General features: G+C 67.2%; 46 protein-coding genes, 1 tRNA gene, 1 rRNA gene and 1 pseudogene (1 of these 49 running past the window's edge). 30 read left to right on the plus strand and 19 right to left on the minus strand.

Annotation, left to right across the window (positions count from 1 at the left end):
* Positions 1 to 245 precede the first annotated feature (245 nt).
* From rrf to M2390_RS00065, 13 genes are all read left to right on the plus strand, one after another.
* Positions 246 to 362 (plus strand): 5S ribosomal RNA (gene rrf / locus M2390_RS00005).
* Between the two features lie 93 nt (positions 363 to 455).
* Complete coding sequence (locus M2390_RS00010; RefSeq protein WP_259176150.1) at positions 456 to 2,597, plus strand: primosomal protein; 2,142 nt, start codon at positions 456 to 458, stop codon at positions 2,595 to 2,597.
* Positions 2,598 to 2,721: 124 nt separating this feature from the next.
* Positions 2,722 to 3,771 carry an HAD-IIA family hydrolase gene (locus M2390_RS00015; protein WP_259176151.1) on the plus strand — a complete coding sequence of 350 codons (1,050 nt, stop codon included), beginning with the start codon at positions 2,722 to 2,724 and terminating at the stop codon, positions 3,769 to 3,771.
* Between the two features lie 170 nt (positions 3,772 to 3,941).
* Positions 3,942 to 6,473, plus strand: a complete 2,532-nt coding sequence (locus M2390_RS00020) for an HtaA domain-containing protein (RefSeq protein ID WP_259176153.1) — start codon at positions 3,942 to 3,944, stop codon at positions 6,471 to 6,473.
* Between the two features lie 197 nt (positions 6,474 to 6,670).
* On the plus strand, positions 6,671 to 9,844 hold the full coding sequence (locus M2390_RS00025) for an HtaA domain-containing protein (protein ID WP_259176154.1): 3,174 nt from the start codon (positions 6,671 to 6,673) through the stop codon (positions 9,842 to 9,844).
* Positions 9,845 to 10,086: 242 nt separating this feature from the next.
* The gene (locus M2390_RS00030) at positions 10,087 to 10,353 is read left to right on the plus strand and encodes a hypothetical protein (RefSeq protein ID WP_259176155.1); all 267 of its coding nucleotides are present in this window, start codon (positions 10,087 to 10,089) and stop codon (positions 10,351 to 10,353) included.
* The gene (locus M2390_RS00035; protein ID WP_121688451.1) at positions 10,350 to 11,186 is read left to right on the plus strand and encodes a TlyA family RNA methyltransferase; all 837 of its coding nucleotides are present in this window, start codon (positions 10,350 to 10,352) and stop codon (positions 11,184 to 11,186) included. The genes M2390_RS00030 and M2390_RS00035 overlap by 4 nt, the downstream gene beginning before the upstream one ends.
* A complete protein-coding gene (locus tag M2390_RS00040) occupies positions 11,183 to 12,097 on the plus strand; it encodes an NAD kinase (protein WP_259176159.1) in 915 nt (304 codons plus the stop codon). The genes M2390_RS00035 and M2390_RS00040 overlap by 4 nt, the downstream gene beginning before the upstream one ends.
* 37 nt (positions 12,098 to 12,134) lie before the next feature.
* Entirely contained in the window at positions 12,135 to 13,868 is a 1,734-nt protein-coding gene (recN, locus tag M2390_RS00045; protein WP_187976589.1) for a DNA repair protein RecN, read from the plus strand.
* Positions 13,869 to 14,069: 201 nt separating this feature from the next.
* Positions 14,070 to 15,782, plus strand: coding sequence for a CTP synthase (locus M2390_RS00050; RefSeq protein WP_043321320.1), 1,713 nt, complete (start codon positions 14,070 to 14,072; stop codon positions 15,780 to 15,782).
* Between the two features lies 1 nt (position 15,783).
* The gene (locus tag M2390_RS00055; protein WP_259176163.1) at positions 15,784 to 16,413 is read left to right on the plus strand and encodes an NUDIX hydrolase; all 630 of its coding nucleotides are present in this window, start codon (positions 15,784 to 15,786) and stop codon (positions 16,411 to 16,413) included.
* A gap of 3 nt (positions 16,414 to 16,416) precedes the next feature.
* Positions 16,417 to 17,319: a site-specific tyrosine recombinase XerD gene (xerD, locus tag M2390_RS00060; RefSeq protein WP_259176164.1), complete on the plus strand. Its 903-nt coding sequence runs from the start codon at positions 16,417 to 16,419 to the stop codon at positions 17,317 to 17,319.
* A gap of 196 nt (positions 17,320 to 17,515) precedes the next feature.
* Positions 17,516 to 18,550 carry an NAD(P)-dependent alcohol dehydrogenase gene (locus tag M2390_RS00065; RefSeq protein ID WP_259176778.1) on the plus strand — a complete coding sequence of 345 codons (1,035 nt, stop codon included), beginning with the start codon at positions 17,516 to 17,518 and terminating at the stop codon, positions 18,548 to 18,550.
* A 63-nt stretch (positions 18,551 to 18,613) separates the two neighbouring features.
* On the opposite strand, the gene M2390_RS00070 is transcribed toward M2390_RS00065, so the two are convergent.
* Positions 18,614 to 19,264, minus strand: a complete 651-nt coding sequence (locus M2390_RS00070) for a Pr6Pr family membrane protein (RefSeq protein WP_259176166.1) — start codon at positions 19,262 to 19,264, stop codon at positions 18,614 to 18,616.
* A gap of 257 nt (positions 19,265 to 19,521) precedes the next feature.
* On the opposite strand from M2390_RS00070, the gene M2390_RS00075 reads away from it, so the two are divergent.
* The 7 genes and pseudogenes from M2390_RS00075 (at position 19,522) to der (ending at position 26,993) form a co-directional block, all read left to right on the plus strand.
* A complete protein-coding gene (locus tag M2390_RS00075) occupies positions 19,522 to 20,397 on the plus strand; it encodes a ParA family protein (RefSeq protein WP_030142840.1) in 876 nt (291 codons plus the stop codon).
* Positions 20,381 to 21,202 (plus strand): segregation and condensation protein A, encoded by an 822-nt coding sequence (locus M2390_RS00080; RefSeq protein ID WP_396822263.1) that lies wholly within the window; start codon positions 20,381 to 20,383, stop codon positions 21,200 to 21,202. The genes M2390_RS00075 and M2390_RS00080 overlap by 17 nt, the downstream gene beginning before the upstream one ends.
* Positions 21,192 to 21,866, plus strand: a complete 675-nt coding sequence (gene scpB / locus M2390_RS00085) for an SMC-Scp complex subunit ScpB (protein WP_259176168.1) — start codon at positions 21,192 to 21,194, stop codon at positions 21,864 to 21,866. The genes M2390_RS00080 and scpB overlap by 11 nt, the downstream gene beginning before the upstream one ends.
* Before the next feature lie 23 nt (positions 21,867 to 21,889).
* Positions 21,890 to 22,651 (plus strand): annotated as a pseudogene (locus tag M2390_RS00090) (pseudouridine synthase); the annotation flags it as partial.
* A 931-nt stretch (positions 22,652 to 23,582) separates the two neighbouring features.
* Positions 23,583 to 24,683 carry a prephenate dehydrogenase gene (locus M2390_RS00095; protein WP_259176169.1) on the plus strand — a complete coding sequence of 367 codons (1,101 nt, stop codon included), beginning with the start codon at positions 23,583 to 23,585 and terminating at the stop codon, positions 24,681 to 24,683.
* Complete coding sequence (gene cmk / locus M2390_RS00100) at positions 24,684 to 25,379, plus strand: (d)CMP kinase (RefSeq protein ID WP_043321232.1); 696 nt, start codon at positions 24,684 to 24,686, stop codon at positions 25,377 to 25,379.
* A gap of 96 nt (positions 25,380 to 25,475) precedes the next feature.
* The gene (gene der / locus M2390_RS00105) at positions 25,476 to 26,993 is read left to right on the plus strand and encodes a ribosome biogenesis GTPase Der (RefSeq protein WP_030142845.1); all 1,518 of its coding nucleotides are present in this window, start codon (positions 25,476 to 25,478) and stop codon (positions 26,991 to 26,993) included.
* 132 nt (positions 26,994 to 27,125) lie between these two features.
* Here der and M2390_RS00110 read toward each other — a convergent pair whose 3' ends face one another.
* The 5 genes from M2390_RS00110 to M2390_RS00130 are packed head-to-tail and all read right to left on the minus strand — an operon-like array spanning position 27,126 to position 32,164.
* The gene (locus M2390_RS00110) at positions 27,126 to 27,968 is read right to left on the minus strand and encodes an ABC transporter ATP-binding protein (RefSeq protein WP_259176173.1); all 843 of its coding nucleotides are present in this window, start codon (positions 27,966 to 27,968) and stop codon (positions 27,126 to 27,128) included.
* Positions 27,961 to 28,770 carry an ABC transporter ATP-binding protein gene (locus M2390_RS00115; RefSeq protein WP_259176174.1) on the minus strand — a complete coding sequence of 270 codons (810 nt, stop codon included), beginning with the start codon at positions 28,768 to 28,770 and terminating at the stop codon, positions 27,961 to 27,963. Before M2390_RS00115 ends, M2390_RS00110 begins: the two co-directional genes overlap by 8 nt.
* Positions 28,767 to 29,699, minus strand: a complete 933-nt coding sequence (locus M2390_RS00120) for an ABC transporter permease (protein WP_259176176.1) — start codon at positions 29,697 to 29,699, stop codon at positions 28,767 to 28,769. The genes M2390_RS00115 and M2390_RS00120 overlap by 4 nt, the downstream gene beginning before the upstream one ends.
* Positions 29,696 to 30,649, minus strand: coding sequence for an ABC transporter permease (locus M2390_RS00125; RefSeq protein WP_259176177.1), 954 nt, complete (start codon positions 30,647 to 30,649; stop codon positions 29,696 to 29,698). Before M2390_RS00125 ends, M2390_RS00120 begins: the two co-directional genes overlap by 4 nt.
* Before the next feature lie 12 nt (positions 30,650 to 30,661).
* Positions 30,662 to 32,164: an ABC transporter substrate-binding protein gene (locus M2390_RS00130; protein ID WP_259176179.1), complete on the minus strand. Its 1,503-nt coding sequence runs from the start codon at positions 32,162 to 32,164 to the stop codon at positions 30,662 to 30,664.
* Between the two features lie 184 nt (positions 32,165 to 32,348).
* Between M2390_RS00130 and M2390_RS00135 the strand changes: the two genes are divergently transcribed.
* Positions 32,349 to 32,867 carry an SIP domain-containing protein gene (locus M2390_RS00135; RefSeq protein ID WP_259176180.1) on the plus strand — a complete coding sequence of 173 codons (519 nt, stop codon included), beginning with the start codon at positions 32,349 to 32,351 and terminating at the stop codon, positions 32,865 to 32,867.
* An 87-nt stretch (positions 32,868 to 32,954) separates the two neighbouring features.
* On the opposite strand, the gene M2390_RS00140 is transcribed toward M2390_RS00135, so the two are convergent.
* The 5 genes from M2390_RS00140 to M2390_RS00160 form a co-directional block, all read right to left on the minus strand.
* Complete coding sequence (locus M2390_RS00140) at positions 32,955 to 33,317, minus strand: Fe-S oxidoreductase (RefSeq protein WP_259176786.1); 363 nt, start codon at positions 33,315 to 33,317, stop codon at positions 32,955 to 32,957.
* 138 nt (positions 33,318 to 33,455) lie between these two features.
* On the minus strand, positions 33,456 to 34,211 hold the full coding sequence (locus tag M2390_RS00145; protein ID WP_259176181.1) for a PspA/IM30 family protein: 756 nt from the start codon (positions 34,209 to 34,211) through the stop codon (positions 33,456 to 33,458).
* 61 nt (positions 34,212 to 34,272) lie between these two features.
* Entirely contained in the window at positions 34,273 to 36,324 is a 2,052-nt protein-coding gene (locus M2390_RS00150; RefSeq protein WP_259176183.1) for a TPM domain-containing protein, read from the minus strand.
* A 127-nt stretch (positions 36,325 to 36,451) separates the two neighbouring features.
* On the minus strand, positions 36,452 to 37,207 hold the full coding sequence (locus tag M2390_RS00155) for a PspA/IM30 family protein (RefSeq protein ID WP_259176184.1): 756 nt from the start codon (positions 37,205 to 37,207) through the stop codon (positions 36,452 to 36,454).
* Positions 37,208 to 37,280: 73 nt separating this feature from the next.
* The gene (locus M2390_RS00160; protein ID WP_259176185.1) at positions 37,281 to 39,326 is read right to left on the minus strand and encodes a TPM domain-containing protein; all 2,046 of its coding nucleotides are present in this window, start codon (positions 39,324 to 39,326) and stop codon (positions 37,281 to 37,283) included.
* A gap of 222 nt (positions 39,327 to 39,548) precedes the next feature.
* Here M2390_RS00160 and M2390_RS00165 point away from each other — a divergent pair, with 222 nt between their 5' ends.
* Together M2390_RS00165 and M2390_RS00170 are read left to right on the plus strand one after the other, a co-directional pair.
* Positions 39,549 to 40,295 (plus strand): gamma-glutamyl-gamma-aminobutyrate hydrolase family protein, encoded by a 747-nt coding sequence (locus tag M2390_RS00165; protein WP_259176186.1) that lies wholly within the window; start codon positions 39,549 to 39,551, stop codon positions 40,293 to 40,295.
* A 103-nt stretch (positions 40,296 to 40,398) separates the two neighbouring features.
* Positions 40,399 to 41,244 carry a DUF3097 domain-containing protein gene (locus M2390_RS00170; RefSeq protein ID WP_259176187.1) on the plus strand — a complete coding sequence of 282 codons (846 nt, stop codon included), beginning with the start codon at positions 40,399 to 40,401 and terminating at the stop codon, positions 41,242 to 41,244.
* A gap of 77 nt (positions 41,245 to 41,321) precedes the next feature.
* Here M2390_RS00170 and M2390_RS00175 read toward each other — a convergent pair whose 3' ends face one another.
* From M2390_RS00175 to M2390_RS00190, 4 genes are all read right to left on the minus strand, one after another.
* A complete protein-coding gene (locus M2390_RS00175) occupies positions 41,322 to 42,527 on the minus strand; it encodes an MFS transporter (RefSeq protein WP_259176188.1) in 1,206 nt (401 codons plus the stop codon).
* A gap of 177 nt (positions 42,528 to 42,704) precedes the next feature.
* The gene (locus tag M2390_RS00180; RefSeq protein WP_259176189.1) at positions 42,705 to 45,473 is read right to left on the minus strand and encodes a hypothetical protein; all 2,769 of its coding nucleotides are present in this window, start codon (positions 45,471 to 45,473) and stop codon (positions 42,705 to 42,707) included.
* Complete coding sequence (locus M2390_RS00185; protein WP_259176190.1) at positions 45,470 to 46,147, minus strand: ABC transporter ATP-binding protein; 678 nt, start codon at positions 46,145 to 46,147, stop codon at positions 45,470 to 45,472. The genes M2390_RS00180 and M2390_RS00185 overlap by 4 nt, the downstream gene beginning before the upstream one ends.
* Before the next feature lie 156 nt (positions 46,148 to 46,303).
* A complete protein-coding gene (locus M2390_RS00190; RefSeq protein ID WP_259176192.1) occupies positions 46,304 to 47,470 on the minus strand; it encodes an MFS transporter in 1,167 nt (388 codons plus the stop codon).
* 152 nt (positions 47,471 to 47,622) lie between these two features.
* Here M2390_RS00190 and M2390_RS00195 point away from each other — a divergent pair, with 152 nt between their 5' ends.
* Positions 47,623 to 48,228, plus strand: coding sequence for a TetR/AcrR family transcriptional regulator (locus tag M2390_RS00195; RefSeq protein ID WP_259176193.1), 606 nt, complete (start codon positions 47,623 to 47,625; stop codon positions 48,226 to 48,228).
* A gap of 76 nt (positions 48,229 to 48,304) precedes the next feature.
* On the opposite strand, the gene M2390_RS00200 is transcribed toward M2390_RS00195, so the two are convergent.
* Both M2390_RS00200 and M2390_RS00205 read right to left on the minus strand, forming a co-directional pair.
* A tRNA-Arg gene (locus tag M2390_RS00200) sits at positions 48,305 to 48,377 on the minus strand.
* Positions 48,378 to 48,473: 96 nt separating this feature from the next.
* Complete coding sequence (locus tag M2390_RS00205; RefSeq protein ID WP_259176194.1) at positions 48,474 to 49,145, minus strand: hypothetical protein; 672 nt, start codon at positions 49,143 to 49,145, stop codon at positions 48,474 to 48,476.
* 107 nt (positions 49,146 to 49,252) lie between these two features.
* Between M2390_RS00205 and argS the strand changes: the two genes are divergently transcribed.
* Both argS and M2390_RS00215 read left to right on the plus strand, forming a co-directional pair.
* Positions 49,253 to 50,920 (plus strand): arginine--tRNA ligase, encoded by a 1,668-nt coding sequence (argS, locus tag M2390_RS00210; RefSeq protein ID WP_259176196.1) that lies wholly within the window; start codon positions 49,253 to 49,255, stop codon positions 50,918 to 50,920.
* 142 nt (positions 50,921 to 51,062) lie between these two features.
* On the plus strand, positions 51,063 to 51,908 hold the full coding sequence (locus M2390_RS00215) for a DUF2993 domain-containing protein (protein WP_259176200.1): 846 nt from the start codon (positions 51,063 to 51,065) through the stop codon (positions 51,906 to 51,908).
* A gap of 26 nt (positions 51,909 to 51,934) precedes the next feature.
* Here M2390_RS00215 and M2390_RS00220 read toward each other — a convergent pair whose 3' ends face one another.
* The gene (locus M2390_RS00220) at positions 51,935 to 52,135 is read right to left on the minus strand and encodes a hypothetical protein (RefSeq protein WP_259176201.1); all 201 of its coding nucleotides are present in this window, start codon (positions 52,133 to 52,135) and stop codon (positions 51,935 to 51,937) included.
* A 90-nt stretch (positions 52,136 to 52,225) separates the two neighbouring features.
* Positions 52,226 to 52,924 carry a deoxyribose-phosphate aldolase gene (gene deoC, locus M2390_RS00225; protein WP_259176204.1) on the minus strand — a complete coding sequence of 233 codons (699 nt, stop codon included), beginning with the start codon at positions 52,922 to 52,924 and terminating at the stop codon, positions 52,226 to 52,228.
* 178 nt (positions 52,925 to 53,102) lie between these two features.
* Here deoC and lysA point away from each other — a divergent pair, with 178 nt between their 5' ends.
* The 4 genes from lysA to M2390_RS00245 form a co-directional block, all read left to right on the plus strand.
* Positions 53,103 to 54,521, plus strand: a complete 1,419-nt coding sequence (lysA, locus tag M2390_RS00230; protein ID WP_259176205.1) for a diaminopimelate decarboxylase — start codon at positions 53,103 to 53,105, stop codon at positions 54,519 to 54,521.
* Positions 54,518 to 55,834 carry a homoserine dehydrogenase gene (locus M2390_RS00235; RefSeq protein ID WP_259176206.1) on the plus strand — a complete coding sequence of 439 codons (1,317 nt, stop codon included), beginning with the start codon at positions 54,518 to 54,520 and terminating at the stop codon, positions 55,832 to 55,834. Before lysA ends, M2390_RS00235 begins: the two co-directional genes overlap by 4 nt.
* A 119-nt stretch (positions 55,835 to 55,953) precedes the next feature.
* On the plus strand, positions 55,954 to 56,910 hold the full coding sequence (gene thrB / locus M2390_RS00240; RefSeq protein ID WP_259176207.1) for a homoserine kinase: 957 nt from the start codon (positions 55,954 to 55,956) through the stop codon (positions 56,908 to 56,910).
* 152 nt (positions 56,911 to 57,062) lie between these two features.
* Positions 57,063 to 57,671: the 5' end (the start) of a hypothetical protein gene (locus tag M2390_RS00245; RefSeq protein WP_259176208.1), read on the plus strand. 2,838 nt of this gene lie beyond the right edge of the window; the window shows 609 of its 3,447 coding nt (coding positions 1–609); its start codon is at positions 57,063 to 57,065; its stop codon lies off the right edge, out of view.

A 57,671-nucleotide genomic window follows, 5' to 3' on the forward strand; every position in this document is an offset into this window, starting at 1 on the left:
TGATAGGCCGGATGTGGAAGCGAGGACTAAAGACTCGTGGAGCTGACCGGTACTAATAGGCCGATAATTTGATAATCATTACATGCACATCGTTTTTAAAGGTTGGTGTGTGTGGTCCAGAGTATGTTTCGCGTCCACTTTGTGGTTCTTGATGTATGAGTCGAGAACAATATAGCTGTCACAGGCTGCCTAACGTGTTTGGGTGGTGTGTGATGGCCGTGTTGTTCGTGATATGTCAATAGTGTTTCGGTGGTTATAGCAAGAGGGAAACGCCCGGTTACATTCCGAACCCGGAAGCTAAGGCTCTTTGCGCTGATGGTACTGCAGGGGGGACCCTGTGGGAGAGTAAGTCACCGCCGGACTTCTTTTTAGAAAGCAAGGGCCGCCTCTATGAGGCGGCCCTTTTGCTTTAACATGGATTAGAAACGCGCGAACAAAATAGCGAAGGAAGATAGATGTCTGAATCAGGTCCGGATAATTTCACACGCCCCGAAGGTGGCTCCGGCGACTCGTCTTCCGACCGCCGTCCACGCGCTCGCGCAGATAAGGACGCCGCACGTTCGGCTGAGCGTGCCGCACGATTCAAGGCTCAGCGCGAAGGCGGCGCTGGCAACGGTGGCAACCGCGACGCCCGCCCGCCGCGTGAGGGCCAGCGCCCCGCCGGTGACCGTCCGCAGCGTGATGGTAACCGTTCCTACGGTGACCGCCCGCAGCGCGACGGCAATCGCTCGTACGGTGACCGCCCGCAGCGTGATGGCAATCGCTCGTATGGTGACCGTCCCCAGCGTGATGGCAATCGCTCGTACGGTGACCGTCCCCAGCGTGATGGCAATCGCTCGTACGGCGACCGCCCCCAGGGCGACCGTCCCCAGCGCGATGGCAACCGTTCCTACGGTGACCGCCCTCAGCGCGATGGTAACCGTTCCTACGGTGACCGCCCTCAGCGCGATGGCAACCGCTCTTACGGTGACCGTCCCCAGCGTTCCTTCGGTGACCGTCCCCAGGGTGACCGTCCGCAGCGCGACGGTAACCGTTCCTACGGTGACCGTCCGCAGCGTTCCTTCGGTGACCGTCCGCAGGGTGATCGTCCGCAGCGTGATGGTAACCGCTCTTACGGTGACCGTCCGCAGCGTTCCTTCGGTGACCGTCCGCAGGGTGATCGTCCGCAGCGTGATGGCAACCGCTCTTACGGTGACCGTCCGCAGCGTGATGGCAATCGCTCTTACGGTGACCGTCCCCAGCGTTCCTTTGGCGACCGCCCCCAGGGCGACCGTCCCCAGCGCGATGGCAACCGTTCGTACGGCGACCGTCCGCAGCGCGGGGGAGCGGGACGTAACGGAGGCGGCGAGAACCGTCTGTGGACCCGTGACGGGGCGCCGGCGCGCGGTGACCGTGACGCAAACCGTTACGAAGAGGAACTGACCGAGCAGCAGCGTCTGGCCAAGGAACTCAAGTCGGTTCGTACCCGGCACGAGGACCCGGAGATCCCCGAGGGCATCACCGAGGATCAGCTGGACCGTCACTCGCGCAACGAGCTGAAGACCCTGACCAAGGAGAACGCCGAGTGGGTGGCACGCCACCTGATCATGGCCGCCGGTCTGCTGGAGCACAATGCCGAGCTGGCTCACCAGCACGCAACCTCCGCCGCGCGTCGTGCCGGTCGTATCGGCGTGGTTCGTGAGACCCTCGCCGTGACCGCCTACAGCGTTGGCGACTACCAGCTGGCCCTGCGTGAACTGCGGACCTTCCGTCGCATCACCGGATCCAACGAGAACATCGCGCTGATGGTTGACTGCGAGCGCGCTCTGGAGCGTCCCGACCGTGCCCTCGAGGAGGGGCGCACGGTTGACCCGTCGACCCTGACTCCCGAGGCACGTGTGGCCCTGGCCATCGCGATGTCCGGTGCGCGTCTCGACCAGAACAAGCCCGAGCTGGCCCTGGCCGAGCTGCAGATCCCCGAGCTCGACCCGAACCGCGCGTTCGACTGGAGCCCGGATCTGTTCTCCGCCTACGCCGAGGTTCTTGGCGACCTGGACCGGGAGAAGGAAGCAGCCACCTGGCGCAAGCGTGCGCGGATCGCCACCGAGGCTATCGACGAGCGTTACAACCTCAGTGGTGCCGAGACCATCGACATCACCACGATCTACGAGGACTTCGCGACCGACCTCGATGAGGATGGCAACCGGATCGACACCGACGAGCAGGAAATTGCAGCCTCGGATGTAGATGTAGATGTAGATGCCGAAGCGGAAGCTAACGCAGAGGCAGAGGCAGAGGCAGAGGCAGAGGCAGCCGCCGAAGCCAACGCCGTTGCCGAAGCAGCCGTTGTGGTGGAAAACGAGGTGGAAGCAGAGGTCGCCGCGGAAGCTGCGGTAGTCGCCGAGGCCGACATCATCGCCGAGGTTGCAGCCGAAGCCGCGGCCGATGCGGAGACTGCCGCCGAAGCAAATGCCGTAGCCGATGCTGCCGCCGTTGTTGAAGCCGAGGTAGAGGCAGAGGTGGCCGCCGAAGAATCGGTAGTGACCGAAGCCGAAGCCGCGATCCAGGCCGCCGAGTCCGGGGAACAGACCGACAGCGCAAACCCCACGGCGGAATAGGTCAAGAGCTCACACACTGGTGATGACGCACCCTCCGAGGGAGTAACCTCGGAGGGTGCCAGCACTTTGACGGCGGCGTACCGTTGGTTCGCCCGTGCCGTCGAAATCGAGGAGGAGAACACCGATGGTCGTACCGTTTCTGCGTCGTAAGCAGTCGTTGACAACCCCGCTGACCGGCCGTGACGCGGTCTTCGCGGACCTGGACGGCGTCGTGTACGCCGGTCCCGGTCCGATCCCGCACGCGGTTGAGTCGCTCAACCGTGCGGCGGAATCGGTGCGGGTGGGCTACATCACCAACAACGCCTCGCGCACCGACGCCACCGTTGCGGCGCACCTCACCGAGCTGGGACTGAGCGTCCAGCCCTCGGATGTGGTCACCAGCCCGCAGGCGGCGATGACCCTGCTGGGCACGCTGGTTGAGCCTGGATCCACGATCCTCGTGGTGGGGGGCGACGGCCTGGTGGATGAACTCACCAAGGCCGGTTACGTGGTCACTCGTACCGCGGCGGACAACCCGGTCGCCGTGGTGCAGGGTTTCGCCCCGGATGTGGCCTGGACGCACCTTGCCGAGGCCGCCTTCACCCTCGCCCCGCGCGATGGGGAGGAGGAGCTGCCGTGGATCGCCACCAACACCGACTGGACCATTCCCCAGGCCCGCGGCATCGCCCCGGGTAACGGAACCCTGGTTTCGGCAGTGCACACGGCGGTGGGGCGTTTGGCCACCGTCGCCGGCAAGCCCGAGGTGCCGATCTTCATCGAGGCGAAAAACCGCTTTGGCGTGACAAACCCGATCATGATCGGGGACCGCCTGGACACCGACATCCTCGGTGCCAACCGTGCGGGAATCGACTCGGTTCTGGTGCTCACCGGGATCGACCGTCCCAAGCACGTCCTGGCGGCACCGCGCGACTCGCAGCCGACTTACATTCTGGGCGACCTGCGTGAACTTCACGAGCCCTACCCGGTAACCGAGTTCAGCAAGGACGGTCTGACCGCCACCGTCGAGGACGCGGTAATCTCGATCCGTGGCAATGACATCGTGATCGTCAAGGAGGGCACCAGCGCGCTCAATCGCCTGCGTGCGGCCGCCGCTGTCATCTGGAAGTCGGAGCGTGCGGTGTGGGGCTTTGAGGTCCCCGAGCGCCTGTACCTGGATGATGTGACCGCGGGCTAGTCCCCGGCCGAGTAAAAGCAAACCCGTCTCCCCGCGAGGGCGACGGGTTTCTTTTTACCCAAAAGTAGGTTAATAAGGTTGCCCTAACCTAAGATAGGGGATGCTAACTTACGCCCCGCGCGACGGGGCCGGTTCGCATTCCCCCACACTCAACTCGGAAAGAGTCCTTCGTGAAAACTCTTCATCGAGCGCTTGGTGTCGCCCCGCTGATTGGCGCGCTCGCGCTGGCCCCGTTGCTCGGTGCCGGCCCCGCCCATGCGGCCCCGGACAACACCCGCTCCTACTCGTATGTCTCCTCGGTCGCCGCCGGTAACCAGGCTCGCCAGTTTGCCCTGGATGAGCGCAATGGCGCCCTCTACGTCCCCACCGACAACGGCGATGGCCAGCCCGGTGCGCTGACCCGGGTGGGCTCGGCCGCATTTACTGCCGAGACGCCGATTCCGCTGGAATCCGCCGCCACGCGTGTGGCCGTCGATCCGGCCAGTAACACCGCGTTTGTGGCGCGCGATGATCTGAATGGCGGATGGGACTTCGCGCTCACGGGTTCGCTGGATGTGGTCAACCTCGCCACCGGAACGGTGACCAAAACCATTCACGGTGTTCCCACCACCACGGACTCGATCGTCTACTACCCGCGCACCAACACGGTCTACGCGATGTCGAATGACTATGTCGTGCCGATCGATCCCGCCGCGGGAACCGTGGGTACACCGGTAGAGATCTCCACCGTGGCCGACACCTACTTCACCAACGCGGTCATCGACCCGGCGAACGACCGGCTGTGGGCGGGTAACCGCACCAAGGGGACCATCGAGGCCTTTGACCTGCGCACAAATACCTGGCTTAAGGATCAGTCCATCCCGGTGACTACGTTCACGTTCGATGGGACCGTGGTGGGTGGATCGCTCGCCGCCCTGGCCCTCGATCCGGCGCTGAACCAGATTTACGCCGTTCTCAACCCCAATAGCAAAGGTGTGTGGAATGCGGGCCTGGGTAAACTCGTGGTGGCCAATACTCAGACCCGGCAGATCCTGGGTGCCCCGATCCAGGTGGGCAAAACCTCTCGAGCGGCGGCGGTGGATACCCGCAGCCACGAGGTCTATGTGACCAGTAGCGAGGACTCCGCACTGACCGTGATCAGCCCGGACACCTGGACCGCCAAGACCGCGGTGGACTTCGTTCAGGCCGGGATCGTCTCCGGCTATGGCACCGGACCGGCAAACCTCTGGGGTGTGGCCACCGACCCGACCAATAACGCGGTGTTCGTCTCGCACCCGTACTCCAAGACCCCGCTGAGCAGCACGCAGTCGGCGATCTCCAAGGTGGCCGTATCGGGTGCCCTCCCCGCCGTGACCGCGCTGGCGCCGGCACCCGGCCAGGGTGAAACCCAGCCGAGCACCCCTCCGGTGGTCAACCCGGTCTTCAGCGGGCCGCAGGCGCCGGCCCTGGCGAAGGCCCCGAACGGTGCCGTGGAAACCACGGCGAACAGCCTCACCTGGGACGTATCCGCATACGCGAGTGTCTGGGAAACCCACCCGTACGGTGGCGTACGTGTGAGCGACAAGAACGCGTTCACCTTTGCCGCGGGTACCGGGTGGAGCGACCCGAAGACCGGTGCCGCGCAGATCGGCTGGAGCGATGCGATCGAGTATCGCCCCTATCCGGGACTCGCCCCGGATGTGTTCCTCACCTTCGCCAACCCCTACCTGGTGCGCAACGTCGACGGGAGCGGCGCGCTGAGCTTCGACGTGGCCTGGGGTGAGTCCAAGAGCAACGTATCCGCGGGCTACAAGCGGGTCACCCTGGCCACCTTCACCAACCTGAGCCTGAGCGTTCAGGCAGACGGATCCACCGCGATTTCGGGCACACCCGTCTATGCGGGCCGCGTGTACCAGGCACCGGGGCAGGCAGCCTCGCCCAACTCGTTCCCCAAGTCGTTCATCGATTACCTCGACCCGGCGCTGCGCGGATGGTGGATGACCACCTCGGCCTCCGCCGACGGTAACGCACGCAAGGTGCCCAACCCGATCGCCGGCACCTTTACCGCGACCGCTAAGCCTTCCGAGGCGAATGGTCCCGCCGTCGATGGGGGAGAGGCGGTGGTGACGCCGACGCCGGAGCCGTCGACCGAGCCGACCACTGAGCCTTCAACTGGGCCGACCACTGGGCCGACCACTGAGCCCACGACTGAGCCTTCGACTGGGCCCACGACGGAGCCTTCGGCAGTGCCGAGTACGGATCCCTCCACCGTGCCCTCGGTCGATCCGGGTGCCCCGGATAACCGCACCGTTGTGCCCGTGACCATCGGCAGTTCTGCGGCCGTCGCCGGCGGCAGCGTGCACCTGCGGGCGGCCGGATTCGCGGCGGGGGAGACGGTCGAAATCTGGCTGCACTCGACCCCGGTGCGCCTGGCAACCGTCACCGCGGATGCGCGGGGCCTGGTTGACGTCACCGTGACGATCCCCGCCACCACGCCGGCGGGCGCTCACACGCTCAAGCTGGAGGGCACAACCGCGCGCGGTGAGGTCCCGGTCACGGTTTCGGCGGCGCTGTCCACCGGTGATGTTGCCCCCGTCTCGGCTGGCTCAGGCCAGCTCTCGCAGACCGGTGCCAATATCGCCGGAGTGCTCATCGCCGGCAGCGTGCTGCTGCTTCTGGGGCTGGGGTTTGTGCTCAAGCGGCGTCGCGAAGAGGGGATTTAGCTCCTCGCTATGGCCGGGGCCCGTGTACACGATCGGTGTGACGGGCCCCGGCTTTTCGGGTTCTGTGGGAGGAAAATTCTCCGAGAAATAGGTTAATAAGGCATCCCTAACCTAAGCTAGGTAAGGCTAGCCTGATTAACAGCGACTGTGGTCGGGTGATGCTCCTTCCCCCACACCACACTCGGAAAGAGTCCTTCGTGATTACTCTTCATCGAGCGCTGAGTGTTGCGCCGCTGATCGGCGCGCTCGTGTTGGCACCGCTCATCGGTGCCGCACCCGCGCAGGCAGCCGGAGACAACACCCGCTCCTACACCTATTCGTCCTCGGTCGCCGCCGGTAAGCAGGCCCGATCGTTCGCTCTGGATGAGCGCAATGGTGCCCTCTACGTGCCCACCGACGATTCGAAAACCAAGACCGGCGCGCTGACCCGGGTGAGCACCTCGACCTTCACCGTGGGCGACACCTCGATCTCATTCAACAGCGGCATCGACAAGCTCACCGTCGACCCGGCCACCAACACTACCTTTGTCCCGCGTGCTCGCACCGCGGCCGACGATAAGAGCGGGATGCAGGGAACCCTGGACGTGGTGGACCTGGCGAGTGGCAGCGTCGTGAAAACGATCGCCGGCACCCCCACCAGCGTGAGCTCGATGGCGTTCTACCCGGCCACCCGGACCGTCTACCTGGCAACCTCGACCCAGGTGGTTCCGGTGGGCATCGACGCCGGCACCGTGGGCGCACCCATCTCGGTGAGCGGCGCCAAGTATCCGTCGCTGACAAATATCGTGATCGATCCCGCCGCCGGCAAGCTCTGGGTGGGTGATAAGGGCAGCGCGGATGTGATCACCGCCATCGATCTGAAAACCAACACCTGGCTCTCGTCCATCCAGATCGGGGTCGGTACCTTCGAATTCCCCGGCGGACCCATCGGCGGTTACCTGACCTCGCTGGGCATCGATCCGGTCCTGCACCACCTCTACGTGGCCTATGACGCCGACTGGATGAGCGATGACCAGGACGGCAAGCTCGTGGTAGTCGACACCGACACCAACCTGATTCTGGGCAGCCCGATTGGTCTCGGCGACACCACCCGCGGCATCGCAGTGGATGCCCGCAGCCACGAGGTCTATGTGACCTCCAGCGCCGACGCTGCCCTGCGCGTGATCAGCCCCGACACCTGGACCTCGAAGATCGCCGTGGACTTTGTGACCGCCGGAGTCGTTCGAGGCTACGGCGCTGGTAATGCCAACCTCTGGGCCGTGGCCGCAGACCCCACCAATAACGCGGTGTTTGTCTCCCACCCGTACGATGGCAACCCGATCAGCGCGACCAACTCGGCGATCTCGAAGATCGCGGTGGCCGGAGCGCTGCCGGTCGTCAGCGCGCTGGCCCCGGCCCCCGGCCAGGACGGCACCGCCCCGACCAAGCCCGCCGAGCCCAACCCGGCCTTCACCGGGCCGAAGGCGCCCGCGCTCGCCGCAGCACCCGCCGGTGCCGTCGAGACCAGCGGAAACGCCCTCTCCTGGGACATCTCGGACTACGCCAACGAGTGGGAAACCCACCCGTATGGCGAGGTGGCCGTGGACCGCGCCGGACTGTTCACCTTCTCGGGTGGACAGGGATGGAGCGATCCGAAAACCGGTGCCGCCCAGATCGGCTGGAGCGACGCGATTGAGTACCGTCCCTACCCGGGTCTTGCTCCCGACGTGTTCCTGACCTTCGCCAACCCCTACCTGATCCGCCAGGCAGACGGCTCGGCCACGCTGAGTTTCGATGTGGCCTGGGGCGAGTCCAAGACCAACGTGTCCGCGGGATTCAAGCGCGTGACCGTGGCCACCTTCGCCGCGCTCAAGCTTGAGGCGCAGTCCGATGGCAGCACCAAGATTTCCGGGACCCCGGACTACGCGGGTCGCGTGTATCAGGCGCCGGGTGAGGCGGCCTCGCCCAACTCGTTCCCCAAGTCGTTCATCGACTTCCTGACCCCGGGCCTGCGCGGCTGGTGGATGACCACCTCGGCCTCGGCCGATGGTAACGCTCGCAAGGTCCCGAACCCGCTTTCGGGCACCTTCACCGCAACCACCACCCCCTCCACCGCCAACGGTCCCGCCGTGGATGGGGGAGAGGGAGGCGGGTCCACCCCGACACCCGAGCCCTCGACCGATCCCAGCACCCCGCCGACCAGCCCGACACCCGAGCCCTCGACCAATCCCAGCACTCCGCCCGGGAAGCCCGGGAGCATCACCGGGTCTGTGGTCTGGGGTGTGCACGACGCGTTCCGTAAATACATTCTGAGCGATATCGCCAAGGGCTCGATCACCGGGACCGAGGGTGCCGTGGCCGATGCCGCCGGCATCGTCACCTTCCCGCTGACCGAGACCACGAAGGTTCCGACCACCTCGATCGCCTTCTCCGGTACCGTGACCTACCTCGGTCACCTGGTGGGCGACACCTGGCAGCTGCGCAGCGTGCTGAAGGATCCGCGGATTGAGATCTCCGGCACCACCGCCTCGATCTTCGCCACCTACTCGGCACGGTCGATGGGCGGCGCGGACACCCCGGCAGGCGCCCCGGTCCTGATCGCCACCGCCGACCTGTCCGGCTCGGTGCTGAAGACCGACGCCAACGGCTCGATCACGATCACCGCCGCACCGACCGTGCTGGCCGAAACCGGACGCGACCTGTTCGGTGGAATCTACCCGGCCGGCACCGCGCTGGCACCGCTGTCGCTCAAGGTGACGGTGACCCCGGCCACCGAGCCTTCGCCGGAGCCTTCGACCGAGCCTTCGACCGACCCTTCGACCGGGCCGAGCGTGCCGCCGACCAGTCCGGAGCCTTCGACCGGTCCCTCGACCAACCCCAGCGTGCCGCCGACTAGCCCGACCCCGGGCCCCTCAACCGAGCCGTCCCTGCCGCCGACGAGCCCCGAGCCGTCCACCGGGCCGAGCACCCCGGACACCCGGGTCACCGTTCCGGTTTCGGTCGGGAAGTCCGCAGTGGCCGTGGGCGGGACCGTCCATGTGACGGCCTCCGGATTCACCGCCGACGAACCGGTGGAAATCTGGCTGCACTCGACCCCGGTGCGTCTGGCCGTGGTCAACGCGGATGCCCAGGGCCGTATCGACACCGTCGTGGCGATTCCCGTGGGCACCCCCGCCGGAGCCCACACGCTGATGCTTGAGGGCAAGACGGCTCGTGGCGAGATTGCGCTGACCGTAACCGGTGATCCGTCCGCACCCGCCGCAACCGGTGGCGCGGGCGAGCTCTCACAGACCGGTGCCGATGTGGCCGGAGTCCTCCTGGTGGGTGGGGTTCTCCTGCTGCTGGGTCTGGGCTTCGTGCTGAAGCGTCGGCGCCTGGCCGCGGCCGAGTAGCCCTCCGGCAGCCGCGTCACACAACCCGGCCGCCGAGAAATAAAACCTGGCCGCCGCGCCGTGATGCCTTCGGGCACCAGGGCGCGGCGGCTTTTGTTGGCGCGAGCGACCTGATGCCCTTGGGCACCGTGGCGCGGCGAGTTTTGTTGGTGCGAGCGACCTGATGCCGGGGGTGATGCGCAATTGGATGCGGGCGCGGGCGGGGCGTCGTCCGTGACGGTGGTCCACGATACGCTGGGACCGTGAGTGATACATCCGATCCCCGCCCCGGCGTAGGCCTGCCCGGCCCCCGCCCCGGCGAACGTGCCGACCGCGGCGACGAGCGCACCGCGTCTTCCGCGGAGCACGCAGCTACCGCGGAGCAGACCACCATTGCCGAGCGCGCTCGGGCTGTCGAGGCGCTGGATCTGGATCGGCGTGCCGAGGCGCTCGCCGAGATTGTCCGCGATCTGTCCGACACCCTGGATGCCTCCGATCGCATCACCCTGACCTCCGAGGAGAACCGATGATCCGCCTGGATGCTGCCCTAGCCGAGCGCGGCCTTGCCCGTTCCCGTTCGGCCGCGGCCGCGCTGATTGCCGAGGCTCGGGTTCGGGTGGATGGTGCCACAACCCTCAAGGCATCCACCAAGGTGTCCGAAAATCAGGAGCTCTCGGTGGACGGCGACTCCCACTACGTCAGCCGCGCCGCGCATAAGCTGCTGAGCGCGCTGGATAACTTCCCGGTGGATCCCACCGGCCGCGTCGCGCTGGATGCCGGTGCCTCCACCGGTGGCTTCACCCAGGTGCTGCGCGAGCGCGGCGCCCGCGAGGTGTTTGCGGTGGACGTGGGTCACGATCAGCTCGCCGCGTCCGTCCGCGCCGATGAGGGCGTGCGGGTCTTTGAGGGCCTCAACGTGCGCGACCTCCAGGGTCAGCACCTGCAGCATAAGAGCGTGACCAACTCCCTGCCGAGCCTCGTGGTGGGCGATCTCTCCTTCATCTCGCTGACCCTGGTGCTGCAAGCGCTGCGTGATGCGGCCGAGCCCGGGGCCGACTTCCTGCTGCTGATCAAGCCGCAGTTTGAGGTGGGCAAGTCGGGGATCAAGGAGGGGATCGTGCGCAAGGCCGACCTCCGTGCCCACGCGATTGCCACCGTGCTATGGCATGCATGGGACCTGGGCCTGGCCACCGCGGGCCTGCTGCCCAGCCCGATTACCGGCGGCGCGGGCAACCTGGAATACCTGGTGTGGTTCCGCGATGCGAAGATTCACGACGCCGACCCTGCCGCCACGAGCGGAAATCCGTCAGAATGGGAAGAGACGGTGAAGAAGCTCGCCGCGGAGGGGAAGTCCACGGCATGACCACGGCCACTTTACGCCCGATCCTTGTTGTTTCACACACCGGACGGGACGACTCCATCGAGGCCGCCCTGCACGTCATCAATCAGCTGCGCCTGGCCGGGGCCACCCCGGTCCTGGAGCGCAGCGAGCGGGACGACATCTGCGCGGCCGGGGTCGAAACCGGCCCGGTCCTGCTGCTGGATGAAGATATCTCCGCGGCCGACCTGGAGATCGTGATCGTGCTGGGAGGCGACGGGACGATCCTGCGCGCCGCCGAACTCGTGCGCCGCCATCCGGCCCCGCTGCTGGGCATCAACCTGGGGCACGTCGGATTCCTCGCCGAAAGCGAGCGCGACGATTTGGACGATGCCGTACACCGGGCGATCAGCGGCGACTACGTGGTCGAGGAGCGCCTGACCCTGGCCGTGGCCGTGGAACAGGACGGCGAGATCGTCTACGAGACCTGGGCCCTCAACGAGGCCACCGTGGAAAAGGCCAGCCGCGAGCGCATGCTCGAGGTGCTGCTGGAGGTGGACGATCGCCCGTTGTCTTCGTTCGGATGCGACGGCGTCGTGGTCTCGACCCCGACCGGCTCCACCGCCTACGGGTTCTCCGCCGGTGGACCGGTGATCTGGCCCACGGTCGAGGCGATCATGCTGGTGCCGCTGAGTGCCCACGCGCTGTTTGCGCGGCCGCTCGTGGTGGCCCCCGAATCCTCGATCGGCATTCGTCTGCTCCAGCGCAACGCGGGGACCGGCGTGCTGTGGTGTGACGGGCGTCGCACCTTTGAGCTGGGCCGCGGCGCGCACGTGATCGTGCGCCGCTCGGGCGTCCCCATCCGGTTGGCACGCCTGCACCAGGGGCCCTTCACCGATCGACTCGTACAGAAGTTCCGCCTGCCGGTGACCGGCTGGCGCGGAGACGGCAAGTGACCCACACTCGGGCAACACGCACACGCGGAGGAGCGTCATGATCGAAAGCATTGACATTCGGGATCTCGGCGTGATCGCGCAGGCATCGCTGCCGCTCGGTCCGGGATTCACCGCGATCACCGGGGAGACCGGCGCGGGCAAAACCATGGTGGTGACCGCGCTGGGCCTCCTGCTGGGTGGCCGGGCGGATGCCGCGGCCGTGCGCCGCGGCGCGCATCAGGCGAGTGTGGACGGACGTTGGAACATCGACGAGGCAACCAGCGTGGCCGAGCGGGTGCGTGACGCCGGTGGGCTGCTGGATGAGATCGGCGTGAACGAGGCCGGGGAGCACCGGGTCGAACTGACCCTGGGTCGCTCGGTATCCGCCGAGGGTCGCAGTCGCGCGCAGGTAGGCGGACGGTCCGCCCCGATCGGCGTGCTGGCCGAGCTGGGTGAAAAGCTTGTGGTGCTGCACGGACAGTCCGATCAGATGCGTCTGCGCACGGCCTCCGCCCAGCGCGATGCGCTGGACCGCTTTGCCGGAAAGAAGCTGCGCCGCGCGCTCACCGCCTACACCACAGCCTTCGAAACCTGGAAAACCACCCGCGAAACCCTGGCGATGCTGATCGAGCAGCGCGACCTGCGCCATGCCGAGGCCGAGCGCCTGCGGATCGCGCTGGAGGAGATCGAGGCCGCCGATCCGCAGCCCGGCGAGGAGGATGAGCTGACCGCGCTCGCCGAACGCCTCACCAACGTCGAGGACCTGCGCCTGGCCGCCGCCAGCGCCCGCGAGGCACTCTCGGCCGAGGAGATCGAGGGTGGTGCCGACGTCTCGGCGCTGCTGGATCACGCACGGCGTCAGCTGGAGCGCGCGGTGGGCTTTGACGCAACCCTTGCCCCGATCGTCGAACAGCTCACCGGGCTGGGATACCAGGTGGCCGAGCTGACCGGCGAACTCTCGACCTACCTGGCGACCCTCGACTCCGATGGTGCCCACGAACTCGAACAGATTCAGGAGCGCCGCGCGCTGCTCTCCAACCTGGTGCGCAAGCACGGTCCGCGCTACGAGGACGTGCTGGAGCTGCGTGCGGTGGGCTCCCAGCGCCTGTTGGAACTCGACTCCGACGAGTCCCGGATCGATGAACTGGGTGCCCGGGTCGAAACCGAGCATGCGGCCGTGCTGACCACCGCCGCCGAGCTGACGGCCGTGCGGACGGCCGCCGCCACCCGGATGTCGGCCGCGGTCTCCACCGAGCTGACGGCGCTGGCCATGGCCCAGGCCAAGGTCACCGTGGCTGTGGAGCCCCTGCCCGAGCCCGGCAGCCACGGCGCCGACCAGATCACCTTCCTGCTGGCCCCACACAACGGTGCCGAGCCGCGTCCGGTGGCCAAGGGAGCCTCCGGCGGTGAGCTCTCCCGGGTCATGCTGGCCCTCGAGGTTGTTATCGCGACCAATGAGCCGCTGCCCACGTTTGTGTTTGACGAGGTGGATGCCGGGGTCGGCGGGGCGGCGGCGATCGAGATCGGCCGACGCCTGGCGTCCCTCGCCCGCAGCGCCCAGGTCATCGTGGTGACCCACCTGGCCCAGGTTGCCGCCTTCGCCGGAAACCACCTGGCGGTGGTTAAGGACGACGACGGCCGCGTCACCGCCTCGAGCGTGCGCCAGCTGCGCGAGGACGAGCGCCTGGCCGAGATGGCCCGGCTGCTCTCGGGTCTGGCGGATTCGGAAAACGCGCTGGCCCACGCCGGGGAGCTACTCGCCCTGGCGGCTTCGGAAAACGCGGCTCCGTGAGTTCCGGTGCTTCACGCGGGGGAGCTACTCGCCCTGGCCGCGTCGGAAAACGCGGCTCCGTGATTTTTCTCGCTTCACACGACTCACCGAGTGCCGCGGCCCCCGCCGCGGCACTTTCCCCCGCCATCACGGCGGACTCCTCCTCCCCAGGACCCCGGCGCTAGCCGAGTCCCGATATTGCTGATAGGATCAAAGCCCGTGGTGAATAAATCAAACGCGGTATCTCAGAACGACACAACCAAGCATATTTTTGTGACCGGTGGTGTCGTTTCTTCGTTGGGCAAGGGGCTCACCGCCGCGAGCCTGGGCAACCTGCTGACCGCCCGCGGTCTGCACGTGGTCATGCAGAAGCTTGACCCGTACCTGAACGTCGATCCCGGAACGATGAACCCGTTCCAGCACGGCGAGGTCTTCGTGACCGACGACGGCGCCGAGACCGATCTTGATATCGGACACTACGAGCGCTTCCTCGACATCAACCTGTCCCAGGCGGCCAACGTGACCACCGGACAGATCTACTCGGAGGTCATCGCCAAGGAGCGTCGCGGCGAATACCTCGGTGACACCGTGCAGGTTATCCCGCACATCACCGATGAGATCAAGCGTCGCATGCGCCTGCAGGCCACCGAGGAACCCCGCCCCGACGTGATCATCACCGAGGTGGGTGGCACCGTCGGTGACATCGAATCCCAGCCGTTCATCGAGGCCGCACGTCAGCTGCGCCACGAGCTCGGCCGTCGCAACGTGTTCTTCGTGCACGTCTCCCTGGTGCCCTTCATGGGCGCCTCGGGCGAGCAGAAGACCAAGCCGACCCAGCACTCCGTTGCCGCCCTGCGCTCGATCGGTATCCAGCCCGACGCGCTGGTGCTGCGCTCGGACCGCCCGGTCACCGAGGCCAATAAACGCAAGATTGCGCTGATGTGTGACGTCGAGGAAGAGGGCGTCATCAACACCGTTGACGTGCCCTCGATCTACCTGATCCCCTCGATGCTCAACAACCAGGGCCTCGACTCCTACATCATCGACCAGCTGGGCCTTGAGGCCGGCGAGGTCGACTGGTCCGGCGAATCCGGCTGGAACACCCTGCTGGACGCGGTCGCCGAGCCCAAGCACGAGGTCAACATCGGCCTGGTGGGTAAGTACATCGACCTGCCCGACGCCTACCTCTCGGTCACCGAGGCGCTGCGCGCCGGCGGGTTCGCCAACCAGACCAAGGTCAACCTGAGCTGGATCCCCTCGGATGACTGCGAGACCCCGGAGGGTGCCGCCAAGGCCCTCGCCGGACTCGACGGCATCTGCGTGCCCGGAGGCTTCGGCATCCGCGGCATCGAGGGCAAGCTGGGCGCGCTGAAGTTCGCCCGCGAGAACAAGATCCCGACCCTGGGCCTGTGCCTGGGTCTGCAGACCATGGTCATCGAGTACGCCCGGAACGAGGCCGGCCTGGCCGGAGCCTCCTCGACCGAGTTCGACGAGAACACCGAGTTCCCGGTGATCGCCACCATGGCCGAGCAGGTCGACATCATCGCCTCGGGCGACATGGGCGGCACCATGCGTCTGGGTGAGTACGAGGCCGCACTGGCCCCGGGCTCGCTCGCCGCCGAGGTGTACGGTTCCGAGCTCATCACCGAGCGTCACCGTCACCGCTACGAGGTCAACAACCGCTACCGCGACCAGATCGCCGAGGCTGGACTGGTCTTCTCGGGCACCAGCCCGAACGGTGACCTGGTGGAGTTTGTGGAGCTGCCGCGCGAGGTCCACCCGTACTACATCGCGACCCAGGCGCACCCCGAGCTGCGCTCGCGTCCGAACCGCGCCCACCCGCTGTTCCGTGGCCTGGTGGCCGCGGCGCTGGAGCGTCACGACGCGACCAAGCTGTTCGCCGAGAACGGTGCCGAGAGCGTGGTCGCCGACTAACATGTCCGAACAGCTCCGGGACGCTCCCTCACACCCGCCCATCGCCTCCAGCGAGGCGGTGTTTAAGGGAGCAGTCTGGAACATTCGACGTGATGTGATTCGGTACCCCGGCGGTGATATCACCCGGGAGTATATGGATCACACCGGTGCGGTTGCGGTGCTGGTACTGGACGATCAGGAGCGTGTGCTGCTGATCCGCCAGTACCGGCACCCGATCCGCACCCGAGACTGGGAGCTGCCCGCGGGCCTGCTGGATATCGCCGGAGAAGACCCGCTGATCGGCGCGCAGCGCGAGCTGGCCGAGGAGGCCGACCTGGCCGCCACCGACTGGTCCCTGCTCTCCGAGTTTGCCACCAGCCCCGGCGGCAGCGACGAGGTCATCCGCATCTACCTGGCCCGTGGCATCAGCGACCTGCCCGCGTTTGAACGCGAAGCCGAGGAAGCCGATATCGAGAAGCTCTGGGTTCCACTCGAGGAGGTCGTGGAGGCCGCCCTGGATCGCCGAATTCAGAACTCGCTGCTCGTAGTGGGCGTGCTGGCCGCCGAGGCTTCGCGCCGCCGCGGTTGGGCGAGCCTGGGCGACGCCCACGAGCCCTGGACCCGGCACCCGAAGTTCTCGACCGAGGACTAGCCCGTGGCCGCCGATCCCACACGGCAGCTGGAAAACTATCTGCGCCATCTGAGTATCGAGCGGGGTCGCTCACACAACACCCTGCTCGCGTATCGGCGCGACCTGAACCGCTATCTGGTGTGGCTCGGCGAGCAGGACATCGCCAACCTGGGAGGCGTCAGCCCCGAACACATCGCGCTGTTTGGGCGCTCGCTGACCGAGTCGGGTCTCGCGGCGGCAAGCGTCGCCCGCATCCTGTCGGCCGTCCGCGGCTGGCACCGGTTCCTCCTGGAGGAGGGTGAGCTGGAGCGCGATAGCGCCCGCGAGGTTCTCCCGCCCAAGCTCCCCTCACGCCTGCCCAAGGCGCTGCGCATCGACGAGGTCGAGGCGCTGCTGGCCGCCGTGGCCGGGGATGATCCCCAGTCGCTGCGCGATCGCGCCCTGCTGGAACTGCTCTATGCGACCGGTGCCCGGGTCAGCGAGGCCGTGGACCTCAACGTGGACGACCTGATCGACGGCGACATCCTGCGCCTGCGCGGCAAGGGCAATAAGGAACGCATCGTCCCGGTGGGCTCCTACGCCCGCGCGGCACTGGACGCGTACCTGGTGCGCGCCCGCCCGACCTTCTCTGCACGCGGGCTGGCCACCCCGGCACTGTTCCTGGGGGCGCGTGGATCCCGGGTCTCCCGGCAAAACGCCTGGCTGATTATCCGCCGGGCCGCCGATCGGGCGGAGATCACCAGCGAGGTATCCCCGCACTCGTTGCGTCACTCGTTTGCGACCCATCTGATGCAGGGTGGGGCCGACGTGCGTGTGGTTCAGGAGCTGCTGGGGCACTCCTCGGTCGCGACCACCCAGATCTATACCCGGGTGACCGCCGATTCGCTGCGCGAGATGTTTGTGCAGGCGCATCCGCGGGCCCGCTAGTCGCGTTTTTCCGCTCGATGGGTGCTCGCGAGCCGGATTATTCGGCTCGACGGGTGCCCGCCGGGGGACCGACTTTCTCGTTATCGGGATCGGGGGTGCAAACCCCGACGGGGGCGGCCTTTCCCGCGGTGACGCGAGTAGCGTGGAGGTGCGGGGACAAACCGTGCCTCGCGGAGGAGGAGAGCACCACATGAACATGAAGGCCGTACAGTACGTGGAAATCGGCCGTGCCCCCGAGGTACGCGAGATCCCGATTCCCGAGCCCAAGCCCGGCCAGGTTCGGCTGCGGATTACCGCCGCGGGGCTCTGCCATTCGGACTGGTTTGTGATGGGGTTGCCGCAGTCGGTCATGGGGCATGCGCTGCCGATGACCCTGGGCCACGAGGCCGCCGGAATCGTGGACAAGCTCGGCGAGGGTGTCACCGAGTTCTCGGTCGGCGACGACGTGGCTGTTTACGGCCCCTGGGGCTGTGGCGCGTGCGATGAGTGCACCCGCGGGCGCGAAAACTACTGCCCGAACGCCGCCAAGCTGGGTATCCGCCCGCCCGGACTGGGCGCGCAGGGCGGGATGGCCGAATACATGATCGTCGATAGCGCACGCCACCTGGTTTCCCTGCAGGGCCTCGACCCGGTCGAGTTTGTTTCCCTCACCGACGCCGGGCTGACCCCGTACCACTCGATCAAACACCAGCTGGCCAACCTGCCCGCCGGCTCAACCGCCGTGGTGATCGGAACCGGTGGCCTCGGTCACGTGGGTATTCAGATCCTGCGGGCGCTGACCCCGGCCACGGTCATCGCGCTGGATGTGAACGAGGAAAAGCTCGCCCACGCCCGCGAGGTGGGTGCTCACCACGTGGTGCTCTCCAACGCCGATGCTCCCGCGGCGATCCGCGCGCTCACCGGCGGTGTGGGGGCCGACGTGGTCTTCGACTTTGTCGGGGCAGCCCCGACCCTGGAAACCGCCCGGGCCTCGGTGCGGATCGACGGAGCGATTGAGGTGGTCGGCATCGGCGGCGGCAGCGTCCCGGTGGGCTACGGCACGGTTCCCGCCGGCGTCGGCGTGCGTGCGCCCTTCTGGGGGAGTCGCAGCGAGCTGATCGAGGTGCTGGCCCTCGCCCGCACCGGACAGCTGAAGGTCAGTGTGGAGCGCTTCGACATTGCCGATGCGCCCACCGCCTATGCCCGCCTGCACGACGGTTCGATCGTCGGCCGCGCGATTGTGGTGCCGTAACCGGCCCGTCTCGTTACAGAAAGATGGCCCGGAATCCGTGGATTCCGGGCCATCTTTGGGTGACTAGCGGGGGGCGCGTCCCGGGCGGATGCGGGCGATCCAGTACACCACCGCGGCCGACACCAGGAAGGCCACCACGACACCCAGGCAGTAGAGCGCCACGACGCCGTAGCCGTTTGCCGGGTTCAGGAAGGGGTAGGGAACCCAGCCGTCGGTCGCGCCGCGGATCAGGACCACGATGGTCCACACCGCCGGATACACGAGCACCCACCAGAAGGTGCGCCAGGGGAGGGCGACCCGATCGGTGAAGATGATCCAGTCGAGGACCGCGATGATCGGGAACAGGACGTGCATCACGAAGTTGCTCCAGGGCAGCGAGGCTCCGCCATCCACCCCGACCAACAGCGTGTTGTAGACGATGCCCACCACGGCCATATAGGACACCGCGAAGCCGCGGGCGAGGCTCCAGCCGAGGGAGGGGGCGCGTCCGCTCAGGCTGCGGATGGCGACCGCGATCAGGACCACACCCATCAGCAGGTTGTTTTGGATCGTGAAGTAGCCAAAGAAGTTAAACGGGTTGACCGGTCCCTGGCTTGCCGAGTGGATCAGCGAGCCGGTGATTGCCGCCAGCGTGAGCAAACCAAACGCCACACGGAGAATGCCCGCGACCGGATGGGCCGCGAGGCCGAGGCGAGGCTGTGTGATGGTACTCATGATCTCCCTAACGCTGTGGGTGGCTCGATGTGCCGCTGAGGGGAGTCTAGGGGCAGCGGGGCTCGCGGGAAAAGAGAAGGCGGTCGAAGAACATCGTGGCGGATCGGCGTCCACCGCCTCCACCGGTGAGGATGCTCCTCGCTCGGAGCGGTGGATTCGCGGAAATGGCGGACGGGCGCGCCCTCGGTGGTGATGTGGGTGGTCGCCGGTAGAATCGGTATGCAACCGCAGGAATTCGCCGGACGTTGGGATACGCAGTGGCAAGAGCAGGACAGAACACACCGCTTGAGGGCATCGACTTCGGCCCGACCGGCCGCATTCAGACCGAGTTCCCCGAGCCGGCCCCGCTGTCCGAGCACGGTCCCGCGCGCATCATCTCGCTGTGCAATCAGAAGGGTGGCGTGGGAAAGACCACCACGACCATCAGCATGGGAGCGGCGCTTGCCGCCTATGGCCGCCGCGTTCTCGCGGTCGACTTCGACCCGCAGGGTGCGCTGAGCGCCGGCCTCGGCGTGGTGGCCCACGACACCCCCACGATCTACGACCTGCTGCTGGGGCACACCAAGGACCCGCACGAGGCGATCGTCTCGACCAAGGTGCCCGGGCTCGACCTGATCCCCGCCAACATCGACCTGTCCGCCGCCGAGGTGCACCTGGTGGGTGAGGTTGCCCGCGAGCAGATCCTCGCCAGCGTGCTGCGTAAGGTCAGCGCCGAATACGACGTGATCCTGGTGGACTGCCAGCCCTCGCTGGGGCTGCTGACCGTCAACGCCCTCACCGCCTCCCACGGCGTGCTGATCCCGCTGGAGTGCGAGTTCTTCGCGCTGCGCGGGGTGGCCCTGCTGATCGAGACTATCGATAAGGTGCGCGACCGACTGAACCCTGCGATCAAGCTCGACGGCATCCTGGCGACCATGTACGACTCCCGTACCCTGCACTCGCGCGAGGTCCTGGAGCGCGTGGTCGAGGCGTTTGGCGACTCGGTGCTGGAGACCGTGATCGGTCGCACCGTGAAGTTCCCCGACGCCAGCGTGGCCGGGGTTCCGATCACCGATTTTGCGCCGGAGCACCAGGCCGCCAAGGCCTACCGTCAGCTCGCGCGTGAGCTGGTAGCGCGTGGTGCCGTCGCCTGATCCGGTGCTTGATGCCCCGGATGCCGGGGTGTTTCGGGTTGCCCTGGACAACTTCGACGGCCCGTTTGACCTGCTGCTGACCCTGATCGGCAAGCGCGAACTCGACATCACCGAGATCGCCCTCTCGGCGGTCACCGACGAGTTTTTGGAGTACCTGCGCGGGCTCGACGCGGCCGAGGAGATGGACAAGGCCTCGGAATTCATCGTGGTCGCGGCAACCCTGCTGGATCTGAAGATCGCCGGGCTGCTGCCCCAGGGCGAGGTGGTGGACGCCGAGGATGCGGCCCTGCTCGAAGCCCGCGACCTGCTGTTCGCCCGGCTGCTGCAATACCGCGCCTTCAAGGAGGCCGCGCGTTGGTTTGACGATCGGCTCCGGGTGGAGGCGACCCGGCACCCACGCACCGTGCGTCTGGAGGAGAAGTTCCGCGCCCGCACCCCCGAACTGCACTGGACGCTGGGACCGCAGGACTTCGCCGCGCTCGCGCTGATCGCGCTGACCCCGCGGGAGATTCCCACCGTGGGCCTCGACCACCTGCACGCGCCGCTGGTGAGCATCCGCGAGCAGGCCGCGCACCTGGTGGCGATGCTGCGCGGGGGAGAACCCAAGAGCTTCCGGGAACTGGTGTCCGGGGTGAGCGAGCGCGGGATCGTGGTTGCCCGTTTCCTGGCGCTGCTGGAGCTGTACCGCCATGCCGCGGTGACCTTTGAACAGATCGAACCGCTCGGTGAACTCACCGTCACCTGGAGCGCGCTCGACTGGGATGCCCAAAACCTCGTGAACCTCGGAGCCGACTATGACAACTGAGCCGCTGGCAGCTGAATCCCTGGCCCCTGAAACCCTGGCCGCGGACGCCACGGGTGCCGAACCCGCCTCGGACGCCCCGCTCGCCCCACACGCCGCCGCCGATCTCCCGTTGGAGCGTGCGCTCGAGGCGATCCTGATCGTTGCCGACGAACCCCAGCCGCTGGTGGACCTGGCCTCGGCCGTGGGGGCACCGCTGCGTGAGGTACGTCAGGCAATCGCCAACCTGGTGGCCGACTTTGACGGACTGCTGGACGGGAGTGTGCGCCGCGGATTCGAGCTGCGTGAGGTGGGTGGCGGCTGGAGAATCTACGTCCGCACCGACTACGACGAGGTGGTGACCGACTATGTGCACACCCAAAATCCCGCCCGTTTATCGCCCGCAGCCCTGGAAACACTGGCCGTGATCGCCTATAAGCAGCCGATCACCCGCGGTGCGGTAGCCGCCATCCGTGCAGTCAACGTAGACTCGGTGGTGCGCACGCTCGCCGGCCGTGGCCTCATCACCGAGGTATTCACCGATTCCGAGACCGGCGCCATACACTACGGCACCACCGATCTGCTGCTCACCCAGTTGGGACTGAACTCCCTGGACGAGCTCCCGCCGATCTCACCGCTGCTGCCCGATGGTGCGGACGGATTTGACTCCGACCTGCGCCCTGCCTGACCACAGAATAGGAAACCTCGCGGATGCCCGCTTCCCCGCTTCACCCCACCAACCAGCCCGACGGCGTACGCCTGCAGAAGGTACTCGCTCAGCGCGGTGTCGCCTCCCGCCGCGTGTGTGAGGACATGATCACCGCCGGTCGGATCGAGGTGAACGGTCAGGTTGTGACCGAACTCGGTCGCCGCATCGACCCCGAGGTTGACCTCGTCTCGGTGGACGGTCAGGCCGTTCAGCTCGACGAGACCAAGCGTTATGTGATGCTCAACAAGCCGGTGGGTGTGGTTTCCTCCCTCGCCGATGAAAACGGTCGTCCCGACCTCTCGGCGTACACCTCGGAGTTCGAGGAGCGCGTGTACAACGTGGGCCGCCTCGACCAGGAGACCTCGGGTCTGATCATCCTCACCAACGATGGTGAGCTGGCCAACGTTCTTGCGCACCCCTCGTTCGGTGTGACCAAGACCTATATCGCCCGGGTTTCCGGCACCATCACCCAGGCCACGATCACGCGCCTGCTGCGCGGCATCGAGCTGGATGACGGTCCGATCCGCGCCGACCGCGCCCGCCTGATGGACGAGTCGGGCAAGACCTCGATGATCGAGATCACCCTGCACTCGGGTAAGCACCGCATCGTGCGCCGCATGCTGGCCCACGTCGGTCACCCGGTCATCGACCTGGTGCGCCGTTCGTTTGGACCGCTGCACCTGGGCACCCTGCCGCAGGGCCGTTACCGCGAGCTCAGCGCCGCAGAGCTGGGTCGCGTGCTGACCCTGGCCCGCAAGGCCAGCGCCCAGCCCGCCGAGCACATCGAGATCGATCACATCGAGCGCCGTCAGGCCGAGCGTGAGCGCGAGGACCGTGAGGCCAAGCGCAACGGCGGCTACCGTGCTCAGCGCGGCGGCGAGCGTGGTGCCTACGTGCCCACCGAGCGTGGCCCCAAGCGCACCGGCCGTGACGAGCGTCGCGGCGAGCGTGGACCGCGCGAGGGTGGACCCCGTGAGCGTGGCTTCAACCGCGAGGACCGTGCACCTCGCGAGGGTGGCTATGGCCGGGACAACCGGAGCGAGGGTCGCGGCGGTTACGACCGGGACAACCGCGCTCCGCGTGAGGGCGGCTACAACCGCGATGCACGCGGCGGCTATGACCGGGCTCCCCGCGAGGGTGGCTACAACCGTGATGACCGTGGCGGTCGTCCCGAGCGCGGCGGTTATGACCGGGATAACCGGGCACCCCGTGAGGGCGGCTACAGCCGTGACAACCGCGGCGAGAACCGTGGCGGTTACTCCCGTGATGAGCGTGGCGGACGCGGCGGATATGACCGCGGACCCCGCGAGGGCGGCTACAGCCGTGACAACCGCGGCACGGACAGCCGCGGCGAGAACCGTGGCGGTTACTCGCGCGATGAGCGTGGCGGACGCCCCGAGCGTTCGGGCCACGGCGACCGTGCCGGACGTCCCGAGCGCGGCGACTATCGTGCCCGCGGTGCCGGAGCACAGGATCGCGGCGGCCGCTCCGGTGGCGAGCGACGCGATGACTATCGCGCCGCCGGCCCCAAGAGTGCCGGCCCGAAGAGCGCCGGACCCAAGCAGCCCGGCCGTGGCGGCGAGCGTCGCGATGGCGGCCCGCGCGGTGGCGGCGAGCGTTTCGGCCGGGACGACCGCAAGCGTTACTAACAAACCGGGGTTTGTCACCACACCCGATCTGAGATAAACAGGAACGATGGTAGAACAGAAATCCAACGCGACCCGCACCCAGGGTCCGGTCCGCATCGTCGGTGCCGGTCTGCTGGGGGCGAGTCTCGGGCTGGCGCTGCGGGAGAAGGGTGTCGAGGTCATCCTCGATGACGCCTCACCCAGCAACCTGCGTCTGGCCGTCGACTACGGTGCCGGACGCCTGCCCGCCGCGGGGGACGCCCCTCGCCTGGTGATCGTGTGTGTCCCGCCGGATGTGGTGGCCGACGCGGTCGAGCGCGCGCTCGCCGACTACCCCGAGGCCGTGGTCACCGATGTGGCCAGTGTCAAGCTGGCACCGCTGCGCACCCTCGAGGCGCGCGGCATCGACCTGACCCGCTACATCGGTTCGCATCCGATGGCCGGACGCGAGCGCGGCGGGGCAATCTCCGCCCGCGCCGACCTGTTCTTCGGTCGTCCCTGGGTGATCTGCCGCGACGAGGAAACCCGCCGCGAAGACCTCGCCCTGATCGAGGCCGTGGCGCTGGATGTGGGCGGCGTGCTGATCGAGATGACCCCCGAGGAGCATGACGCCTCGGTAGGCCTGGTTTCGCACCTGCCGCAGCTGGTGTCCAGCCTGCTCGCCGCGGGCCTCGCCGATGCCCCCGATACCGCGATCCAGCTGGCCGGTCAGGGCCTGCGCGACACCACCAGGCTCGCCTCAAGCGCACCCGAGCTGTGGCTGCAGATCCTCGCCGCCAACTCGGGTCCCGTGGTGGAGGCACTCGAGGCGATGATCGCCCGTCTCGGCGCGGTCACCGAGGCCCTGCGCGACCCGGACGCCCCCGGTGCTCGCCGCGCGGTGGCCGATGCGATGGCCGCAGGCAACTCCGGCGTCGCCCGGATCCCCGGGAAGCACGGTCAGTCGCAGCGGTTTGCCACCATCGTGGTGATGGTGGACGATACTCCCGGCCAGCTGGGCCGGCTCCTCACCGAGCTCGGTGAGATCAATGTCAACATGGAGGACCTGCGCCTGGAGCACTCACCGGGTGCCCAGATCGGCCTGGCCGAGATCGCGGTTCTTCCCGAGGTTAAGCAGCGCACCATCGAGGATCTCGGGGCGCGCGGCTGGAGAATCGCGAGCGTATAGATGTCAAACGTATTTGTGGTGGCCGTTGATGGCCCGGCCGGCAGTGGCAAGTCCTCGGTTTCCAAGGCCGCAGCGAAGCAGCTGGGTTTTGCCTATCTGGACACCGGTGCCGCCTACCGTGCGCTGGCCTGGTACCTGGATGACGCCGGGGTCGATGGTTCGGACACCGCGCTGGTGATCGCCTCGCTGCCCGGATTCGAGTACCGCATCGGTACCGATCCCGACGAGTATTTTGTCCTGGTGGGATCCACCGAGGTCACCGAGGCAATCCGCGAACCGCGCATTTCGGCGCTGGTGAGCCAGGTGGCCCGGGTTCCCGAGGTTCGCACCTTCGTCAATAACCTGTTCCGCACCATTATTGCCTCGACCGAAAAGCCGGGTATTGTGGTCGAGGGACGCGACATCACAACCGTGGTGGCTCCGGACGCTCCGGTCCGGATTCTGCTCACCGCCTCGGAAGAGGTGCGCGCCGCACGCCGGGGAGCCGAGCTCACCGGTGATGCCGCCAAGACTGCGGCCGAAGCACTCGCCAAGCGGGATCGTGCCGATTCCGCCGTGACCGAGTTCATGACCGCCGCCGAGGGTGTCTACACCCTCGATTCCACCCACCTCGATTTCCCGGCCACCATTGCCGCGGTTGTCGAGCGGGTACACAACGGGCTCGCAACACCTGAGCCAGCACACACAACCGAATAGACCCTCCGGTGTCCACCGACCCCGGGGGTACGACCGCCTAGCGGTCACCATCGAGCCCGCAACACCTGGGCTCCCTTCAGAAAGAGAACACCGCAGATGTCACCTGACAACTACGAAGACCTGCCCGCGGATGAGGATTTCGCCGAGCGCCTCGAAGGCCTCGATGACGAACTCATCAGCCAGCGCGCCAGCGCGCTGCGCCTGGGCCTAGACGAATACGACCTGGATGAGGACGACTTCGACGTCCTCGCCGGCGTCACCGATGACCCCAACGCGATCCGCTACCTGCCGGCCCTGCCGGTTGTGGCGATCGTGGGCCGCCCGAACGTGGGCAAGTCCGCACTGGTCAACCGTATCCTCGGCCGCCGCGAGGCCGTCGTGGAGGACACCCCCGGCGTGACCCGTGACCGCGTTACCTATAAGGCCGAGTGGAACGAGCGTAAGTTCTCCCTGGTCGACACCGGTGGCTGGGAGCCCGATGCCCGCGGTATCGACGCCTCCGTGGCCGCCCAGGCCGAGGTCGCGATCGAGCTCTCCGACGTCGTGATGTTTGTGGTCGACTCCAACGTGGGTCCCACCAGCACCGACGAGCACGTCGTGAAGCTGCTGCGCAAGATCAACAAGCCCGTATTCCTCGTCGCCAACAAGGTGGACGATGTGCGCCAGGAGCCCAACGCCGCCTCGCTGTGGTCGCTGGGCCTCGGCGAGCCGTGGCCGGTTTCGGCCCTGCACGGTCGTGGCGTGGCCGACCTGCTGGACGCCATCATGGGCAAGCTGCCCGAGGTGTCCGCGGTCGCCAAGCAGGAGGTCGGCGGACCCCGTCGTGTCGCCCTGCTGGGACGTCCGAACGTGGGCAAGTCGAGCCTGCTGAACAAGGCCGCCGGTGAGGAGCGCGTGGTTGTCAACGACCTCGCCGGAACCACCCGTGACCCGGTGGATGAGCAGATCACCCTGGCCGGTAAGGTCTGGCGTTTTGTGGACACCGCCGGTATCCGCCGCCGCGTGCACCTCTCCCAGGGTGCCGACTTCTACGCCTCGCTGCGCACCTCCGCGGCCCTGGAAAAGGCCGAGGTCGCGGTTGTGCTGATCGATGTGACCCAGCCGATCTCCGAGCAGGACGTCCGCATCATCGACCTGGTGCTGGAATCCGGTCGTGCCCTGGTTCTCGCCTTCAACAAGTGGGACCAGCTGGACGATGACCGTCGTCGCTACCTGGAGCGCGAGATCGAGCAGGACCTGGCCCACGTGGCCTGGGCACCGCGCGTGAACATCTCGGCCCGCACCGGCCGTCACCTGGAGAAGTTGGTTCCGGCCCTGGAGCTCGCGCTCGAGTCGTGGGACACCCGCATCCCCACCGGCAAGTTCAACGCCTTCCTCACCGAGCTCGTGGCCGAGCACCCGCACCCGCTGCGTGGTGGCAAGCAGCCGCGCATCCTGTTTGGTACCCAGGCGATCAGCCGCCCGCCGACATTCGTGCTGTTCACCACGGGCTTCCTGGACCCGGGTTACCGTCGATTCATCACCCGCCGTCTGCGCGAGGTGTACGGCTTCGAGGGTTCGCCGATTCAGGTCAACATGCGTGTGCGCGAGAAGCGCGACCGCACCAAGAAGTAGTCGCAACGCATAAACGCGGCCGTCCGGTTTCCCGGGCGGCCGCTTTTATATGTGCGGGCGTTTAGATCCGACCGATTCGAGATGCGGCAGGTGCCTGGGTGGGGCGGCGAGAACGGCCGAGGCCGCCGCGTTTTAGGCGCCGGGGAGCGGGAGCGCCGAGGACAGCAGCCGGGCGGTGTAGGGGTGCTCGGGGGCCGCGAAGACCCGGGCGGTGGGGCCGTGCTCGACGATGCTGCCCGCGTGCATCACCGCGACGTTCTCGCACAGCTCCTGCACTACGCCGAGATCGTGGGAGACCAGGATCAGGCTCAGGCCCAGCTCCTCCCGGAGCGAGACCAGGAGCTCAAGAATTTGGGCTCGCACGGTCACATCCAGCGCGCTGAGGGGTTCGTCCCCCACCAGCAGGGTGGGCCGGTGCACGATCGCCCGGGCAATGGCCACGCGCTGACGCTGGCCACCGGAGAGCTGGTGCGGGTATCGATCGGCAAATTCAGCCGGGAGTCCCACCTGAACCAGGACCTCGTGGACCCGTGCCCGTCGGTTTTCGGGCAGGCCGAGCCCGATCAGGGGTTCGGCGATGATCCGGCCCACGCTCATCCGCGGATCCAGCGAGGCATACGGATCCTGGAAAACCACCCCGGTGTGCTTTCGGAACCAGTTCAGGGTCTTGCCACGAATCTGCTTGCGCACCGATCCCTCGGAGCTGACAATGGTCTGCCCGTGGAAGTCGACCCGTCCGCTGCTCGGGGCATCCAGAGCGGTCAGCAGGCGCACCAGGGTGGACTTGCCCGAGCCGGATTCCCCGACGATGCCGAGGCTTTCCCCGTCGTGCATCACCAGATCGGTGGGGGCCAGCGCCACCCGCTCGCCGCGTCCGGCGGTGCCGCGGGGCACGTGGTAGCTGCGGCCGAGCCCGACGGCCTGAAGCAGCGGGGGGCCGGGGAACGCCTGTGGGGGGAGGGGCGGGTTAGTCATTGGTGGATTCCTCCCGAGCGATCGGAGCCGGCCGGAACGCGGTGCGGCGGGCGGCGGCCAGCAGGCGGCGTCCCAGCTCGGACTGTGGATCTTCCAGCAGGGCCCGGACCGGCGTGGATTCGACCACCCGGCCGTCGGCCAGGACCACCGCGTGATCGGCGATCTTTGCGAGCACCGCCAGGTCGTGGGTGATAAACACCAGGCCGCTGCCGCTCTCGCGCACGAGGGAGTCAAACGTGTTGAGGATCTCGGACTGCACGGTCACATCCAGCGCGGTGGTGGGCTCATCCGCCAGCAGATAGCGCGGACCGGCCGACAGCGCGGCGGCGATCGAGACGCGTTGCCGCTGTCCACCGGAGAGCTCATGCGGGTAACGGCGCAGAATCTCGGCGGGCTCGGGCAGCCCCACCAGCTCGGCCAGTTCGAGCGCCCGGGCCCGGGTCTGCGCCTTCGAGAGGCGGCCGTGCAGGCGCGCGGGCTCGGCGATCTGCCGTTCGATCCGGCGCAGCGGATTCAGGGCGGTACGCGGTTCCTGGAAGACCATCGCGATCCGGTCCCCGCGGATGGCCGCGAGTTCTGGATCCGGGCGGCCCAGCAGTTCCTCACCGTCCAGCCGGATGCTCCCGCTTGCCCGGGCACCCTCGGGCAGTAGCCCCAGGATTGCCAGCGCGGTGAGCGACTTCCCCGAACCGGACTCGCCGATCAGGCCCAGCCGCGCGCCGGGGTACACCTCGAAGGAGACCTCGTGCACCACCGTTCGTGCGCCGAAGTCGATGCGCAGATTCTCGACGATCAGGCTCATCGTGTTCCCTCCGGTGTCTCGGGTGTCTCCGACATCGAGGCGGCTTCAGATGTTTCCGGGGATACCGGCGCGATGCGAGCGGGCACCGCCTCGGACAGGATCGGGTCGGCCAGGGTGGGGTCGGTGACGTCCCGCAGTCCGTCGCCCAGCAGGTTGAAGCCCAGTACCGTGATCGTGATTACGGCCCCCGGCCAGAACACCGAGAGCGGCTGGACGCCGATATAGGTCTGTAGCTCGGAGAGCAGGCGACCCCAGGACGGCGTATCCGCCGGGGCACCGTAGCCGAGGTAGCTCAGTCCCGCCTCGGCGAGGATCGCGATGGCCATGCCCCAGGAGAGCTGCACGATCAGCACCGGCAGGATGTTGGGGATCACATGGCGTCGCAGGATTCCCAGGCTGCCGATGCCCGAGGCACGCGCCGCCAGCACATAGTCGGCGGCGAGGACCGCGCGAATCTCGGGCCGAGTGACCCGGGCGATGTTCACGCCGAACCCGATCGAGACCGCCACGATCACCACGAGCAGCGAGCCACCCCAGGCGGCCGCGAGCAGCATCGCGATCAGCAGGGTCGGGAAGGCGATCAGCACGTCGATCAGCACCGCCACACCCTCGCGCACCCAGCGCCGGGTCAGCGCCCCGAGCGAGGCCAGCAGCAGCCCCAAAATGCCCGCCCCGAGCGCCGAGCCCACGGCCACCAGCACGGTGACCCGGGAGCCGGCGAGGATCAGGCTGAAGATATCGCGACCGGAGTTATCGGTCCCAAACGGATACGCCCAGGTGGGGGCGAGCCAGCGCCGGGCCGAGTCGGTGAAGACCGGATCGTGCGGGGTCCACACCAGTGACACCAGTGCCGACAGCACCAGCACGGCCACCACGATGGCCCCAAACACGCCTGCGGGATGCCGGAACAGTCTTCGGAGCGGGTTCATCGAGCCACCTCCCTCTGGCGCGGATCAAGCAGGCGGTGCACCACGTCGACCAGGGTGCCGATGATCAGTACGATCGCGGTGAGCACCAGGATTTCGCTCTGCACTTTGGTAAGGTCGCGGTTGCCCACATCGGCCACCAGCATGCGTCCGATCCCGGGCAGGGTAAAGAGGTTTTCTACCAGCACCGTTCCCACCAGCAGGCCGGCGACCTGGATGCCCAGGACCGAGACGATCGAGAGAGCAACGCTGGGCAGGCCGTGGCTCAGCAGCGCGCCGGTGCGGGTGCGCCCGGCGGCGGCCGCCGTGCGTACAAAATCCTGACCCATCACGCCGAGGGTCGCCGAACGCACGAAACGGAGCATCGCCGCGCCCTCCACGATTCCGATGGTGAGCGCCGGGAGCAGCAGCGAGCGCAGCGCCGCCGCCGGATCCGACCAGCCCGCGCGTGGGAAGCCCTGTGCGGGCAGCCAGCCCAGCCACAGCGAAAACACGATCACCAGCAGCATCCCGGCCCAGATCACCGGCACCGCGGCCAGCGCCTGTGCGCCGCCGCTCAGCGCGAAGCCCGCCGGACGTCCACGACGCAGCGCGGCGGCAACCCCGAGCGGACCGGCGATGGCCAGCCCGATCAGCATCGAGAGCAGCGCGAGCGGCAGCGTGACCTGTGCCTTCTCCCAGATTTCCCCGGCCACCGGGGTTCCGGTGACCACCGAGTTGCCGAGGTCCCCGCGCAGCAGTCCGCCGATCCACTCGCCATACTGAACCGGCAACGGACGCTCAAGTCCCAGGCTGTCGCGAATCGCGGCCAGCCGTTCGGGGGTCGCATCGGTGCCGGCGATCACCTGGGCGACGTCGCCGGGAAGCAGTCGCAGCGCCAGGAAGATCAGCACGCTGGCCACCGCGAGCCCGAGGACCAGCAGGAGGGCACGCGTCAGCAGGAATCGGGTCATAGGGTACAGATTTTACTCGGAAACCGCGAGGTTTCCGAGGTACAGCCGTGAGGTCGTGGAATCGGTGGGGAAGCCGGTGACGCCCTTACGGATCGCGGTCAACGCGGTGCCGGTAAACAGCCAGTCGGCGGGGTTGTCCTGGGCGACGATCTTGGCGGCCTCGGCGAGCTTCGCATCGGCGACCTTGGGGTCGGTGGCCGCCACGGATTCCTTGTAGAGCTCCTGAACCTGCGGGTTGTTGTACCCGAAGTAGTAGGTGGGGTCGGTCCAGTTGGCGAAGTCGCGGGACTCGGCATGGTTGACCAGCGACAGGTCAAAATCGTGGTTGGTGTAGACATCGTTCAGCCAGGTGGGGAACTCGACCCGGTTGACCTTGAGGGTCACACCGATGTTCTTGAACTGGGAGGTCAGCACGTTGGAGATCACGGTGGGGTAGTGGTTGGCCACGGTGAGGGTCAGCGTGAGGTTGCTCTGTCCGGCCTCGGCGAGCAGTGCCTTGGCCTTCTCCGGGTCGAAGGGAACCAGCCCGGTCAGATCCTGATAGCCCGGATCCAGCGCGGGGATCGGACCCCCCTGGGGAACGCCGGCCCCACCGATCGAATCGATGATCGCCTTGTGATCGATGCCCAGGCGCAGCGCCTCGCGCACCTTCGGATCGGCCAGCGCCGGCACCTTGGGGTTGAACACCAGCGTGTACTTATCGGTGGTGCGGCCCTTGGTGAGGGTGATGTCCTTATCGCGTTCGAGCTGCGGGCTCAGGCTCGCATCCACGCCGGTCTGCACGTCCAGGTCACCGGTCAGGGTCGCGTTGATCGCCGCGGTCGGGTCCGGAATATAGGAGAACACCACCTCGCGTACCTTGGCCTTGGTGCCGTAGTAGTTGTCGTTGCGCTCCAGCTTGAGGCTGTCGCCCTGCTTCCAGGCGCCGGCCTTGAGCTCGAACGGCCCGGTGCCGTTAGCGCTGGTGGCCAGGTCGTTGGTGGCCTTCTCCTCGAGGATCTGGCCCGCCCGGCCGCCGAGGTTCCAGAGCAGGTTGCTGTCGGGGTTGGCGAGTTCGATAACCACGGTCTGGGGATCGGGGCTGGAGACGTTGCGGATCGCGGCGAGGGTTGCGTGATCCTTGATCGAGGCATCGGTCACCACCTGGTTGAGCGACCACACCACATCGCTGGCCTTCAACTCGGCACCCGAGTGGAACTTCACCCCGTCGTTGAGGGTGAAGGTATAGGTGAGGCCGTCGGCGGAAATCTCATGTGACTTGGCCAGGGCATCCACGACCGACCCATCGGCCTCGCGACGTACCAGACCCTCATAGACGTTGTCCAGCAGGACCTGGTCGAGGGCGACGCCGGAGGTCTTGCGAATATTCAGATCCGTGGGCTCCAGGATGAGACCCACGTTGACCGAGGCATTGGTGCCCGTGTTGTCCGAGGTGGACGGGGCAGCACAACCGCTGAGGGCCAGAACCGTGGCCAGGCCGGCGGCAAACAGAAGCCGGGAACGAGGGGTGCGCATGGGTGATGCCTTTCAAACGTTCGGAGGGGCGGGGTGAGCCCATCCCTATTTTCACCTACTTTTCCCCGAATTATCGCCGTCGAACGCCCCGCTGTCCATTTGTGACGTAATCGAGAAGACGGCACACGCGTGGGGAAAATCGGCTCTGGCGTTTGGAGTTAGGTAAGCCTATACTGAAGAGGAAATGATCTCGACCACTGCCGCACCCAGCACCCGCCGCGCCCCGCACTCTCCCGCCGGACACGCTCACCGCGTTACCCATCTGGTAGCCGGCACGTTTGCTGAACTCCCCGAGATCGAGGCCCTCCTGGCCACCCTGCCGATGTGCGCCACCGGCCGCGTCTTTGTGGAGGTTGATACCGCCGATCAGGTGGGGATGCTCAGCGCTCCCAGCCGGATGGTGGTTTCCTGGCTGGTGCGCGCCGATCGTACCGGTGCCCCGGGCACCGGACGGGCCTGTGCGCCCGGTGAAGCGCTCTCGCGGGCGGTTCAGGCATGGGCGGCCGAGATGCTGTGTGCCGAGACCATCGAGACGGTGGACATCGCGGACGCCGCGGAGATCTCCGGGCGTGACGCAGCGGCGCGGGTGTGGCTTTCGGGCCCCTACACGGCCGTGGCCGACTGCTTTGACTATCTGACCGAGTCGCTGAGCCTCCCGGCATCCGCCGTGGATACTCCGGCCCGGTTCGGTCTGCGCCGCTAACTGCATCCACCCGGTCGTTGGTGTTGTGCCGCTAACTGAGCCCACCGGGTCGTGGGTGTTGTGCCGCTAACTGAGCCCACCCGTAGCCTAGCGGCGGGGTAGGTAGCCGCCGTCCTCCAGACCGGCCTCGATCTCAAACCGGTTTTTCAACGGATTGCGTCCGGCCACGGCATACAGCAGGGGCATCAGCATGCCATAACGCTGCCACTGGCGCTTATGGATCGCCTCATGCCGAAGAACCGTGGGGGAGTCGTTGGTATCGGTCAGATACACCCCGCCCACGCACACGCCGCCGCGGCCAAAGGCCCAGTTCGGCAGCCCGGTGAAAACGATCAGTCCCGCCTCGCGACGAATGCGCCCGGTAGACCAGATCGCGCCCCAGATGCAGCCCACGGTGGTGGCATAGAGGTAGCCGAGCCGGCTGATCCAGGAGTCAACAAACGGGTTCATGATCTGCTCTCTCGCGGGGAAGGTTACTGCGCTCACGCTATCACCGTGCCGGTCTTTGCGGCCGCCTGGCGGTGATGCCGTGCGCGAACACGAAGGGACGCACGAAAAATCTCGTGCGTCCCTTCGTGTGTGCGGTAGCTACTCGATTACGCGGTAGGTCTGTGCCTCGATACCCGCGGGCTTCTGGGCGGCCTTGAGGGCCGCGAGACGGGCATCCACTTCGGAGAGCTCCCCCAGGTCCTCGAGCGCCTCAAACTGTGCGTCCAGGCTCGATGCCGCCAGCTCTGCCTGACCACGAACCTTGGCCTCCTCGCGACGAATCTTGTCTTCAAAGCGGGAGACCTCGCTGGTGGGATCGAGGATATCGATGCTCTTAACCGCGTCGGCGACCTTGGCCTGGGCGGCCACCGACTTGGCGCGGGCAGCCAGCTCGCTGCGCTTGGACTTGAGCTGCTCGAGCTTCTGCTTCATACCGTTGAGACCGGCCTTGAGCTTGTCGACAACCTCGGTCTGCGCGGCAATCTGCGGTTCGGCGGCACGCGCCTCGTTCTCGGCACCGATCTGACGCTGCAGCGCAATCTTGGCCAGGTTGTCGAACTTATCGGCGTCGGCGGCGTTCCCCGCGGCCCGGTATTCGTCGGCCTTGAGGCTCGCGGCGAGGGCCTTGCGGCCCCAGTCGGCGGCGTTCTGCACGTCGGCGCGGTGGTCATCCTCCAGCAGGCGCAGGTTTCCGATGGTTTCGGCGATTGCGCCCTCGGCATCGACGATCGAATCGGTGTAGTCCCGCACCAGCTGGTCGAGGATCTTCTGCGGATCTTCGGCCGCATCCAGCAGCGCGTTGATGTTGGCCTTGGCGAGGGTGGCGATTCGGCCGAAGATGGACTGCTTTGCCATGGGTGATTCCTTTCGATGAAACGTGTCGATCTGGGGGGAGTGGCGCATCTACCACTCTGGCCTAGAAGCGGCCCCCGCCGCCACTGGACCGACCGCGTCCGCCGGATGAGGAACCGCCGGACGAGGATCCGCCGGCGGAATCCCGTGGACGCCGACTTTCGGTACGCTCGGCTCGGCGTTGGCGTGCCTGCTCACGTTCGAGTTCGCGGACCCGTTCGATTTCGCGTATCTGATCGCGTTCGGCGCGGGCGACATTCTCACGGGCGATCCGTGCGCGCCGGGCCTCGGACTTCTGAGCGCGCGCCAGATCCTTGGCCTCGCGTGCGTGCCGTTTTGCGTCCTCGGGGGTGGTGGGACCCGCGGGGGCCGCGACGAAGCCGGCGCTGGCCTCGGCCCGGGACCTCTGAACGTCCTCGATTGCGTGGGTGAGGGCGGCCGAGGCCTCATGCAGCTTGTCCAGAGCACGCAGCGGGTTGGTATCGCCCCGGGCCAGTGAGACGGTCTGTTCGGCCAGGTTTGCCAGAGGCGTCAGCACGTTGACGTTCTCGGATATCCCCCGGGCGATGGTGATGAGCTGTTCGAGAATCGTGGACTGGGAGAGCACCCGTGAGGCGGCTTCGGCCAACTCGCCTCCTCGAGCGGAGATCGTCGAGGCGAGCGTGGTGGCCTGGGCGGTCATACTCTGTGCCCGCTGGATTGCGAGGGCTGCCGCGGACGAGTCGCCCCGAACAAGACCCGATTCGGCCGATTCGAGCTCGGTGCGGGTGGCCGTGATGAGCGCTTCTGCGCGGGTGAGGTTGTCTTCGGTCGAGGTCAGCACGGAGCCGCCGTAGCGAGCGCGCAGGCGATCCAGGTCGGCCCGCGCCACGGGGATCCCGGCCTCCGCCCGACTGACCTCCTCACGCACGGATATGAGCAGTGCGCCGGCATCGGCCTCGATGTGGCGAAGCGCCGCAAACCTCTGGCGCTGGGCCTCGACATTCGCCATCGACGCGGCACACAGTGCGATGATCCGGGTGGTCCACTCGCGGATTTCCTGCTCGGTGTCCGGGATCTCATCGGTGAGTTTTTGCTTGAGGGCGAACGCCTCGGCCAGGTGTTGTTTCGCCCGGGCGAGCGACTCGGAGAAGTCTCCCACGCTGGAATCCCCATACTGCGCCGCCGCAAAACCGAGGTCCTGTTCCGCCATCCGCACCGCATCATCGGTGGCGACCAGCGCACTATCGGCCTCCCGGCCAAGCTCGTTGATCGGACGGAGCCCGGGCGGGGGCGCGGGAGCAGCGGGAGCCGGGACGCTCACCGGAAGGCGGATCGGTGCCGGTGCCGGTGCCGGTGCCGGAGCCGGTGTAGGCGCGGGCACGGTCGCCGCAATCATTGAGGCAGCCCGAGCCGATCTCAGCGCGCGGGATGCCCGTCGCCGCCGAACAAGAATCCACACCAGCAGCGCGATCAAGAGGAACGGAAGTGTTACCAGGATCACGGCGGCGATTGCCGTTCCGGGCGTAATCGGCTTGGCCGCAGCGACCGCGGTCGCGGTCGGTTTGGGCAGTGGCTCGGAGAGTCCCGAGAACGTGGCCAGGGCTGCCCCGGTGAAGTCGCCCACGGTCAGTTTTGGTGCGATCAGCCGACGTTCGATCTCGAGCAGCCGAGCCTCGGGGACCCGCCCCAGGCTGGGCGCGGAGAGGAAGAAGGTGCGCCCCTCGGTGGCGATGGCCAACAGGTACTGCTGGGCGCCTAGGCCGTTCTTCGTGGCCACCGCATCGGCCCACTGCTGGGCATCCTCGGGGTCGGCAAAGCGATCCACCAGGACGATCCAGACATCAAAGAACTCATCTTCGGAGAGCTTGTGACTGGCGGCCTCAATCTCGCTCACCTGCTCGGATGAGAGGACACCCGCCAGATCCGCAACGCGTCCGTTCCCCAGTTCGATCGGGGCTTGCCCGGTGGAGGCCGGGGTATCGGCGGTGGCGGTGGCGGCCGAGGCCGAGAGGGAACCACCCGACACCGTGAAATACGCGGTGAGCAGGAGCAGCCCGACCAGGACCAGGGTACGCGTGATCGAGAATGATGCTCCGACCGGGTGGCCGTTTCGAAGGGGGAGGAGGGAGGTCATGACCGGCTTCCTGTACGGGGTGAATCCTCGGATCACGTTATCATCGCGCCGGCGCCGAGAGCGGGTTTGTGGCAGCGAAAACGGGGGATGGCGGCGAGTGCGCGCATCCCCCGTTCATCCCACCGGGCTACTCCAGCGCCGGTAACGAGCTCGAGCCGACCGCCGGAGTCGGCTTCCCCGCCTTGAGGGCGGCGAGACGGGCATCCACCTCGGAGAGTTCGCCGAGGTCGTCCAGCGACTCGAACTGAGCATCCAGGGTGGAGGAGGCCAGCTCGGCCTGACCGCGGACCTTGGCCTCCTCGCGGCGGATCTTGTCCTCGAAACGGGAAACCTCGCTGGTGGGATCGAGGATGTCGATGCTCTTGACGGCATCGGCGACCTTGGACTGAGCCTCGGCCGACTTGGCTCGGGCGACAAGTTCGCTGCGCTTGGACTTCAGCTCCTCAAGCTTCTGCTTCATCCCGGTGAGGCCGGCCTTCAGCTTGTCGACAACCTCGGTCTGGGCGGCGATCTGCGGTTCGGCCGCGCGTGCCTCGTTCTCGGCGCCAATCTGACGCTGCAGGGCAACCTTGGCGAGATTGTCGAACTTATCGGCGTCGGCGGCGTTGCCCGATGCCCGGTACTCGTCGGCCTTGCTGCTGGCCGCCAGTGCCTTCTTGCCCCAGTCCTCGGCCGCCTGGATGTCGACCCGGTGGTCGTCCTCCAGCAGGCGCAGGTTTCCGATGGTTTCGGCAATCGCGCCCTCGGCATCCGAGATCGAGCCCGTGTAGTCCCGGACCAGCTGGTCGAGGATCTTCTGTGGGTCCTCGGCCGAATCGAGCAGGGCATTGATGTTGGCTTTGGCGAGGGTCGCGATGCGACCAAAAATGGACTGCTTTGCCATGTTGTGCTTCCTTTCGATGGTGGTGCTGATGGTGAAGGTGCTGCGAGTGAAAACCTGTGGGCGACCTGGGCGGTTAGAAGCGGCCGCCTCCGCCACCGGATCTGCCGCGTCCACCGGAGGAGCTGTTGCCGCCGCCACTGCGACCGCCCCCGCCTCGACCGCCGCCGCTGCTTCGACCGCCGCCGCTGCCACCCCAGCTTCCACCTCCGCCAAAGCTGCCGCCACCTCCGCGGCCGCCGCCGAAGAGCGAGTTGAGGATGATTCCGCCGAGGATCGCGCCGCCCAGTCCGCCGCCGCTGTTGCCACCGGTGCCGCCGCCAAACATGCCGCCGTCGCCGCCGGAGAAGCCGCCCACATCACGCTGAGCGAGGGCGAGGGACTGACGGGCGAGCGCATCGGCGCGCTGGGCGTGGGTCAGCGCGGTGGCCGGATCGGAGGCGGCCAGCTCGCGGGCCTGAACCAGCGATCGCCCACCCTCGGCCAGGGCGGTCCGGGCATCCGCGCCGATCGCGCCGCGGCGGGCAACGATGTAGTCCTCGGCCGCCGAGAGCTGCGACTGGGCCGACACCAGGGTGGCCTGGAGGGAGGAGGACTGACGCTCGGCGCTGGCTTGGATTCCGCGGGCTTCGGCAAGGACCTGGGTCAGTGCCTGATCGGTCTCGCCCAGCTTTTCCAGGGCGCGGATCGGGTCGGTATCGCCGCGCGCGGTCTCGACCGACTGTGCGGCCGCATCGATGATCGGGGCAAAGCGCCCACTGCCTTCGGGGAGTCCGCGCAGCGCAGCCAGGTCGTGTTCCAGATCGGAGATTTGGGCGGTAACCTGCGCGCTCGCCGCGGCAAGTTCCTCGCCGTGCCGGGTCACCGCCGAGGTGAGTCCCGTGGCCTGGGCGGCGGCCTCCTGCGCCGCATGGATCGCGACCGCCGCGGCAGACCGGTCGTCGGCGGCGAGTTTCTGCTCGGCCAGCCCCAGGGCGTTTTTTGCGAAGGCCACCCGTTCGGTAGCCTGGGTCACGTTATCGGCGACCGGTGCCAGGGCCGAGGCCGCATAGCGAGTGTTGAGGGCGGCCAGGGCGGATTGGGCCTGGGCGATTCCGGTCTCGGCGCGGTCGGTTTCGGTGCGCACGGCCTGGATCAGGGCCGGGGCGTCGGTCTCGATCTTGCGCAGCTCCTCAAATGCTGCCGTCTCGTTGGTGAGTGCGGTGATCGAGGTTGTGCAGAGTTCGATGATCTGGATGTTCCAGTCCCGCGTCTCCTGCTCGGTGTCGGGGATATCATCGGTGAGCTTCTGCTTGAGCGTGAACGCCTGGGCCAGGCTGGTGCGTGCATCCTCCAGCGCACGGGAGAACGCGGTGCTGGCGTCCTCCCCATACTGGGCAATTGCGAATCCCAGCTCCTGCTCGGCGGTTTTCACCGCATCGTCCGCGGCAATCAGCGCGCTGCCGGCCTCGCGCTCGAGTTCGACGAGGGGGCGCTGCTGCGGGGCATCGGAGCGGGCCGTGCCCGTGCGTCGGCGGCGGGTGACCAAGAAGAGGACGATCGCCACCGCGGCGATGACCAGGATCAGCAGCAGGATCCAGCCTCCGCCACCTTCGGCACCGCCCGTGCCTCCGAGTCCGTCGATGGCGGCCTGGGCGGCCCCGGCGAAGTCGTTCTGGGCGAGCTTGGGTTTGATCTGGTCCTGCTCGATCTGGGTGAGGCGATCGTCGCTGACCGGCCCGTTGGCCGGCGCAGACAGGAAGAAGCTGCGACCCTCGACGGCGATCGCGAGGAGATACTGTTTGGGGCCGAGCCCATTGTTGGTCGCGACGGTATCGGCCCAGCGCTGGGCATCCGAGGGATTCTCGAAGGTGTCAACCAGGACGATCCACAGGTCCAGTCCCGATTTTGAGGACAGCGCTCGGCTCGATTTTTCCAGATCGTTGGCCTCGGCACCGCTCAGCGAATCGGTGAGATCCAGCACGCGTCCGCTGTCCAGCTGCACCGGGGCCTGCCCGGGGACGCGGGCCGAAACCCCCGCCGAGGGCGCGAGGATGAGGCCTGCGATCAGCGCGGCGAGGAGGAGTAGCGGCAGAAGAAGCGGGATGAGGGAACGGCGTTGATCAACCTCGGTGCCCGTCATCGGGTGCCCTGTTTGGCGCATACGTCGCCACCTTCCCCTGGTAATTCGCCGTGCGTTAGGCCGATTCTAGGGCCGAGTAACGCCGTTAGTCCACAAACGCTTGGCATCAATTCGGGGGATGTTCCCGCGAGTATGACCGAAGATGACAGCCCAGGCTCGCATCTTGGAGCGTTAACCCGCAGAATGGTAGAAATGTCTGCCGATCGTGAAAGGAGCCCCGACATGACCATCACGCGTGAACTCGCCGTCATCGAGGTAGTTTCCCAGCGCCCGCACGCACGGGCTTACGAACGGTACACCCGGGCGATGATCGACGGGCTTGTGGCCCGGGCAGAACTCGCCGGATGGTCGGTAACCCGCGTCTGCGCGGAGGACCTCGGCACCGAGCGCCTGCTCGAGCGCACCCAGAATGCCGACGCGATTGTTGTGTGTGGTGGCGAAGACATTGACCCCCGCTTCTACGGGGGCAGCGAGGTGTATGAGGGGCGTGGCAAGCACTACCCCACCGCCGATGCCGCCCAGATCGCCGTGGTTCGCCGCGCCGCGACCGCCGGTACCCCGCTGCTGGGCATCTGCCGCGGACACCAGATCATCAACGTGGCCTTCGGGGGCACGCTCGTCGAGCACATTGAGCACCCCGGTCACCGCAACGAGTTTCTGCCCATTGAGTACCTGCTGACCGAGCACCCGGTGCAGCTGGATCCCGAGTCGGACCTGGCCGCAACCCTGGGCGAGTCCTACATCCTGGGCCAGAGCGCCCACCACCAGGTCATCGAAACCCCCGGTGCCGGGCTGAGCGTCGTGGGCTGGGCTCACGACGGACTGCCCGAGGCCGTGGAGCACGCGACCCTGCCGATCACCGGCGTGCAGTGGCACCCCGAGGCACCGGCCGCACCCACCGAGCAGCTCGATGCGCTGCTGGCGGGCCTGGGAAGCCGGGTTCGCGGTCGTTCGCTGGTTGCAGCTTAGACACACACTCGGGTTTTCCTTCCCGCCGTGCTGTACATCCGCTCGTACGGCCCGAACCGGCACGGTTTTGAACCGCGTCGGCTCTCCGAGATAGGTTAGCCGGGTGGACTTTGATCAATACGGCAACGACGTTCTCGCCGGTAACTGGCGTACCCGCGGCACCCTCACCTCGGCCGAAATCCCCGCCGATAACGGCCTGGTGGTGGAAGAGGTGCAGAGCGGCTGGGTTGGTGCCGTGGTGGGTATCGAGACCCGCATGGTGAAGCTGGAGGATCGGCACGGCAAGGTGCGGGTGTTCCCGCTGGGCCACGGATTCCTGGTCGACGGCAAACCGGTTTCGCTGGTGGTCCCGAGCCGGGCTCAGGCCCCGGTACGCAAAAAGACCGCGTCGGGTTCCTTCGCCGTGGCCGATGTTCCGGCGCGGGTTGCGCGGGCCAGTCGCATCCTGGTGGAGGGACGCCACGATGCCGAGCTGGTGGAGAAGGTGTGGGGCGATGACCTGCGCATCGAGGGCGTCGTGGTGGAATACCTCGGCGGCATCGATGATCTCGATGCGCTGATCGCCACCTATCAGCCCGGTCCCGGCAAACGGATCGGTGTGCTGGTGGACCACCTGGTGCCCGGGTCCAAGGAGAGCCGGATCGCCGAGAAGGTCCGCGCCGGTAAGTATGGCGACTCGGTTCTGATCGTGGGGCACCCCTACATCGACGTATGGCAGGCGGTCCTGCCCGGCCGGCTCGGCATTAGCGAATGGCCCACCGTGCCTCGCTCGATCGAGTGGAAAAAGGGCATCTGCAAGGCGTTCGGCTGGCCCTACGACGACCAGGCCGACATCGCCCGCGCCTGGCAGACCATCCTGGGTCGGGTACGCACCTTTGCCGACCTGGAGCCCGCCCTGCTCGGCCGGGTCGAGGAACTGATCGACTTCGTCACGGGCGAGCCCGAATAGGCGCGGCGCGCCTGAGCCGGCGAACAAGGAGGGGCCGGTCGCACCTTGCGACCGGCCCCTCCTTATGTCGGGGCGGATTAGACCGCGGCGGCGGAGGGCTCCGCGGCCCGGGCCCGGGCGCGGGTGAATTCGCCCCCGCGCAGTCGGCCGGCGATCAGGAGTACCACCAGTGCACCCAGGGTCATCGCCGCACCCACCCAGAGCGGGGAGGTGTATCCCAGGCCCGCGCCGATGGTCAGTCCGCCGAGCCACGCACCCACCGCGTTACCGATGTTGAACGCCGCGACGTTGGCGCCCGATGCCAGGGTCGGTGCCGCGGCCGCATGCGACATGATGCGCATCTGCAGGGGCGGGACGGTGCCGAAACCGAAGCCACCCATCAGGAAGAGCGCGGCAATCGTGATGATCGGGCTCTGCGCGAAGGCCGCGAAGAGTGCCAGAACGATGGTCAGCCCGATGAAGGAGGCCAGCAGGGTGCGGGCGGGGAATCGGTCGGTGAGCTTACCGGAGATGATGTTTCCGATCACCATGCCGGCACCGAAGACGATCAGCAGCCACGGAACCGCGCCGGTAACAAAGCCGGACACGTCGGTCAGGGTGAAGGCAATGTAGGTGAAGGCTCCGAACATTCCGCCAAAGCCCAGGATGGTGAGCACAATCGAGTACCAGACCTGCGGGTTTGTGAACGCCGCGATCTCGCGACGCAGGACGCCGGGGGCGGGCTTCTCGCCGGAGTGTGAGGTATTGGGCACCAGGATCATGATGCTGATAAATGAGACGATGCCGATGATCGTGATGGCCCAGAAGGTCGAGCGCCATCCGGCCGCCTGACCGAGCAGGGTCCCCAGCGGAACTCCGGCAACGTTGGCAATGGTGAGGCCCGCGAACATTGTGGCAATCGCGGCGGCCTTGCGCTCGGCGGTTACCAGGCCGGTAGCGACCACGGTTCCGATGCCGAAGAATGCGCCGTGGCACAGGGCCGCGAGGATCCGGCCCACCAGCATCATCGAGTAGTCGGTCGCCAGGGCCGAGACGAGGTTGCCGGCGATGAAGAGGATCATCAGGCCCAGCAGGGCCTTCTTCTGATCGAAGCGCAGCAGGGCCGCGGTAAGCAGCACCGCGCCGAGCGCGACGCTGAGTGCGTAGCCGGAGATCAGGTAGCCGGCGGTGGTTTCGCTCACACCAAAGTCGGTGGCGACTTCGGGGAGCAGGCCGAGGATGCCAAATTCGGTGAGGCCAATGCCAAATCCGCCGATGGCGAGGGCATAGAGGGCGAGGGGCATGAGGTCTCCTTGAGTGCGACTGGGCGCGCATCCGGGATGCCGTCCAACATAAATATCCCGCGCCCGCAGTAGTTGCAGGCGCGGGATATATTGTTGCACGCGCGGGATACCCGCGCAAGCACGGCGGCGTGGCTCGCGGATAACCGGGGAGGAAAACCGCCGAGAAAATCCGGGAGATTAGGGCTTCAGAGCCCTGCCCAGGCCGCGTGCGCGGATCAGCGCTATCGCACCCAGCGGAAGCAGCACACCGGCACTCGTGCCCAGGATGATGACCGCCGGGCTCAGGATCGCCGCGGGGGAAAACTCGGCCGGCATCACCCAGAGGAGGAAAACGACACTCAGCGTGGCGATGCCGCCGATCCCCGTCAGCTCGATCGCGGTCAGACGCCGCAGCCTGGAACGGGCCCACCCGCTCACCCGAACCAGGGTTGTCGCCTGCCGGGCAAAGACCTGATTCTGGCGTGCGGTGGTGCTTGCCGTGAGCACACACGCGGCCAGCATCCCCGCACCCAGAGTGGCGAGCAGGGCGGGGAGTTGCGCGGTCCCCAGCAGCGAGCCCAGCGGCGTACGCGCGGTTTCGCGCAGCGCCACGGTGAGCAGACTCGAGGCGAACAGGGCGGTGGACACCAGGAAACCCAGCAGAACGCCCTGGGCGAGGATCGAGGGTATTCGGCTGACCGTGAGTCGCCAGGTTGCCGTACGCACCCGAACCCTCCAGCCTCGCTCCGGCGAGGTTGGGCGAGGCGAGCGGGTGTGTGTGAGCGGGACCTGCGCTCGCCGCCGGCGACGCGGCTCGGCCAGGCTACGTCGGGCCACAACCATCACCAGAACCGCAACCGCACTCAGACACAGTCCCGTCAGAACCGCGGTATCCGCCGCGCGGGTGGGAACCAGCAGCATGCCGAGAACACCGGCAAGGGCCACCGCCGTAAGAACCGGCACCCCCTCGGCCATGAACCAGCGAGCACGGCGAGCCCTGGTAAAACCGGCCACCCTGAGCACGGCATTCGTGCGACGATTCGCGCGCACCTGCACCATCCCCAGAACCGGCAGCATGAGCAGGGTCACCAGCACCGCGCCGATCCCGATGCTGCGTGCAAGCGAGGTCAGTGTGGAGACGGTGGACTGAGCCACGTTGAGCGAGAGCGCCTCCACCTCGACCCAGCCCAGGGGAGAAACCCGCTGTCGGTCCTGCGGCTCGGTGACCCCGAAGGCATAGTCGGGAACCCAGACCTGGACGCGCTGGCGCGATGAGCCGGCCACGATGAACGCCTCGAGGCCCAGATCCTGGATCGCCGCGGCAACCCGGTCGATGCGCGCCAGGGATTCGGCCGAATAGGTCTCGGCACCGGCCACTCGGACCCGGATTGCGGTTACCGGTGCCTCCACCCCGAGGGCGTGGGCACCCCGCAGCGAGGTCAGCGCGGTGGCGGGTTGAGCCACAATTCCCAGCCCCGACAGTACGGGTTCCAGCGGGGTGGGGGTGATCGGGTTCCCGCGGGCATCGGAAACCCGGGTGGCACGCACCGGATCGTAGGCACCGAGCGGTGCGGCATCCTCATTGCCGGTGACGATCCGCGCGTTGTGGTACTCGCCCACGATCAGCGGGGCCCCGAGCTCGGTCGATCCGGCGCTGCCGACCCGCAGCGCGCTGGGGGGCTGATCGGAGCGGAACGTTTGGGTCTGACCCGGCGTGAGTCCGTCGGGTTGCTGGCGTGAATCCAGGGGGAGCGAGCGGATGAATCCCTGTGGTTCCAGGGTGGCCGCGGGGAGATCCGAGTCCGGGGCCGGGATATGAGAGGGGGCCGGGGAGAGTACGGTGGCCCCCACGCCGGTGACCGCCGTCGGCTGAACGTAGGTGGTGGGAATGCGGGCATCGGTGCCGGGCCAGGGAATGACGATTCCGGAACCGGCGAACGGGGTGAGCGCCGCCGCGGCATCCACGGTGGCCTCACCCACCGACGTGAACTCCGTGCCCGAGTCACCGTGTGTCCCCAGTTCGAAGCCGACGCGGAGCGCGAGTTCGGGGAGCGCGTCGCGGGCAACCACCACCGGGGCGACCGGGGCATCCGCGCCATACTGTCCTCGCAGGGCCGGGGTGTTGCGCAGCTCCGGAACCAGGGCTTCCAGAGCCTGGCGGGTGGGGCTTTCGGGGCCGAGGTTCGCCAGAAGCTCGCCGCTGGCCGGGGAGGAGTTCTCGTCGGTCGCGGCCAGTGCGGCGTCGGCGTCGGCCAGCGCCGTGAGCGCCGCGGGGGCACGGTCTCCGAGCAGGCGTCGCTCGGCATCCGGATCCACCGCGAACACGGTGGAGGCGACCGAGGGAAGGGGCCAGATTCCCAGCCTCAGGGTGTCCCCGCTCAGGGTGACCTCGGCCGGGACATCCCCGGTCACGGCAATGGTGCCCGCGGATGGCCCCACATCACTCTGCCCATCCCAGGCCCGTGCGTCGATGGTGAGGGTGGCCGAGCGCGTGTCGGCGATGCGTGGACCGAGACCGTCGTTGGTGGTCGCGGTCCAGGTGAGTCGGATGTTGCGCACCGGATTCTCGCGCAGCAGCGAGGCGGGTATTTGGATGATCGGGAAATCTCGCACATCACCCATCCGGCCGAGGAAACCGATCGGGGCGGAAATCTCGACCCCGTCGATCTCGGCGACACGGGCCACCCGTTCCGGCGCGATGGCCGGTGCCGAGGTGTTGGCGAAGTTGGGATCAAGAAGCGTCGGTCCGCCCGAGAAGTGATCCTCCGCGGGAGCGCGGACCAGAATATCGTAGGATCCGCGCCAATTCTCATCCACCGCGTCCTGCAGGGCGGCCAGCCCCACCCCGGCCGTGAGCGGTTGGCAAAGGAGCGCGGCCGCCAGGCAGAGTACCGCCCAGACCTCGGCTCGGCGGCGCGCCCAGCGGCGGATCCCGCCGGGAATTCCCGAGGCACGCCGCATGGTCACAGGCGGATGATTCGGTCGGCGCGGTTCAGAACCAGATCGTCATGGCTAGCAACGAGGATCGCGGCCCCCTCCGTGCGCGCCTCGTCGAGAGCGTCCAAAACCAGGGTGGCGCTTCGCGCATCAAGACTCGCGGTGGGCTCATCAAAGATCAGGAGCGGGACGGCACGGAGCAGGGCCCGGGCAATTGCCGCACGCTGACGCTCCCCACCCGAGCACTCCCGTGGCCAGGAATCGGCGAGGTGTCCGATGCCCAGGCGCGTGAGCACCGCGTGGGCGGCGTGGATATCCGCGGTGCTCGGGCGCGCGATGCCAAGCAGGACGTTTTCCACAATGCGCAGTTCCTCCAACAGCGAGGAGCCCTGATCCAGATATCCCACGGTGGCGCTCCGCCAACGTTCGAGGGGGCGATCGGGCAGGGTGTGAAGGCGTGTGCTCGCCCAGAAAAGCTCCCCGGAGGTGGGTCGGACACCGCCCGCGCACACTTCGAGCAGGGTGGATTTACCGGTTCCGCTACGCCCGGATACACACACCATCTCGCCGGGGGAGACCTCGAGGTCCAGCCCGTCGAGCACCGGAACGGGTGTGCCGTCCGGTCGGGTTCGCACCAGCGTGACACGGTGCGCCGTGAGCCCGTCCGAGTGTGCGCGCGCCGTGGGCGTTCCCTGCTCGCTCATAGCTCACTTCCTCGGCCGCAGATGAGGGCGTGGGATGCCCCGGGTCCCCACCACGCTAGGCGGTTTGAGACCCGAGGTCAATCATCCAAACGTCATGCTTGTTGCCGCTTTTGCCCGTTTCCGAGCATTCGGCCGAAGGCGGGCCGAGCGATGGGGCTAGGCGGAAACGCGCTCTCGCACCGGGCGCGAGGCGAGGGTGATCACCCAGCCGATCGCCACGATCAGTGCGGCGAGCAGCATGAGTGGCGTGCCACCCACCGCATCAAAGATCAGGCCGCCGGCCAGGGATCCGATCGCGATTGATCCGTTGAAAACCCCCGACCACATCGAGGAGCTGGTTTCCACCAGGGCGGGATTCGCGACCCGGATCCACGCCTGCAGGGCCACCCCGATGCCTCCATATGCCGCGCCCCAGAATGCCAGTACCAGCAGTGCATACCAGATCTGGGTGGCGGCGAGTGGGATCAGCGCGGTCCCGAGGGTGATCCCCGCGAGTGCCCAGAGCAGGGCAGTGCGTGGGGACCGTCCCGCGAGGGCACCGATGGCAAAGTTTCCGGCGATGCCGGTGAGCCCAAATACGGCCAGGGCGATGACGATCAGGGTGGGGGTAATTTCGGGGTTGGTTTCCAGGACCGGGCGAATGAAGGTGTAGGCCCCGAAGTGACCGATGACCACGAGGGCGGTGATGATGTAGCCCGTGCGCACGCCGCGATCGCGCCACGGGATAAACAGCCCGCCGAGGCCCGCACGTTCGGTGGTGGGTAGCGCGGGCATCGCGATACGGGCAAAGATTGCCGCGAAGGCTCCGAGCACGGCCAGGGCCCAGAAAGCCGTGCGCCAGCCGGCGAGGTTGGCGATCAGGGTGCCCAGGGGTAGGCCCAGGACCATCCCGATTGACACACCCGAAAAGATCGCGGTCATCGCGCGCCCGATGTGGGCGGCATCGGCGAGGCGGGCACCCAGGCCGCCGGAGCTGGCCCAGACGATTCCCATCGAGATCCCGATCAGGACGCGGGCGAGGGCGAAGACGGCAAACGTGGTGGCCACGGCACTGAGGACGTTGGCCACCGCCAGCAGAATGAGGAACGCGATCAGGGCCGTGCGTCGGTCCAGGCGCCCCAGGATGATCGGGGTGAGGGCGGCCACGATGGCCGCCATGATGCCGGTGATGGTGAGCGACATTCCGGCCAGTCCCGGGGCAATGCCCAGGGCGTCGGCGATCGGGGTGAGCAGACCCACCGGCATCATCTCGGCCGTGACCACGCTAAAGGTGGAGAGGGCAACCGCGAGGATCGGTGACCAGCGGAAGGGGGGAGTGGACATGCTGACTGCTTCTTTCACGCGGGATTAGGGTTTACATACGCAAGGTATGTGAGTGATGTTAGGTCACATACGCCATGTATGTCAATTCATATGCGCTGCGTATGTGAATGTTCTTTTGTGGGTGGGCGCGCTACGATGGCCGCGGAGGAATCATGCCCAAATCAGAACGTCGCACGCGCACCGAGATGCTGGATCACACGCGGGAGCAGCTCCTGGCGGCCGGTCGGCGCTTTTTTGCCGAGCAGGGCTATGCGGCAACCTCGATGGACGAGCTCACGGCCTCGGTGGGGCTCACCCGAGGCGCGCTCTATCACCACTTCGGTGGCAAGAGCGGACTGATGGATGCGGTGGTGCGCTCGATGGATGATGAGTTGTGCGTGGAGCTGCGCGCGATCCTCCGCTCCACCGAGGACCCGCTGCTGGCACTCGCTCGGCGAGGCCGCGCCTATATCGAAAAGACCCAGGCCCCCGAGTTTCAGCGCATCATGTTCACCGATGCGCCGGCGGTCGTAACCGATGCGGTCGAGGAAACCGCCCGTGCATGCATCGCCACCCTGGCCGAGGTGGTTCAGGATGCCAAGGATCGGGGGACCGTCTCGGAGCGGGTGTCTCCCGTGGTGATCGCCACGATGCTCAACGGTGCGCTGGCCGATGCCTCGCGCTGGGTGGCGGCGGCGAGCGGTGAGGCAGAGCGCGAGGAGCGTCTGGATGCGGCCATCGAGTCGGCCGCGGCCCTGGTAGAGGGCCTACGACTCTAGATACGCGAGCGCGTCGTTGGGATCGCGGTTAACGCAGAAACTGCGACATGGAAAACCATGTCGCAGTTTGCATTTGTGCCCCCGGAGGGATTCGAACCCCCGACCTGCGGTACCGGAAACCGACGCTCTATCCCCTGAGCTACGGAGGCGCACGAGAGTTACATTAGCACTAAAAGTGATGGTGCTTGAACCGGAACGGCGCGTCGCGAATGCGACACGCCGTTCCGGTTCCGAGGACGTGTGAGCTAGAGCTTCGCGGCCTTCAGTGCGGCGATCGCCGGGGTGCTCAGCTGCTCCAAAGCGCCGGGCTCGGTGAACTCCTCCGAGGAGAGGGTGAGCCAGTAGTTGCCCACAAAGATCTGAGCCTCGTTGATACGCTTATCGTTCTTCAGCAGAATCGGTCCGAAGTATCCCTCATCCGGAGGGGTGGTGTAGGTAGGAACCTGTTGGCTGGTTTCGGCTGCCGTGTTCTTGAGATCCTCGAGTTCCGAGGGATCCAGCGATGCTACGGCCACATCGATCGTGATTCCGCTGGCGGAGTTTGTCAGCTGGCAAGACAGGCCACCGATTCCCTGGATCCTGGCCGCGGTGCTCCCGGCGGCCGGTGCCGCGGCGGAGGCCGAAACGCTCGGGTTGTACGCGTGCACGGTTTCGGGGGTGAGGAGTTGATCGCAGGTTAGTGGCACGACGCCGCTTTCCAGCGGCTCGGCGGTTGCGCTCGGCGCGGTGGAGGGATCGGTACTCGGGGCGCTTGAACCGTTCGGCTTGGCCGACGGTTTGGCCGGCGAAGACGCCGAGGGGCTCGCACCGGCATCGCCCGCGGAGGACGGGGCACAGCCGGTGATCAGCAGCAGACCAACGCCAGCCAGGGCGAACAGGCTCGCGCGGCGCGCAGAGCGGGGAAGAAGCGTGTTCACGATGGGGGTTCCTTTCAAACCGGACACGTTGACGTTAGCAATAATCGCGCCAGGATGCGGGAAACTCGGGGTACTTTGAGCATTCCTGACGCCTGTAGACTGGGCTGGTGACTCCAGATGATCTCTCCCTCGCCCTGTACAACATCGTGCTGCCTCTCGCCGAGGCCGCCCGCGCCGGTTCATCCGACGAGATCGCGCGTGAGGACATCACGCTGGAGCGTCCGAAGAACCGAGATCACGGTGACTGGGCCTCGAACCTGGCGATGAAGTTTGGCAAGAAGCTGGGTGTGAACCCGCGCGAGCTGGCCACCAGCGTGGTTGCCGCCCTGGGCGAAATCGATGGTGTGGCCGGTGCCGAGGTTGCCGGTCCCGGATTTATCAACATTCGCCTGGATGCTGCCGCCGCCGGTGCGCTCGCCCAGACCATCGTCGAGGCCGGATCCACCTATGGTCAGGGTTCGAGCCTGGATGGCGAAACCATCAACCTGGAATTTGTGTCGGCCAACCCGACCGGTCCGCTGCACATCGGCCACACCCGCTGGGCCGCCCTGGGTGATTCGCTGGGTCGTGTGCTGCGCGCCGCCGGCGCGAAGGTAGCCAACGAGTACTACATCAACGATGCCGGTAACCAGATGGATAACTTTGGTGCGTCCATCCTCGCCGCGATTCGCGGTCAGGAGACCCCCGAAAACGGTTACCCGGGCGCGTACATCACCGAGCTGGGTGCCGCCGTGCTGGCCGCCCACCCGGAGATCACCGCGCTGGACGACCAGGCCGCCCTGGACCTGGCCCGCGAGGCCGGATACCAGCTGCAGCTGGGCGAGATCCGCGAGTCCCTGGCCCGCTTCAACGTGCACTTCGACGTCTGGTTCAGCGAGCGCACCCTGCACGCCGAAGGCGAGAACGGTGCCCCCAGCGCGATCGATGCCTCGATCGACCGTCTGCGCGAGCAGGGTCACGTCTACGACAAGGACGACGCGATCTGGGTACGCACCACCGACTTCGGTGACGACAAGGACCGCGTGATCCGTCGAGGTAACGGTGTCTTCACCTACTTCGCCGCCGACGCCGCGTACTACCTGAACAAGGGCGACCGCGGATTCCAGCACAAGATTTACCTGTTGGGCGCCGACCACCACGGTTATGTGCACCGTCTGAAGGCCGTCGCCGGTGCCGCCGGGGACAACCCCGAGCGTGACATCGAGGTGCTGATCGGTCAGCTGGTGTCGATCAACGGAGCCCGCCTGTCCAAGCGCGCCGGAAACATCATCGAGCTCAACGACCTACAGGCCTGGCTCGGCACCGACGCGCTGCGCTACTCGCTGGCTCGCTATCCCGCCGATTCGCCCATCTCGCTGGACCCGGATCTGCTGAAGAAGCGCACCAACGACAACCCGGTGTTCTACGTGCAGTACGCCCACGCCCGCACCTGCGCGGTCGCCCGCAACGCGGCCGAGTCCGGTGTGGATCGTTCGACCTTCGCCCCCGAGCTGCTGGTGCACGAGAGCGAGTCTGCCCTGCTGGGCGCGCTGCAGGAGTTCCCGCGGATCGTGGCCCAGGCCGCGACCCTGCGCGAACCGCACCGCGTGGCCCGCTATATCGAAGAGGTCGCCTCGCTGTACCACCGCTGGTACGACGCCTGCCGGGTGCTGCCGTTTGGCGACGAGGCCGTGGGTGATCTGCACCGCACCCGTCTGTGGCTGAACGATGCCACCGGAACCGTGCTGCGCAACGGCCTGGACCTGCTGGGTGTTTCGGCACCCGAGCGCATGTAGGTTATGTAGCGAAGGCCCACCCCTTGGGGTGGGCCTTCGTGGTTAAGGCGACCCGGCTGGGAATTTGTGTGTGGACACACGCCGATTCGATCCGGGGCGTTATTGTCGAAATAACAGATTGTCAACCCAGGGGGAGCACGGCGTGAGCGAACGGAACGAGACCGAGGTTTCGGCGAACCAGGTGCTGTTTGAGCGCCTGAACGCGGCCCGGATCGAGCAGGAGTCCGAACCACCCAAGAAGCGCCGAACCGGGCGTCGCTGGCTGGTCACCGGGATCGTCACCGTGGTGGTGCTGGGTCTCGTGGGCGGGGCGATTGTGATCGCCAACAACCTGGTGCGCGACGTGGCGCAGGACTCGGTGAAGTCGCTGGGTGCCAGCGCCGGAGCCACCTTCCAGGGGCCGCTGGACGTAAAGATCGGCGGCGATTGGCCGCTGTTCCAGCTGATCTCGGGCTCGTTTGACGATGTTCGGGTGAGCGCCCAGCACGCGACCCTGCGCGGTGTGCCGCTGAGCTTTGACGTGCGTGCCCAGGGTGTGCCGCTGGATCCCAAGAAGCCCGCAAAGTCGGTGGAGATGACCACGGTGGTGGATCAGGATGGGCTGAATGAGTTCATCAAGCCGCCCACCGAGGGTGGCACGTTGACCCTGGGGGACGGGGTCTTTGGGTACCACGAGGAGGTGACCGGCCCGTTTGGCATCAAGCTCGGCGTGCAGGTTTCCGCGCGTCCGGCCGTGAGCGGGACCACGATGACGCTGACTCCGGTGGGGGCCGAGGTGACCTCCTCGGTGGGGAACATCAACGTGGACCCGATCGTGCAGGCGGTCCTCGGTAAGGCCCCGATTCCGGTGTGCCTGGCCGATCGTCTGCCGCCGGGAGCGGAAGTGAAGTCCCTGACCGTGACCCCGCAGAACGCGACCATCGTGGTGAATGTCAAGGACATTGTGCTGACCGGTGACCTGCTGAGCAGCCGCGGAAAGTGCGAGTAGCGCGGCGGTAGCTCGGCCGTAGTTCGCTACGGGTTTTGCGGTGCGGTGTGAGGCTCTGCGCTCTCTTGGAGAGCCTGGATCCGCGCGGCAATCGCCGCGTTTTCCTCGACCTCATCGGCGTGCGCGCGCAGCGCCGACAAAACCGCGGCGCGGATCACACAGTACAGAATGTAGAACCCGGCGGCGATGATGACCGCGATAAACGCGAGCTGTGAAAACCAGTCCATGTTGCCTCCCCGACGGCAGTAATTTTGGCCCAACGATAGCAGCGGAAGGGGCACCGCCGGAAACCGGCGGTGCCCCTTTGCGAATGAGCGTTAGTAGCCCGCGGGCCCTTCGGTGGCCGAGTCGGCCAGCAGGGCGGCGCTGCCGGAGACACCCAGGCGGGTGGCACCGGCGGCGATCATGGCCTCGGCCTGCTCGCGGGTGCGCACGCCACCGGAGGCCTTGACGCCCAGGCGTCCGCCGACGGTCTTCGACATCAGGGCAACCGCGTGCACCGAGGCACCGCCGGCCGGGTGGAAGCCGGTGGAGGTCTTCACGAAGTCGGCACCGGCGCGCTCGGAAGCCTCGCAGACGGCGACGATGGCCTCATCCGACAGGGTCGCCGATTCGATGATGACCTTGAGCAGCACGGGGGCCGGAGCGGCCTCGCGCACGGCGCGGATGTCGGCCTCGACATCGGCGTAGCGGCCCTCGATCGCGGCACCGATGTCGATCACCATGTCGACCTCGTCCACACCCTCGCTCGCGGCCAGTGCCGCCTCGGCGGCCTTGATCGAGGAGTGGTGCTTACCGCTGGGGAAGCCCACCACCACGGCGAGGCTCAGGTCCACGCCCTCGGGCATCTGCACCGGCAGGACCGAGGGGGACAGGCACACGGCCTTGGTGCCCAGGCGTGCAGCCTCGGCGATGGTGGCCGCCACATCCGCGGTGGTCGCGGTGGGTGCCAGCAGGGTGTGGTCAATAAACTGCGCCAGTTCGGCGGTGGTCAGGGGGGAGTTTGACTCGGTCACGGTACTCGCCTTCGAAAGTAGGGGTGTGATGCTCCCAGCCTACCCGGCACGGCAACACATGGCATGTGCGTCATCAGGCATACGGATTCTGGGAAAATGGGCAGGTGCCGCCCGGTTAGACTGGTCGGACTCCGCCCCGGGTAGCCGTGCTACCCCCACGACTCAGATTGGTTCCGCCGTGGCCGCTCACTCTCTCGACTCCGCCGATCTGGCTCCCGCCTGGCTGGACATTCCCGCCGACCCCAACGATCTGGTGCCCGGGCTCTGGCCTGCAAACACCGCGCGCGCGGCGGATGGCCGGTTGAGCCTGGCCGGAATCCCCGTGGATGAGCTGGCCGCAACCTACGGCAGCCCGCTGTATGTGATCGATGAGGCGGACTTCCGCACTCGCGCGGCGCGCACTCGCGCGGCCTTTGATTCCGAAACCGCACGCATCGGCACCAGCGCCAAGGTTTACTACGCCGCCAAGGCCTTCCTCAGCGCGGATATCGCCCGCTGGGTGGCCGAGGAGGGCCTCTACGTCGACGTCTGCAGCGGTGGCGAGCTCGCCCTGGCACTCGCCGCGGGGATTCCCGCCGCGCGCCTGGGACTGCACGGAAACAACAAGTCGCTGACCGAGATTGACCGCGCCGTCGGCGCGGGCATCGGTGCCATCGTGCTGGACAGCCTGCAGGAAATCGACCGCGTCGCCGACGCCGCCGCCCGCCACGGGGTGGTGCAAAACGTTCGTCTGCGGGTCAACTCCGGTGTGCACGCCGATACCCACGACTTCCTGGCCACCTCCCACGAGGACCAGAAGTTCGGCATCACCCGCGCCGACGCCCCCGCCGCGGTGGCAAAGATCCGAGCCCGCGGGGAACTGAACTTCCTCGGTCTGCACTGCCACATCGGATCGCAGATCTTCGGCTCGGCTGGCTTCGGTGAGTCCGCCGCACGCATGCTCGAGCTGCACCGCGACCTGCTGGCCGGTGGCGACATTCCCGAGCTGAACCTCGGCGGCGGATTCGGAATCGCCTATACCCGAGCCGACGATCCGGCCGAGATCGAAACCCTCGCCGCCGACATCGCAGATCAGGTGGCCACCGAGGCCGTGCGCCTGGGCATCGCCGTGCCGGTGCTGGCGTTTGAGCCGGGCCGCTATATTGCCGGACCCACTACGATGAGTCTGTACGAGGTTGGCACCACCAAGGATGTTTCGGTGGCGCTTCCCGAGGGTGGCACCGCGATCCGGCGCTACCTGTCCGTGGACGGCGGCATGAGCGACAACGCTCGCCCCGCACTCTACGGAGCTCAGTACTCGGCCCGGATGACCAATCGCGTCTCCGATGCCGCACCCGCACTCTCCCGGGTGGCTGGAAAACACTGCGAGTCCGGCGACATCGTGGTGTACAACGAGTATCTGCCCGCGGATGTGGCCCCGGGCGATCGCATCGCCGTCCCCGCGACCGGTGCCTACTGCTGGTCGCTCGCCAGCAACTACAACTTCCTCGGCCGTCCCGCCGTGGTTGCCGTGCTGAACGGTGAATCACGACTGCTGGTGCGCGGCGAGACCGAAACCGAACTACTGGCTCGCGATGCCGGATTGGACAAAAAGTGAGTGAACTTCGGACCCTGCGCGTCGCGCTGCTGGGCGCAGGCTCGGTGGGATCGCAGGTAGCACGACTGCTGACCGAGGACCGGGAGGAGCTCGCCGCCCGCGCGGGTATCACCCTGGACCTGGTGGGTGTGGGTGTACGCAGCCTGGACTCCGCCCGTGACTGGGACATCCCGGCCGATCTGCTGACCACCGACGCCCACGACCTGGTGCAGCGCGCCGACGTCGTGATCGAGCTGATCGGCGGCATCGAGCCGGCCCGCACCCTGATCCTCGAGGCCATCGCCGCCGGCGCGGACGTGGTCACCGGAAACAAGGCGCTGATCGCCGCCCACGGTCCCGAGCTGTTTGAGGCCGCCGCCCGGGTGGGCGCGCTGATCTCCTATGAGGCCGCCGTGGCCGGAGCGATCCCGATCCTGCGTCCGCTGCGCGAGAGCCTCGCCGGCGACCGTGTGAACCGCATCCTGGCGATCGTCAACGGCTCCACCAACTTCATCCTCGACCGCATGGATCGCTTTGGCGACACCATGGAGCAGGCCCAGAAGACCGCATTTGAGCTGGGCTTCCTCGAGGCCGACCCGACGCTGGATGTGGACGGCTACGATGCGGCGCAGAAGGCCGCGATCCTCGCCCGCCTGGCCTTCCACGCCGATGTGCCCGCCGAGGCCGTCTACCGCGAGGGCATCGCCGACATCACCGCCGAGCAGATCGCCGATGCGTCCGCCGCCGGTGCCACGATCAAGCTGCTGGCCATCGCCGAGCGCGTGACCGGCGAGCACGGCGAGGGCATCTCGACCCGGGTCTACCCGGCCCTGATCCCCAAGGAGCACCCGCTTGCCTCGGTGCACGGTGGTAACAACGCGGTCTTCGTCGAGGCCGCCGCGGCCGGACCGCTGATGTTCTACGGTGCCGGTGCCGGTGGCGTGCAGACCGCCTCCGCGGTGCTGGGCGACCTGGTGTCCGCCGCGCGCCGCCACGTGGCCGGCGGTCCGGGCCTCACCGATGGCGCCACCGCCAAGCTTCCGCTGATCCCGATCGGCGAGGTGCGTGCCCGCTACCAGATTGCCCTGCGGGTGAGCGATCGCCCCGGCGTGCTCGCCCAGATCGCCGGGATCCTGGCCGAGGCCGGCGTCTCGGTCGAGACCGTGGTGCAGTCGGCCGCCGAGGCCGCCGACGATTCCGAGGAGCGCACCGCGATGCTCGTGATCGGCACCCACACCTCGCGCGAGGACGCGGTACAGAACACCGTTTCCGAGCTGCGCTCCCACGAGGCCGTTCGCACCGTGGTCAGCGTCCTGCGCTTCGAGGGCGAGTAACCCCTCTACACCCGGGGCGACGAGGCGGCAGTGCGGTCTCGTCGCCGTGCATCATCATCAACACGACCACACCGGTGGTCAGGATCCCGAGCCTCGCTCGGTGTTAGGACTGGTAAGGAATGAGCCCCTCGGACATGCCCGAGAACGTCGCGACCCTGCTCGGCCGCGGCGTTCGTGTTCGCGTCCCCGCAACCTCCGCCAACCTCGGCCCGGGGTTTGACACCCTGGGACTCGCGCTCAGCGTGTACGACGAGATCGAGGTGAGCGTGCGGGAGGAGCCCGGAGCGTTTGTGGACATCCACGGGGTGGGCGAGGGAACCGTCCCCACCGACGACACCAACCTGGTGGTGACCTCGATGGCCTATGCATTCACCGCCGTGGGGCAGCCGGTTCCCGGCGTGAACATCGTCGCGCACAACACGATCCCGCACGGCCGCGGAATGGGATCCTCGGGGGCCGCCGTGGTCGCCGGGATCATGGCGGCCAAGGGCCTGCTGGCGGGAATTTTCGAGTTCTCCGATGAGGACCTGCTGCGCATCGCCACCGAGATCGAGGGCCACCCGGACAACGTGGCCCCGGCCCTGTTTGGTGGTCTCACGATCGCCTGGGAAACCCCCGCCGGTCCCAAGCACAAAAAGCTCGCGGTGCACCGCGGTGTCTCCCCGCTGGTACTGGTGCCCGAGCACACCCTCTCCACCAAGGTGGCCCGTGGTCTGCAGCCCGCGCAGGTTCCGCATGAGGACGCGGTCTTCAACGTCTCGCGTTCGGCCCTGCTGATCGCCGCGCTGACCCAGAGCCCCGACCTGCTGTGGGACGCCACCGAGGACCGTCTGCACCAGAACTACCGTGCCTCGGCGATGCCCGCGACCCACGAGCTGGTGACCGCGCTGCGCGAGCAAGGCTTCCCGGCCGTGGTTTCCGGTGCCGGCCCCTCGATCCTGGTCCTCGCCGATGGCACCGGGGCACGCACCGCAGCCGCCGCATTTGTGAGCGAGCAGGCGAGCGTGCCGTGGCAGATCCACTCGCTTGCGGTGGACGTGCAGGGGGCCAGCGTGGCCCCGCTTTCCGCGGCCTAGATCGTATAGTTCGAAATGGCGACCCTCGATCGGGGGTCGCCATTCGGCATTTTTATACCAATTGGTTTCCGTGTGCCAGAAACCCTAGCCAACCGATCAAAAACCCCGATAGTGTGGCGCACACCAAGGGGAACGGGTGGTGTATGTGGCCAATGAAGCGCACACGCGGTGATCGAGGCGCGCGGATAACTCCGAGCCCGCATCGAGCGCGGTCCTGGATCGCCGGAACGCTTGCCCTGGCCCTCGTGGCGGCCGGGGGATATGCGCTGGATGCGGTGAGTGCGCCGCCCGCCTCCGCCGAATCCGGGGTCGAGGGCACCACGGTGCAGATCCCGCAGCGCTGGTACAGCTACGTCAGCCCGGGGGAGAGCTTCCAGCTGCGTTCGGCCTTCCGCACAAATACCGGGGCCAACGGTGGGGATCTCTATACCAAGTGGGTGGTCTATGCCCCGGATGGGTCGACCGCCTGGGAGTGCGCCGATATTACCGGTTCGGGCAAACGCTGCGACTGGGAAAGCCCGATCCAGGCCCAGGCCGGAGTCTGGGTCGCGGCACTGGAGCCCGCGCGCGGATCCCACCCCAATAACCACGGACGCAACGTGGTGACCTGGCAGGTCAACCCGTTGCGCGCCGGATCCACGGTCCCCGGACGCACATGGAGTGAGCGCTTTGACCTGACCGATTCCTCGACCACCGCGTCCTACCCGATGTGGGTGCAAACCGAGTTCGGCTACACGTATCAGGTGGAGTATCGCGGCCTG

The sequence above is a fragment of the Mycetocola sp. BIGb0189 genome (genome assembly GCF_024810155.1).
Classification (GTDB): Bacteria; Actinomycetota; Actinomycetes; order Actinomycetales; family Microbacteriaceae; genus Mycetocola; species Mycetocola lacteus.

Excerpts from the sequence above, each read along its gene's own strand:
- M2390_RS00155 (WP_259176184.1), bottom strand. The coding sequence starts at position 37,207 with ATGGCAAAGCAGTCCATTTTTGGTCGCATCGCGACCCTCGCCAAAGCC.
- M2390_RS00220 (WP_259176201.1), bottom strand. The coding sequence starts at position 52,135 with ATGGACTGGTTTTCACAGCTCGCGTTTATCGCGGTCATCATCGCCGCC.
- M2390_RS00095 (WP_259176169.1), top strand. The coding sequence starts at position 23,583 with ATGGTAGAACAGAAATCCAACGCGACCCGCACCCAGGGTCCGGTCCGC.
- M2390_RS00140 (WP_259176786.1), bottom strand. The coding sequence starts at position 33,317 with ATGAACCCGTTTGTTGACTCCTGGATCAGCCGGCTCGGCTACCTCTAT.
- M2390_RS00070 (WP_259176166.1), bottom strand. The coding sequence starts at position 19,264 with ATGAGTACCATCACACAGCCTCGCCTCGGCCTCGCGGCCCATCCGGTC.
- M2390_RS00130 (WP_259176179.1), bottom strand. The coding sequence starts at position 32,164 with ATGCGCACCCCTCGTTCCCGGCTTCTGTTTGCCGCCGGCCTGGCCACG.
- M2390_RS00145 (WP_259176181.1), bottom strand. The coding sequence starts at position 34,211 with ATGGCAAAGCAGTCCATCTTCGGCCGAATCGCCACCCTCGCCAAGGCC.
- cmk (WP_043321232.1), top strand. The coding sequence starts at position 24,684 with ATGTCAAACGTATTTGTGGTGGCCGTTGATGGCCCGGCCGGCAGTGGC.
- M2390_RS00065 (WP_259176778.1), top strand. The coding sequence starts at position 17,516 with ATGAAGGCCGTACAGTACGTGGAAATCGGCCGTGCCCCCGAGGTACGC.
- thrB (WP_259176207.1), top strand. The coding sequence starts at position 55,954 with ATGAGCCCCTCGGACATGCCCGAGAACGTCGCGACCCTGCTCGGCCGC.
- M2390_RS00015 (WP_259176151.1), top strand. The coding sequence starts at position 2,722 with ATGGTCGTACCGTTTCTGCGTCGTAAGCAGTCGTTGACAACCCCGCTG.
- M2390_RS00035 (WP_121688451.1), top strand. The coding sequence starts at position 10,350 with ATGATCCGCCTGGATGCTGCCCTAGCCGAGCGCGGCCTTGCCCGTTCC.
- M2390_RS00125 (WP_259176177.1), bottom strand. The coding sequence starts at position 30,649 with ATGACCCGATTCCTGCTGACGCGTGCCCTCCTGCTGGTCCTCGGGCTC.
- scpB (WP_259176168.1), top strand. The coding sequence starts at position 21,192 with ATGACAACTGAGCCGCTGGCAGCTGAATCCCTGGCCCCTGAAACCCTG.
- M2390_RS00120 (WP_259176176.1), bottom strand. The coding sequence starts at position 29,699 with ATGAACCCGCTCCGAAGACTGTTCCGGCATCCCGCAGGCGTGTTTGGG.
- M2390_RS00010 (WP_259176150.1), top strand. The coding sequence starts at position 456 with ATGTCTGAATCAGGTCCGGATAATTTCACACGCCCCGAAGGTGGCTCC.
- M2390_RS00190 (WP_259176192.1), bottom strand. The coding sequence starts at position 47,470 with ATGTCCACTCCCCCCTTCCGCTGGTCACCGATCCTCGCGGTTGCCCTC.
- M2390_RS00055 (WP_259176163.1), top strand. The coding sequence starts at position 15,784 with ATGTCCGAACAGCTCCGGGACGCTCCCTCACACCCGCCCATCGCCTCC.
- M2390_RS00195 (WP_259176193.1), top strand. The coding sequence starts at position 47,623 with ATGCCCAAATCAGAACGTCGCACGCGCACCGAGATGCTGGATCACACG.
- M2390_RS00115 (WP_259176174.1), bottom strand. The coding sequence starts at position 28,770 with ATGAGCCTGATCGTCGAGAATCTGCGCATCGACTTCGGCGCACGAACG.
- M2390_RS00185 (WP_259176190.1), bottom strand. The coding sequence starts at position 46,147 with ATGAGCGAGCAGGGAACGCCCACGGCGCGCGCACACTCGGACGGGCTC.
- M2390_RS00165 (WP_259176186.1), top strand. The coding sequence starts at position 39,549 with ATGACCATCACGCGTGAACTCGCCGTCATCGAGGTAGTTTCCCAGCGC.
- der (WP_030142845.1), top strand. The coding sequence starts at position 25,476 with ATGTCACCTGACAACTACGAAGACCTGCCCGCGGATGAGGATTTCGCC.
- M2390_RS00150 (WP_259176183.1), bottom strand. The coding sequence starts at position 36,324 with ATGACCTCCCTCCTCCCCCTTCGAAACGGCCACCCGGTCGGAGCATCA.
- M2390_RS00040 (WP_259176159.1), top strand. The coding sequence starts at position 11,183 with ATGACCACGGCCACTTTACGCCCGATCCTTGTTGTTTCACACACCGGA.
- M2390_RS00135 (WP_259176180.1), top strand. The coding sequence starts at position 32,349 with ATGATCTCGACCACTGCCGCACCCAGCACCCGCCGCGCCCCGCACTCT.
- recN (WP_187976589.1), top strand. The coding sequence starts at position 12,135 with ATGATCGAAAGCATTGACATTCGGGATCTCGGCGTGATCGCGCAGGCA.
- M2390_RS00175 (WP_259176188.1), bottom strand. The coding sequence starts at position 42,527 with ATGCCCCTCGCCCTCTATGCCCTCGCCATCGGCGGATTTGGCATTGGC.
- M2390_RS00110 (WP_259176173.1), bottom strand. The coding sequence starts at position 27,968 with ATGACTAACCCGCCCCTCCCCCCACAGGCGTTCCCCGGCCCCCCGCTG.
- M2390_RS00160 (WP_259176185.1), bottom strand. The coding sequence starts at position 39,326 with ATGACGGGCACCGAGGTTGATCAACGCCGTTCCCTCATCCCGCTTCTT.